Raw genomic sequence first — 56,515 nt, forward strand, 5'->3', positions numbered from 1 at the left:
ACCCAGAGCCAGGAAAAGAAGGACGCGCTGCGCCTGCTTGGGGCCGAACTGGTCGAAGTTCCGGCTGTGCCTTACAAGAATCCCAACAACTACGTGAAGATCTCCGGCCGGTTGGCGGCCCAACTCGCCGAAACAGAGCCCAACGGCGCCATCTGGGCAAACCAGTTCGACAATGTCGCCAACCGGCAAGCGCATGTCGACACGACCGCGCCTGAAATCTGGCGAGACACCGACGGCAAGGTCGACGGCTTCATCTGCGCCGTCGGCTCCGGCGGCACGCTTGCCGGTGTGGCGGAAGGTCTGCGCGCCCGCAATGCGGCGATCAAGATCGGCATCGCCGACCCGGAAGGGGCGGCACTCTACAATTTTTATGCCCATGGCGAGCTCAAGTCGAGCGGCAGCTCGATCACCGAAGGCATCGGTCAGGGCCGAATCACCGCCAACCTCGAAGGCTTCACGCCGGACTTCGCCTACCAGATTCCCGATGCTGAAGCGGTACCCTACGTGTTCGATCTCATCGAACAGGAAGGTATCTGCGTCGGCGGCTCGACCGGCATCAACATCGCCGGAGCCGTGCGACTTGCCCGTGACCTCGGGCCGGGACACACGGTCGTGACGATCCTCTGCGACTATGGTAACCGCTATCAGTCGAAGCTCTTCAATCCGGACTTCCTGACCTCCAAGGGTTTGCCGGTTCCGGACTGGCTGAAGACGACCTCGAACATAGCAGTGCCATACGAACCCGCTGGATAGGATTGCCATGACCGGAACCGTCACCGCCCTCTTCCGAGACGATTTTTACCTCTCGACCTGCGAAGCACGTGTGACGGCAATCCTGGAAGGCGGCGGCATCCAGCTGGATCAGACCTGCTTTTATGCGACATCCGGCGGGCAACCGGGAGACACGGGTTTCCTCGAGCGCGAGGACGGCAGCCGCATCGACATCGTCGAAACCCGGCATGGCGCGACCAAGGACGTCATCGCTCACATGCCTGCCGGCGGCGCGCCCACGCCGGCGGTCGGCGAGAAGCTCGTGCTGCACATCGACTGGCCGCGCCGCTACCGGCTGATGCGCATGCACACGGCCTGTCATCTGCTGTCGGTCGTCTGCCCCTTCCCGATCACCGGCGCAGCCGTGGGAGAGGAGGAAAGCCGCGTGGACTTCGACATGAGCGAAACGATCGACAAGGACGAGGTCACGGCAGCGCTGATGAAACTCGTCGAAGAGAACCATCCGGTCTACGTGCAGTGGATCACCGACGAGGAGCTGGCCGCCAATCCGGGCATTGTCAAGTCGAAGAACGTCCGCCCGCCGATGGGGCTTGGCCGGGTCAGTCTCGTCTGCATCGGCGAGAATTCATCGATCGACAGCCAGCCCTGCGGCGGAACGCATGTTTCCGAGACCCAGGAAGTGGGTGCGATCCACATCGCCAAGATCGAGAAGAAGGGCAAGGAAAACAGACGCTTCCGTATACGCTTCGCGACGCCCGAAGATGGGGTTGCGGTCTAGTGTGCGCAGGGAAATTGTTCTTTCACATGAGAAAGCCAGTGGAGTGACGACGATGGATGGTGATAACGAAAACAAGAGCCGCTTTGTCGTTTCTGCGGATTGGCTTGAACAGCGCCTCGATGATCCGTCGGTCAAGATAGTCGATGCCTCCTGGTATCTGCCGGCGCAGAACCGCGACGGGCAAGCCGAATACGCCGCCGCGCACATTCCCGGGGCGGTCTTCTTCGATCAGGACGCGATCGCCGATCGGTCGAGCGCGCTGCCGCACACCTTGCCCTCTCCCGTGGCATTCGCCGACGCCGTGGGCGCAATGGGAATCAGCGAGAACGACACGATCGTCGTCTACGACGGCCCGGGGATTTTCACCGCTCCGAGAGTCTGGTGGATGTTCCGAATCATGGGCGCCAAAAACGTCTTCGTTCTCGATGGCGGAATGGACGGCTGGAAAGCGGACGGCCGGCCGACGACGACCGAGGTCCCGAAATTCAGCCCGCGGGTTTTCAACGCAGTCTTCAACCCGAACGCGGTCACCTCGTTCGAGCGCATGAGAGATGTGGTCGAGCACCGGCTCTCGCAGATTGCCGATGCGCGCAGCGCCGGGCGCTTTGCCGGAGAGGAACCGGAACCGCGGGCCGGCATGCGGTCGGGCCATATGCCGGGTGCAAGGAGCCTGCCTTCGGGCGTATTCTCCGAGAAGGGCAGGTTCAAGGATCTCGATGCGCTGCGCCGGACTTTCGCGGATGCCGGCATCGATCTGACGAAGCCGGTCGTCACGAGCTGCGGCTCCGGCATTACCGCCGCCATCATCACGCTTGCGCTTCAATCCTTGGGACATGAGGACAATACGCTTTATGATGGCTCCTGGTCGGAATGGGGTAGCCGGCCGGATACTCCGGTTGCAATCGGTAAAGAGTGAGAGCCATGCCAAGGTCAAAGCCTGCCGCGATCACGGCGCACGTGACCGAACTCGAAATGACGTCGCCGCCGAAGCAAAGTCTGCCGATGCCGATCAACATCCATACGGCGATCCTGCGCGTTTCGGATATTCCCCTCGCCTATTACCGCTTTCTCTATCTGCGTGTCGGAAAGCGCTGGCACTGGGCGGAGCGCCTGCGCATGAGCGACGACGATCTGGCGGCTATCCTCCACGACAAGCGAACGACGGTCATGGTCCTCTATGTGGACGGTGCGCCGGCCGGTTTCTTCGAATTCCGGCAACTCGACGATGACCTCATCGACCTCACCCATTTCGGGCTCATGGAGCACGCGCTCGGCCTGGGACTCGGTAAGTGGTTTTTGCTGCAGACATTGTTTGCGGCCTGGGCCATGAACCCGCGCAAGGTCACGGTCACGACGAACAATCTCGATCACCCCCGGGCGCTGCAGCTTTACCAGCAGTTCGGCTTTTCTCCGGTCGCGACGCGGGAGACGGTGGTCGAGCCGCTGTGCGACGAGGAACTTCTCACCTTCGCGAAGAAGCTCTGAACGGCTTCAGGATCTTAGATCTAAGTTCGGCAAGTATCGGGTGTCGTTCCCTGACGCCGGTGCGCATCTTTCTCCTGAATTCAGCCAATCGGGAGAAGCGCCATGAAACTCAATTACGTTGCAATGCCCGTCGAAGAGGCGGAACGGCTAAGGCAAGGCGGGCGGGATGCCTATGGCCACCGGCCCGAGCGGCGCATTTCGGACGGCGACGGCGTGCCGTGCCGGCACTGTCTTCGTAATGTCGATGAAGGCCAGCCTTATCTCGTTCTGGCCTACCGGCCGTTTTCGTCGGTTCAGGCCTATGCCGAAACGGGACCGATCTTCATGCATGCCGAAAATTGCGCGGTTCACGGCGGAGCCTCCGTGCCGCCGATTCTCGCGTCCAGCAAGAGCTATCTTCTGCGTGGCTACGGGAGTGATGAGCGCATCGTCTACGGCACCGGCGGGGCCGTCGATGCCGAGTACCTCGAGCAGCGGGCCGAGGAATTGCTGGCACGGCCGGACGTCGCCTTCGTGCATGTTCGCTCGGGAAAATACAACTGCTACCAGTGCCGCATCGAAGCGGCCTGAGTGGGAGCCCGGCGCTTGACGGCGCCGGGCGGTTCAGCGTGTCAGGCGACGTGAAGGACGGCCTCGGGAGCGTGGGCGTCGTAGCCGAGCGCTTCGGCCACGGCCGCATTGGTTACGCGGCCTCGGTGGACATTGAGGCCGGCGCGCAGATGCCGGTCCTCGGCGATCGCCTTGAGGCCGCGGTCGGCGAGCTGAAGTCCGTATTGGAGCGTCGCATTGTTGAGTGCGTGCGCCGACGTGATCGGCACGGCCCCCGGCATGTTCGCGACGCAGTAATGCACGATGCCGTCGACCTCGTAGGTTGGTTCGGAGTGCGTCGTCGCATGCGACGTCTCGAAGCAGCCGCCCTGGTCGATCGCGACATCGACAATGACAGCGCCTTTTTTCATGGCGGACAGCATTTCGCGCGTGACGAGCTTCGGCGCAGCAGCGCCGGGAATGAGCACGGCTCCGATGACCATGTCGGCGGAGAAGACTTCCTCTTCCAAGGCATCGATCGTCGAATAGCGCGTATGGACACGGCCGTTGAAGATATCGTCGAGTTGGCGTAGACGCGGCAGGGACCGGTCCAGGATCGAAACGTCGGCCCCGAGACCCGCAGCCATCTTGGCCGCATGCAGGCCGACGACGCCGCCACCGATGATCGCGACCTTGGCCGGAAGAACGCCCGGTACGCCGCCGAGCAGGATTCCGCGGCCTCCATTTGCCTTCTGGAGCGAGGTCGCGCCCGCCTGGATCGCCAGCCGTCCCGCGACCTCGGACATCGGCGCAAGCAGCGGCAACCCGCCGCGCTCATCCGTCACGGTCTCGTAGGCGACCGCCGTGACGCCGGACTTGAGAAGTCCCTGGGTCTGTTCCGGGTCCGGTGCGAGATGAAGATAGGTATAGAGAATCTGGCCTTCGCGCAGTTGCGCCCATTCGGAGGGCTGCGGCTCCTTGACCTTGACGATCATATCCGCCTTTTCGAAGACTTCCCTGGCTGTCGGTACGATCCTCGCACCGGCTGCGCGATAGGAGTCGTCATCCGCCCCGATCCCTGCCCCGGCCTTTGTTTCCACGATGACCTCGTGGCCGTGGGCTACATATTCCCGTACTGATCCGGGCGTAAGGCCGACACGGTATTCATGGTTTTTGATTTCCTTCGGGCAACCGACACGCATCTTTGCGTTCCTCTCCTATCTGTGGGCTTTTTTGCCGCGCTGATGAGGGGTCCAGCAAAGCAGATGGCATTCCGAATGTCCTTGCAAAGACGTGCTCATCCATGCATTGCTTTAGGGAGTTATTGCGCAAAACAACGACTATTCGAAAGAAGATGCGAATGGCTGGCTTGGATGCTATCGATCGTTCGATTCTGCGCATTCTGCAGCAGGATGGCCGAATCTCGAACGCCGACCTCGCAGGGAGGGTCGGCCTCTCGCCGTCCGCCTGTTCGCGGCGGGTCGATATCCTCGAAAAGTCCGGGACGATCGCCGGTTACCATGCGCGTATCGCCCACAAGGCGCTCGACTACAAGATCATGGTCATCGTGCATATTTCGCTCTCCGGGCAGTTCGCCAAGACGCTTGCGGAGTTCGAAGCCGCGGTGAAGCTCTGCCCCAATGTGCTCGTTTGTTACCTGATGTCCGGGGAATACGACTATATCCTGCGCGTCGCAGCGAAGGATCTGGAGGACTATGAACGCATCCACCGCGACTGGCTTTCGGCGCTGCCGCATGTCGTAAAGATCAATTCGAGTTTTTCGCTGCGCGAGGTCATCGACCGCCCCAATGTCGGCATCTGAGACCGTGATCCGCCGAGACGCGGCGGTAACCCCGTCTGCAAAAATCAGCCGCTTTGCGTAGCCGGGCCATTCCGCCATAGTTGCGCTTATCTGAACGCGCTTTCGAGGGGAGATCACCGATGACCGTTTTGCATCCCATTTCGCGCCGGACCCTGCTCGGCGGTCTTGCCGCCACGTCGGCATGTGTCGTGCTGCATCCCTTCGCGACCCGCGCGGCTGCGAACCAGACGCATCTCAGGATCATGGAAACCACGGACCTGCACGTCCATGTCTTTCCCTACGATTACTATGCCGACAAGCCGAACGACACGCTCGGCCTGGCGCGCACCGCTTCGATCGTCGACGCCATCCGCGCCGAGGCGACGAACGCGATCCTTGTCGACAATGGCGATTTTCTTCAGGGAAATCCGATGGGCGATTACATCGCCTACAAGCGCGGCATGAAGGAAGGCGACATGCATCCGGTCATCGCCGCGATGAACGTGCTCGGCTACGACTGCGGCACGCTGGGCAATCACGAGTTCAATTACGGCCTGGACTTCATGTTCAATGTGATCAACGGCGCAAACTTTCCGATCGTCTGCGCCAATCTGATCAATGGCGCCATGGCCGCCGCCCCGCGCCAGGACAAGCTCTTCCTCAAGCCCTATGTGATCCTCGATCGGAAAGTGAAGGACGGGGCCGGTCAGGAACACCCGATCCGCATCGGCGTCATCGGGTTCGTGCCGCCGCAGATCATGACCTGGGACGCCAAGAACCTGGAAGGCAAGGCGAATGCGCGCGACATCGTCAAGACCGCGCAAGCCTGGGTGCCGCAAATGCGTGAGGAAGGTGCCGACATCGTCATCTCTCTGTCCCATTCCGGCATAGGGCAGCAGGCCTATGCCGAAAATCTCGAAAACGCGTCCGTACCCCTGGCGGCAATCGAGGGTATCGACGCCATCGTCACCGGCCACAGCCACCTCGATTTTCCGGGACCCAAGTTCGACGGAACGCCGGGCGTCGACAATGCCAAAGGGTTGATTTCCGGAAAGCCCGGCGTCATGGGCGGCTTCTGGGGATCGCATCTCGGCCTCATCGATCTCCTGCTCGAACGCGACGGGGGTGAGTGGCGTGTGATCGGTTCGACAAGCGAGGCGCGGCCCATCTTTCGCCGGGAAGAAAAGAAGGTGATCGCCGAGGTCGGTGACAAGCCGGAAGTGCTGGCAGCCGCGCAGAAGGACCACGAAGCGACGGTCGCCTATGTCCGCACCCCCGTCGGCAAAACCTCCGCACCGCTCTACTCCTATTTCGCGCTCGTCGCGGACGATCCGTCGGTGCAGATCGTGAGCCAGGCCCAGACCTGGTATATCCGCGACATGCTCAAGGACACCGAGCACCGCGACCTGCCGGTCCTCTCCGCCGCGGCGCCGTTCAAGGCCGGCGGGCGCGGCGGCGCCGAGTACTATACGGACGTTCCAGCGGGCGACATCGCCATCAAGAACGTTGCCGACCTCTACCTCTATCCGAATACGGTGCAGGCGGTCGTCATCACCGGCGACGAGGTGCGCAACTGGCTCGAAATGTCCGCCGGCATCTTCAACCGGATCGCGCCGGGATCAGCCGATGCAAGCCTGATCAATGGCGACTTCCCTTCCTATAATTTCGACGTGATCGACGGGGTCACCTACCAGATCGACCTCTCGCAGCCTGCGAAATACGACAAGGACGGCAACGTGGCGAACCCGGCGGCCAGCCGCATCCGCGACCTGAAATTCGATGGCAAGCCGATAGATCCCAAGCAGAGATTTGTCGTAGCGACCAACAACTACCGTGCCGGCGGCGGCGGCAATTTTCCGGGCATCGCCGGCGACAAGGTCGTCTTCGTCGCGCCCGACACCAACCGTGATGTCATCGTGCGCTACATCGTCGAACAGGGAACGATCAACCCCTCTGCGGACGCGAACTGGACATTTGCGCCGCAGAAGGACACGAGCGTGCTGTTCGATAGCGGCCCGAAGGCGCGTCGATTCCTGGCAGAGGTCAAGGCGGTGAAGATCGAGGATGCAGGCGACGGCAGCGACGGTTTCGCCCGGTTCAGGATCAAGCTTTGACTCCCGATGCGGGCGGAGAGCCGAACATGCTTTTCCTCGTCCGGCTCGGCTTGTTTGATTGCCTGGTCCCTGTGCTCGTCACAGGTACCGGACGTCAGACTGGCCGGGACTGAGCGTCGTCGGCAAAAAGGGCCGCGCGCTGCTCGTCGATGATCTGCCGTCCCTTGCGCAACGCCGAGTCGATGGCGTCCTGCTCGGAGGTGAAGAGATCTGCCCGGATGAAGCTGCGGACTTTCGTTGCACCGTCAGGCATCGACTTTTCGATACTGCCGGCAAGCCGGTACTGCGACCCCTCCCGCTGAGGCGTCGCGCGGATTACGCAATCCGCATAGTTCTCGGACTTGCCTGCCGCAGGCTGCGCCTGCGTTTCAGAGCCGCCGGAGCGACCGAATAATTTCGAGAAAAACGATGCCATGTCTCACAGTTAGCTGTGCTCGCCGGCCCTGTCAAAGCGAAAATTGGTGAACCGGCGCCGGTCACGTGCCGCCTTCTCAAATGACGAAGTTGGCCAGCATCTCGTTCTCGGTGATATCCTGGTAGCGCAGCCCCGCTGCATCGAAACGCTGTTTGAGGACCGGAAAATTCTCGGCGTGCTTCGTCTCGATACCGATAAGCACGGAGCCGAAGTTTCGGGCCGATTTTTTCAGATATTCGAACCGGGCGATGTCGTCCTCCTCGCCCAGGAGACCGAGGAAATCGCGAAGCGCGCCCGGGCGCTGCGCCATCCGCAGGATAAAGTATTTCTTGAGCCCCGCATGGCGCATGGCCCGCTCCTTCACGTCCGGCAGACGCTCGAAGTCGAAATTGCCTCCGGAAACGACCGCTACGACGATCTTGCCTTCGAGACTGTCGCGGCCAAGCGCTTCCAGTGCGGTGACTGAAAGCGCGCCGGCGGGTTCGAGAACCACGCCCTCGACATTCAGCATTTCGGTGATCGTCAGGCAGATCGCATTCTCCGGCAGCAGCAACACCTGCTCCGGCGAAAATCTCCGGAGCGCAGCAAAGTTCAGGTCGCCGATCCGTGCGACTGCCGCGCCGTCGACGAAATTGTCCACCTGGTCGAGCGTAACGACGCTGCCGAGTTCCAGGCTGCGCCTGAAGCTCGGCGCCCCCTCCGGTTCACAGAACAGAAAGCGATCGGCCGAGAGGCTGTCGCCCAAATAGCCGGTCACGCCCGCGGCCAGGCCGCCCCCGCCAACGGGCAGGACGACAAGATCGGCGACGAGGCCGGCAGGCAATTGTTCGGCTATCTCCGCTGCAACCGTGGCCTGGCCTTCGATGATATCCTCATGGTCGAAGGGCGGCACCATGACGCCGCCGATCGCTTCCACATGCTCGCGCGCCGCCTTGTAGCATTGATCGAATATATCGCCGACGAGGCGGATCGTGATGAATTCGGCCCCGAACATTCGCGTCTTGTCGATCTTCTGCTGGGGCGTCGTCACGGGCATGAAGACGACGCCGGGAACGCCGAAGTGACGGCAGACGAAGGCAAAGCCCTGAGCGTGATTGCCTGCGGACGCGCAAACGAAGGTCTTCCCGGCCGCTCCGGAGCCGAGCGACTTGCGGAAGAAATTGAAGGCGCCGCGGATCTTGTAGGAGCGCACCGGCGAAAGGTCCTCGCGCTTCAGGAAGACGGTCGCCCCATAGCGCGCGCTCAGGTGCTCGTTGAGCTGAAGCGGCGTCGGCGGAAAGATTTCGCGCATCGCCGCTGCCGCTTTTTCAACATCCTGCTTCATCACGTGACTTCACCCGTTGAGTTTGCCGATTGCAGTCGCTATTGCACATTGCCGCGCCGGAGACCATCGATTTGACACGAATCAGTCACGCACGGCACTATCGCGCCCGCTTCGGGCGATCGCCGGCCCACCGACAAACCGCTTGCAGGAAATCAAGAGCTTGAACGCGAATCTGATCCGGCATGCTGTCCATCTCGCGGCGATCCTGGGGCTCTATCTCTCCGGCGCGATGCTGATTCCGGCTCTGGTCGATCTCTATTACGGCCACGCGGACTGGCAGGTCTTCGCCGTGACGGCCTTCATGACGGGCGCAATCTCGTCGACGACGTTCATGGCGACACGCGCAGGTCCTCCGCCCTTCTCGAAGAAATTCGGCTTCCTGGTGGTGAACATCCTGTGGATCGTGTTTTCGATCGTCGGCGCCATTCCACTCTGGCTTTCCTCGGTGAATCTGGATTTCGCCCAGGCCCTGTTCGAGTCCGTGTCGGCGGTAACGACGACCGGCTCGACCGTAATCGTCGGGCTCGATGACGCGCCGCCCGGCCTCCTGCTCTGGCGGTCGCTCCTGAGCTGGTTCGGCGGCATAGGCATCGTCGTTCTCGGCCTGTTCATCATTCCCTATCTGCGTGTCGGCGGCATGTCCTTCTTCAAGATGGAATCCTCCGACACCAGCGACAAACCCTTTGCCCGGCTCGCAAGCTTCGGCCGCGCCTTCCTCGTCGTATACGTATCGATAACTCTGCTGTGCGCGATCAGCTACGCCATGCTCGGGATGAACAGGTTCGACGCGATCAACCACGCGATGACGACCGTCGCCACGGGCGGCTTTTCGACTCACGATGCGTCATTCGGCTACTTTTCCAGCATTCCCCTGCTCTGGGTCAGCACGTTCTTCATGACGCTCTGCAGCCTGCCCTTCTCCATCCTGATCGTGCTCGTCGTGCGCGGACGGCTGGACGCGCTCCGCGATCCTCAGATCATCGTATTTCTGGGCTATCTCACGGCATTCTCGGTTGCGGTTGCCGCCTATCACCGGCTCGCCAACGGTGTCGAGTTCCACCTGGCGCTTACCTATGCCTTCTTCAATATCACGTCGATACTGTCGACCACGGGCTATGCGAGCGAAGACTACAGCCTTTGGGGACCGTTCGCGGTGATGGTCGCGTTCATATGCACCTTCATCGGCGGTTGTTCGGGCTCGACGGCGGGCGGCATGAAGGCCTATAGGTTCGTCGTGCTCTTCAACGCCATTCGGTCTGCCCTGAACAAGCTCGTCTACCCGAATGCGATTTATGCGGTCCGGTACGGGAAGAATACGGTCGACGCGGACGTGCAGCGCGCCATCCTGCTGTTCTTCATCACCTATATCCTGCTCTGGGTCTTCGGCAGCCTGGTCATGGGCGCCCTTGGCTATGATCTCGTCACGGCCGTGTCGGCCGTGATCACGTGCCTCTCCAATGTCGGCCCCGGCCTCGGCAGCCTTATCGGCCCTGCGGGCAATTTCTCGACACTCCAGGATCCCGAGCTCTATCTGCTGTCGCTGATGATGCTGCTCGGGCGTCTGGAGGTCCTGACCGTCCTCGTCGTGCTCACTCCGATCTTCTGGAAGCAGTAACGGCCGCCGCCCGCTTCAGCCTTGCCTTGACTTGGGGTGCCAAATACCGAAAGCTCAGAGCGATCGGGCATTCTGGAAAAGCGCGATGCCGAAATACCTGCTCCTGCTGGCGGCCCTCACGAACGCCACCGTCATGCTTGCCGACACGCAGGCAGAGGCGGGTCCGCTTGCCGACGCTGCGGCGAAGGCCGAACAGCAGGCGAGCTCCGGCGATGCCGCCGGCGCGCAGGAAACCTTGCGCAAGGCCGTGGGCGACTTTTCGCAGACCCTTCCCTTCGCCATCGGCAAGGCGGTTTTCGTCACAGAAGCACCGGCGGGCTTTGCAATGTACGAGCCCCGGCCCGACCCGGTATTCGAAGCCGGCGAAACGCTCATATCCTATGTGGAGCCCGTGGGACTTACCTGGAAGGAAGCAAGCGACGAGGGCAAGCTCGAGACACGCTTCACGGTCGACTTCGACATCCTGAACCCCAAGGGAGAGGTGCTCGCCAGCCAGAAGGCGTTCGGCGACTTCACCTTCAAGGGCTATCAGCGCAACCAGGAAATCTATGCGACGCTGAGGATCGACGTCGCCGGGGCACCATCCGGGAATTATGTGCTGCGCTACCGCTTCAACGACACCAACAGCGGCAGGAGCGCAAGCGTCGATCAACCGTTCGAGATCTCCGGCTCTTGAGAGTTGCCTGTCTCAGGCAGTAGCACGCCGGAATCGGAAGGCGGAGCACTTGGCTGGTGGGGAATCTGGTGGTTCTGGTGCGGACGACGGGACGGACTGCCGGGGCCCGCGCTGGTGAGTCTCGCGTCGTTTCCGGGTTGGTGGGCAATAGCCCGATTTTAACCCCGTCTAACAGGCCGCCCCCGGCCCTGACCTCGGCGCGACCGCCCTCCATCCCGGAGCCGGAGTCGAAACACCGGTTTCGACCCCATTGCAGCCATCCGAACCTGCTCGCGCCATGGCGCAACTCGGCCCTAAGCGGACGTCTAGAACCAATATTGTTTCATCCGTGTCAGGAAATTGACCGTCGTCACGGGGAAGTCGGAGGCGTCACCGATGACGGAATCAATGCCGCAGCGTGGGCAAAGAGCGGTGCGGTCATCGTCCACCCAATCATCAATCTCGTTAGGTGGGAAGGTTGAGCAGCAGTAGAAGCAGCCACAGAGTGAACTCGTTTCGATTTCCGCTCGATGGTTAGCACTATGCTTGTGCGCTAGGGCGATATCGTCTTCCATAAACTACCATTATTTAAGCGTATTAGGCGTTGTCCAGTGGTGGCTTACTACGGCGCCTCAGCGACATGGCGGCAGTCGGCCCGAAGCGGACTGCCAGTTCGTTGCGCGGAGACAGCAGGTTTGCGCCCCCATTCCGGTCATTAAGCGGATCCGCGAAAAATTCCGGAGCGGACATCCCAGCAGACGGCAAAACTACTCCGAGACGGTGATCCCCATGTTCGCCGCAGGCGGCGACCTCCACGACCGTCCCGGTGGCGGCAACCGCGACGAGATTCAGTTCTGCGGCGTCCGATCGCCGGCCCTCGTACGGGAACCTTGTTGGTGATGACGTCGTCGGCCTCGCGTATCAACGGACATAAACATCTTGAGGCGGGGTGTTGCGGTCGAGCAACGATACGTAGAGCGGTGTTGCGGACATAGAAGGCGGGCGGTATTCGAGGAAAAGCGCTGGCCGAACTCATCCGGCCACCGGGTCTTGCTTGAGGATCAGACCTCTTCGTCTTGGAACGCCTCTTCGCGTGTCTTGCGGAACGATGGCAGGATCATCAGGAAAAGCAGGCCTGCTGTCGCAAGCAGCAGGACAAGGCTGATCGGTCGTTCGACAAACACGCTGGGATCTCCGTGGGAGATCGTCATGGCCCGGCGAATGTTCGTTTCGAGCAGCGGTCCCAGCACGAAACCCAGAAGAAGCGGGCCCGGCTCGCACTTGGCCTTGCGAAAAGCATATCCCAGGAGACCGAAGCCCGCGGCAAGCACCACGTCGAAGATGCGATTGTTGATGCTGTACACGCCGACGCAGCAGAACAGCAGGATAGCAGGATAGAGCAGCCGGTACGGCACCGTCAGCAACTTCACCCAGACGCCGATGAGCGGAAGGTTGATGACGACAAGCATGAGGTTGCCGATCCACATGCTCGCGACCAGTCCCCAGAAGATCTCCGGCTGGGTCTGGAGCACCGTCGGCCCCGGCGTGATGCCGTGGATGATGAAGGCGCTCAGCATCATGGCCATCATGTTGTTTGATGGGATGCCGAGTGTAAGCAGCGGGATGAACGCCGATTGCGCGCCGGCGTTGTTGGCAGCCTCAGGTCCGGCGACGCCTTCGACGGCACCTTCGCCAAATTCCTCCGGTCGTTTCGATACCTTCTTCTCAACCGAATAGGCACAGAGCGATGCGAGTGTCGCACCGCCGCCGGGGAGGACGCCTAGGAAGGTGCCGACCCCTGTTCCACGAAGGACTGCAGGCCAGGCACGAAGGAAGTCCTCGCGAGAGGGCCAAAGCCGGCTCAGCTTGCTGACCAGGACGCCGCGAGCCTCGACATTCTCCAGGTTCTCGATGATCTCGGCGAAGCCGAACAGGCCGATCGCGATCACCACGAAGTCGATGCCGTCGAACAATTCAACGGCATTGAACGTCAGACGCTCCTCGCCGGAACTTGCATCGATACCGACCATGCCAAGCAACAACCCGAAAAGAATCATCCCGATCGCCTTGAGCACCGGCCCACGGGCCAGAATAGTGGCGGCCAGCAGGCCGAACAGCATGAGCGAGACGTATTCTGCAGGTCCGAACGAAAGTGCGAACGACGAAAGCGTCGGCCCAGCGATCGCAATGCCGAGCGTAGCGACGGTTCCGGCGAAGAAGGACCCGAGCGCCGCCACGGCAAGCGCCGCGCCAGCTCTCCCCTTCTGCGCCATCTTATAGCCGTCCACCGCCGTGACTACCGATGAGGCCTCGCCGGGAAGATTGACGAGGATGGCCGTCGTCGAGCCTCCGTACTGCGCGCCGTAATAAATGCCGGCGAGCATGATGAGCCCTGCAAGAGGAGGCAGGTAGAAGGTGATCGGCAGAAGGACGGCGATGGTCGCGGTCGGTCCGATACCAGGCAAGACGCCGATGAGAGTTCCCAGCAATGCTCCCAACAGGCAGAAGCCCAGATTGGTGGGAGTGAACGCCTCGCTGAAACCGAGCGCAAGAAGGTCGATGAAGTTCATGGGTTAACCCCAGGAGGGCCAGATGGGCATCTGAACGCCCAAGCCGACGATGAACACGAGGGCGCCGAACGCCGTCAGTCCAGCAGTGAGAAGGATGACTTCGCGCAGCCGTGACTCGCGGTCGGCGATACTTCCAACGAGAAGCAGCCAGACTGCCGCCGCAACGAAGCCGAAGAATTCCGCAACGAATGCGAAGCCCACCACCGCCCCAAGGATGATCACAAGCGGCCAGAGCTTGGGCTTTGCTATATCCTCGCGTGCCCGAACTGCTCCGAAACCGCCAACGGTCACTCCGACGATAATCAACAGCCAGCAGATGACTCGCGGAAGGTAGCCCGGCCCCATCGCGGAGGCCGTGCCCATGGTCAGGTCACGCCCGGCCCAAAGGCCAAGCGCTCCGAACCCCACGAACAAAGCGGCTGTAAGGAGGTCCGGCCGATCGCCAGTCCCTCCAGCCTTGCGTGAATCCTCCATTACTTCTGTTCCTTGGCGAGTTTCCAGATCGCTCCGAAGCGTTCTCCTCGGACAGGAAGCTCCTTGTTCCACTGCTCCGCCGATAGGTAGGAAAGCGCGAGTGACTGCTGCTTTGCCTTCGCCTGGAACTCGGGGTTGTCGAGAGCTTTCTTGACCGCGTCTGAGAACTTCATTCGGATCTCCTCGGGAACTTCGCAGCCCATCGCGATGCCGCGTTCCGAGCTCATCAGGACTTCAAAGCCCTGTTCCTCGGCGGTCTGGAGATCGGGGGCGATGACAGAGCGTTCTTCAGCAAACTGGCCGAGGTTCTTGAAGGCTGAACTGTCGCTGCTGACGAATTCGCCGACATTGATGCCGATGGTCATGACATGGCCCCCCAGCAAGGCGGTCCGGGCTTCGTTCGCGCCATTGAAGGTGACGGCAGTGAGGTCGATTCCTGCCGACTTTTCCAATTGGAGCATGGCCAGATGCTCGTCCGTTCCGAGGCCCGTCGTGCCCACCGTGACTGCGCCGGGGTTCGCCTTGGCATAGGCGACCAGATCCTTGAGCGAGTTGAACTCCGAGTTCGCCTGGACGATGAAGGAGCCCGGATCCTCGACGATACGCGCGACCAAGCAAAGCTTCGCGGGGTCGAAACGGACCTTCCGGTCCATCTGCATAGTCAGGTAGCCCGGCGTGTTGAGAGAGGAGACTGTGTAGCCGTCTGGCCGTGCTTCCGTCAGTGCGGTATAGGCGATTTCCCCAGAGGCTCCGGGCCGGTTGAGAACTGTAATCTTCGCACCAAGCTCTTCCTCGAGGTAGGGAGCGAGGGTGCGGTTCATCACGTCGGTGCCGCCGCCGGGGGCGAACGCCACAATGAACTCTATCGGGCGGTCGGCCGGCCACTCGGCATGGGCCATGCTCGTGCCCAGCAACAGGGTGGCTGTAAGCGTGGTATTCCTGATCAACTGCTTCATTTTATCCTCCCACGGATAGCAATTGCGATGTCGTCGGCGCCCAGCGACTCCGCGCCCTTACGTCGAGATGGCTGTCCGGCAGTTCCTCCCAAGGAGATGCCGGACAGGATCCTAATTTCCGGTCGGCAGTTCGCACCCGCCCTTCGCAAGCGCGTCGTTGAACCAGGTCGGGTTGTGTGTTCCTGCCGCGATCGCCGCCATCTGCGTCTGCTCGGCGGCATGCTTCGCGACAGTCCGTTCGTAGACTTCCGCAACGTCGTCGATCGGAACGACGACAACTCCATCTGCATCCCCGACGATCAGATCACCCGGCGTGACAACCATGCCGCCGATCGCGATCGGCGTATTGATCTCTCCCGGACCGTTCTTGTAGGGACCGCGATGAGTCACGCCAACGGCATAGGAGGGAACGTTCATCTCCAGGAAGGCATCAGCGTCCCGGATGGCGCCATTGAGGACGAAGCCTACGACGCCCCGGCGACGCGCGTAGTCGAGCATCATCTCCCCCATCAGCGCATGGGTGACGTCGCCGCCCGCGTCCACGACGATGACGTCGCCGTCCACGGCCATGTCCATCGCCTTGTGGAGCATCAGGTTGTCTCCTGGCGGTGCCTTTACGGTGAGGGCGCGACCAACCAGCTTGCCCTGGCGGTGCATCGGCCGGAGCTGCGCGCCGGCGGCGTACATGCGGTGCATGCTGTCGCTGATGTTGGCGACGGGGAGTTCCCTGAACTTGTCGATCCAATGATGATCGATGGCCCTGTCCCTGTTCCGAACCCTGAATCCGATTGTCAACGTCTTCTCCCCATTTCCTGATGTTTTGGTAGTGATGACGATCAGGTCGGGGTGTTGGCCAGAGCCCGGAAGTTCACGATCCTCTCGCGACCGAGCGGCCGCCCTTCCACGACTGCAAGAACGCCTTCGACGGCTTCGACGCCGACCCGGGCGTTCGCCTCCTCAGTCACACCTCCGATGTGGGGCGTGACGACGATATTCTGGTGATTCCAAAAAGGATGATCCGCTGCGGGAGGTTCGGTCTGGAAGGTGTCCAGTCCCGCTCCGGCGATGTGGCCGCTTTCGATCGCCCGCAGGAGGGCATCCTCGTCGATCAAGCCGCCTCTTCCGGTGTTGATCACGTAGGAACCCGGTTTCATGAGGCCGAGACGCCTGTCGTCCAGCAGTTTGCGCGTGTCCGGCGTGAGCGGGCAGTGGAGGCTAATTATGTTGGAGCCCGCTATGAGGACGTCGACGTCCGTCTCCCTTGCAACTCCGGCGTATGCGAACGCGTTTTCGTCGGCAAATGGATCGTACGCACGCACCTTCATGCCCAGGGACTGGGCAAAGGCGGCGGTCTGCCGGGCGATCGCCCCGAAGCCCACCAATCCTACGGTCATCCCGGCAAGTTCCTTCCCCGCAAAGCCCGGCTTCTCCCAGCGACCAGCACGGAGACCGCTGTCCAAGGGAACGATCCGCTTCACGGACGCAATGATGAGGGCGATCGCATGTTCAGCAACGGAAAGGGCATTCGCGCCGGCGGCGACGACTACAGGAATGTCTCTGCGCGACGCCGCGTCCACATCGATATTGTCAACCCCGACCCCGTGCTTGGAGAGGACACGGAGCGATGGAGCGGAATCGATAGCAGCCGCTCCGAACCGGCCCATCCGAACAATGACGCCCACCGGGTCCACCTCGGTCACCGTACGAATGAGATCTTCTTCGCTGGTGTAAGGCGGAACATAGGCTACCGCATACCCTCTACTGACCGCTAGCTGAGCGGCTTGTTCATTGATGGCTGGTCCGGTGACCAGGATGTTGCGGCTTGCCATGCGTACCTCGACTGAAATGCGCGAGGACGCAGAGACGCTTCGGCCCCTCAAATACATCCTCCCTACGCCCAAGCTCCTCTCGGCGTTTTCTGAGCACGGACCCTAACATAAGAATGTCTTGATTAAAGCGAATAATACTGTCTATGTTGAACAGCAAACCTTAATTTGAGGCTTCCTGCGAGTGGATACGCGCCAACTCAAGACCTTCATTGCCATTGCAGAGCATGGAACCTTCGCGAAGGCGGCTGATGCCGTGGGCCTCACACCCTCGGCCATAAGTCAACAGATCCAAGCCTTGGAGGTCGAGGTCCGCGCGGAGCTTTTTGACAGGACGACGAGACCGATGACGCTAAACGGCCATGGATTGAGGCTCCTGGAAACAGCGCGAACTATTGTCCGTTCCGCCGACGACGTCATCGACGCCATATCCGGCAGAGCTATCGGAGGAACGTTTATCATCGGGTCAGTTCGATCAAGCGCCCTTTCCCTGCTTCCCAGAGCGATCGTGGCTCTCAAGAAGGACTACCCCGAGCTCAAGATCAAGCTGCACGTCGCCAACAGCGACGAACTGCTCGCCGACGTCGTTTCCGGACGACTGGATTGCGCGATGGTCGCGGAGTACTCCAACATCCCAGCTACGCTGCGCTGGAGTCCGTTCATCAACGAACCCTTGTTCGTGATCGCTCCCAAAGGCACGCCTAAAATGTCTGCAGAAGAGATACTGTCGAAGCTGCCGTATGTCAGGTTCAACAGCAAGTTCAGGCTCGCCCAGCTTATCGAAACGGAACTGGCGAAGAGCGGTTCGGTCACCAACCCGATCGCCGAGATAGACACCATAGCATCCGTGGTGCCCTGCGTGATCAACGGGCTAGGCGCTTCCGTCATCCCCTGGATCGCCTTACGGGACGTCCGGAATGAGGTCGTTTCCGTTCCGTTCGGCAATCCTCAGGTCCATCGTCACATCGGCCTGATAGAACGTCGCTCCGGAACACGATCTACCGTGATCGATCGTCTACATATGCACCTTGTTGATCTCAGCGCCCCTTATGGCATGAGGCGCGAAAGCATCCACGGCAACACAAAATCCTAAGGGCTTCCAGACCAGCGGTTGGCTTGCCTCAGGGGTGCTGAATGCTTCGCCACGCGGCCCGCGCGAACGGAGCATCACGGAGGGGCAGCCAGTCGGTCGGCTCAAATAGACTGTCGAAGTATCTGACCCCATGTTTGCTTTGGAGTGATCTCGGACTTCAAGCGATGGTGATTAGATCACGAATTCCTCCTCGTACGTCTGTGGCTCGGGAACGACCGTAACCTCCACCGGAACGATCCAATTGGCCGCGTAGCTCTCGCAGTCGGAACGCGGGAGCTCGGGCTGCACGCACCCCGCCCCATCGATCGCGCGACATCGCAGTATATATCGCCCGACTTCTTCAGGGGTCCACATGTACTCCCACAAGCGCCATGCAAAGGGACGTTCTGTTTCGAGGAGCCTTCCCTCACGCCAGCCCCTGCGATCTCCGGTGCAGACCTGCACCTGCCGGATAACAGCCTCTCCGCTCCAGGCGGCTCCGAAAATCCGATACGGTTGGCCGGCGATGAGATGCGCCCCCTGCACGGGACGCGCGATCTGCGCTTTGACCTCCATCTCCGCAAGCGGGACCAGCCTGGGTTCCCCGAGGCTGCGCTCCCAACGGAAATAGTCGCGCGCCTGCCAGTAGCCAAGGAACGGTTGCTCCACAACCGTGATATGCGTGATCCACTTGACCCAAGCCATGCCGAACCACCCACCCACGACCGCGCGTAGCGGGTAGCCGTGATCGCGCGTCAACGCCTCCTCGTTCATCGAATAGGCAAGGATCGTGCTGTCAGCGATGGCCTTCCCAAGCGGCAAACTGCGCGCAAAAGCGATGGGGCCGGGAGAAGCCGTTTTCTTGTTCGTGTCGACGACGCCGCTGTCTGCGCCCACGAGCAGAACCTCACATGCGGTTCGCTTAACGCCCGCCATTTCCAAAATCTCGCGCAGAAGAACACCTGTCCACGCGGCATTGCCGACGGCTCCGTTCTGCCACTGCAGCCCCTCCTTTGGCGGCACATAGTAGACGCGCCCGTTCCCTGCGCACTCGACGACGGCGGTGAAAGTCGTGCTCCGCATCGCCTTGATGCTGTCGAGGTCAAGTTCGATCGGCCGCTCCACCGCCCCGTCAACGCGCAATCTCCAGTCTCGCGCATCGAGGTCCGGCGACGCGAAATGGTTTCGCACGAAGAACAGCTCGGTTGGGATCAGCCAATCGGAGAGCGACGCAAACGGAAACTCGATGTTCTGTGGGGATTTCTGTCGAACTATTAGACTGGGTCGCTCTGGTGTCGGCATCGTCCTCGTCTCCCCTTCCAAGAGCACAACGCCGGCTCTCGGTCGCGCGAATTCCGGTTCGATCACACCGCCCCTCGCAGTGCGTCTGTCGCGTTCCGCCCTTCGGTTGCATTCTAGCACATACCGCACGTTTCTCGGATCGACCTCGAACGGCAGCAAAGTGCCCGAATGCTGCTAGGCCACGTCTCTTTTGCGCCCCCATGTCAGTCGTAGAGGCCGTCATCACGCCTGCCCGAAAGCAGACATCGTCTTGGCAGCCGCGTCATGTCGCCTGTGCGCCATTAGCAGACATGCCTTTGGCCGATATGCGGGCATCGCCTGGCTTAGTCAGGCGATGCCTTGTCACAGTCTACCTGTCGCTGGAGCGAGCTGTCTTCAGGCTGTTGGCCACCGTGAGATAGTAGTTTCGGGCGGTGGCATTCATCTGCCGTTCGCCCAACTCGCGGAAAGCTCTGATTTTCACATCGAGGGCGGCTGCGTTCTTCCCGTCGACCGCCAGAAGGTAGTCAGCCTGTTCAGCGGCCCATTGGAACTCGCCTGCTTCCAGAGCATCTTGGGCGCTTTTCAGCACCTTATCGCTTCCACCAACCAGTGCGATCAGCTTTTCTGCCCGTTCCTTGTCAGCCAACGGGAATATGTTGGTCGGATTTCCGTCAAACCAGCCCGCATTCTGCGAGTAGATGCCTCGTACCGACCATGCCACGGTTCCGTAGAACTCTTGCAGATAAGGGTGTTTCGCGAGTCTCTCCGGCAGCTTTACCTCTTGAACCAGCTCATCCGGCGTCTTGCCCTTTGCGATGCCTTCCATGGTCTTGCTGTAAACGAACTTGATGCCGTCACGGTACGCAGTGAGGGCATCCTTTGCTTCAGCAGCGTTTTGGATGGTGCCCATGTGGCCGGGGATGACGAAGTCCGGGCCGAGCGCGATCAACTTATCGAGGCTCGTAACCCACTTTTCTACCGGACGCGTAGGCAAGCCGCGCAGTGGCGCGATATTGGGAAATGTCTTTAGGAACACGTCACCTGCGATTAGCACCTTGGGGTCCGGCAGCCATACGGAGATATTTTCGTCAGCTTCCCCCGGTGTGAAGATCAACTTGAGCGGTACACCCGCAATCGTCAGCTCTTTTTCCGCGCCCTCGAACGTCTTCGTCGGCGGGATGAAGCCGTCGCGCGTGTGAGGGGTCGTCCTGCCATATTCGAGTTGCGTCCCTGCATTGATGAAGTCTTCGTCGGGCAACATGGTTCCGAAAGCGTCACCACCATCACGGCGTCCCCGTCCGGTATCCGGTTTCGCTGTTACCAGCAGTTTGTGGCTGTAGATCTCGGGCTTGTCTTTGCCCGCGAAGACCGTCGCGCCGCCCGTATGATCCGGGTGATTATGCGTATAGATGATTGCCTTGATTGGATGGCGCAACCGGTTTCCGAATGCCGCCATGATCGCCTTCGCATCGACCGGGTTGGCTGATGTGTCAACAATGATCGATCCGTCTTTGCCCTGGATCAGCATGACGTTGCTGGCAGAGTACCCAACAGCCGCATACACGCCATCGGTCACCTCAATGATCCGTTTCTGAAACTCATCCGAGTGAGCGATCAGTTTGTCCCGCCCTGAATACGCGATCTCCGCGAGAGCAGAGGACGTGGTGCCGAGAGTTGAAATCATGGCGGCAATCACTCCTGCCTTTAGTATCGATGAACCGAGCATCTCATCTCCAATCTTTGCGGACGAGAAGCCGTCCGGTCGCCTAAAAATAGGCCAACCAATATTGGTAATGTAGAGGCGAAATTGAAAATCAGCCTCTCTTATACGATAAGCCCCGACATGGATTACAACGCTGTCAGAATGTTTGTCGCGGTGGCTCAGACGGGCAGTCTCTCCTCTGCTGCCGCCCGTCTCGGTGTGCCACTGCCCACACTTAGCCGGAAGGTGGCTGAGCTGGAGGCGGACCTCAAGGTTCAACTGCTGGAGAGGACTGCGAAGGGATGCCGACCCACAGAAGCCGGGTCGCGGTTGTTCGAGCAAGCGAGTGGTGGAATTGATCTTCTTGAGGAAGCTGAACGAGCAATCTTGAGCGAGCAGGCACAACTGGTGGGCCGCTTGCGTCTATCGCTCCCGCAGTCTTTCGAGCCGTGGTGGGACTTGCTGGCTTTGTTCCAGCGCGCCCACCCCGGCATTCAGATCAACGTCTATTCCACGGAGAGGCGCGTCGATTTGCTCGCGGACGGAGTGGATGTCGCGCTTCGCGTGGGCGCAATCGCTGACGACACTGTTATCGCGCGTCACATGCTGACGTTTCGGCATATCCTTGTCGCCAGCCCCGAGCTTGTGGCAGCACATGATAGGCCAGAAGGTCCGCAAGACATCTTGCGGCTGCCTTGTGCGGCATGGGGTTCTACGCTCGATGCGCAGCCCACCTGGACACTCGGAGGCCAGACGCAAAAGATCAATGCGACCTTCACGGCGAATGATTATCTGCACCTTAGAGCAAGGGCGATGGCAGGAGATGTGGCAACGGAACTGCCATCGTTTCTTGCAGCCGAATACCTGAAGTCACGCGAACTGGTAGAGCTTCTGCCCGAGTACCCCTTCCCGGAAACGGCTTTACACCTGGTCTACAAGAGGCAGCGTCATCCCTCGACGATAGTCCGGGCCTATCTCGATTTCTGCTCCGCTCACATCGCGATTGTCGAAGCAAGATGTCGGGTGACATCATGAGTAGAACGAAGATGGCGCTCACGCCGGAACTCGTCCTGCGGACGCTGAGGCCTGTCCCAGAGGAAGGGCCGGAGCCAAGATGGACGCCTATCCCAGAGGATGAACTGGACGCCTTGGTGCAGCGGTCAACGAGGAGAGCAAAAACGAGCCCCAATGGATATTCGCTTACGGCTCCCTGATCTGGAATCCGGACTTCGACTTCGATGCGAGAGAGTTTGGAACGATCTACGGCTGGCACCGCTCCTTCTCACTGCATATCGAGCGATGGCGAGCTACGTCCGGCAAACCCGGTCTGATGCTCGCCCTCGAACGCAGCGGGGCCTGCAAAGGTATCGCTTTCCGAACGCGGCAGTCCAACCAACCTGACGATCTTAGGCGGTTGCTGGCGCGGGAAATCCGCTATCGGGAAGTCGCGCCGATGATCAGATGGGTGGACGTTCATACGGCAGATGGAAAACGCAAAGCCCTGACCTTCTGGGCAAGCACCCCGAGCCATCAGCTCACCGCGCCCCTCCCTTTGGAGGATGCTGCGGCACGGATCGCCGTAGCGTGCGGACCAGCGGGTTCATGTGCGCAGTACCTTTACAATACGGTAAGCCACCTCGAAGCCGCTGGCATCCGCGACCGGAATCTGTGGCGACTTCAACAGCTCGTCGCCGAAGAAATCACTCGTAGTCCTGCTCCTTCCAAAAGGTAGCGATGAGAACTTTACCTTCGGGGATGGCCGCTTCGGGCCGATCCCGGACCTCCCCGGGGACGCCTCTGATGTCTGCTTTTTGCAATGAACACCGTTGTAGCGGACAGTCCACTCCCGGCCCCATTTTGGTCATCGCCAACCATGTTCGAGATGGCCGCTTTTGGCGCAAACTAGCCATCTAGCGCGTGGCGTCAAACCTCAGCAGTCCCCACAGCGGGAGTCTATGTCCGGTGGCGGCTTGCGACAGCGGCCGAGCAGATGATCGTTTCGCCTCCGTAATTATCTTATTATGCTTCCCGCAGGACATACCGCGCGGGGCCACTACGGCAACGATAGGACCAAATGTAGGGCCAAGCGCGTTTTTGTATTTAGCGACGCGTGCAGTGATATTTTCGATTTTCCGAACAAAATCAACGTGGTGCGGACGACGGGAATCGAACCCGTACGGTTTCCCGAGGGATTTTAAGTCCCTTGCGTCTACCAGTTTCGCCACGTCCGCCCGCAGCCTAAATCAAATACTTAGTCGATTCAGTCAAGGCAATGTTTTGCGAACGGCGTTTTCCGGACAATCCCAGCGAGATCGCTGAGCAACGCCAGAATTTCACATTATGCGAAAGCGCCGTGCGTCTGAAATGACGCACGGCGCAAGAAACGACACCAATTTCATCGCGAAGCGTAAACGGACCGGCTTACCGACCTCGGCCGGTCTTCGAGCTTTCTTGTGATTGTCCCGCGCCGCGGCCGCCGCGAGCTACGCCCTTGCCATGGGAGCTGCCGGGGTTCCTTGGATCTGCGCCGTTACCCCAGCCGTTGTTGCCTTTAACCTTCCCGCCACCGCCGCCGCCGGACTTGGCGATTGCGTTTGACGTCAGGCTGGTGGAAAGCAACATTGTTACTGCAGGAGGTGTCACAACGGCGAAACGACCGCAATTTTTCAGAAACTCTCGCCGGTCTTCATCGCTCGTTGATAGTGGTTCGTGTGGTACTTCGGGCATGAACGCCTCTCCTTCGGGTTGCATCGATTACACCCGTAGAGATTGCCATCGCAGCCCGGCGTTGAACATATGGGGTACGATATAGAACCAAAGAGAGCGGTTGGGGACCTGGCTCAATCCTGAGTTCCGGCTTTCGAACGCATATACGCCGCACCGGCACGGCCCAGACGGCGCGTCGCGTGGGTTGCCGTTTCGGTCGAGGCACGAAGCGTGAGCAGAAAGGTCGACGAAAACCGCTCCCTACGATTACCGACCATGCCGCGCGAAATCAGGCCGGACTCTCGTCGGAGGCCGAGAGCGCGGCACCGGGCAGATAGAGCGAGATCGGCCGAATCTCGTAGACGGCGGTCGGGTTGACGCGGCGCAATTCGCGCGCCGTCTCGACGGCGGCTTCGAGGTTCGGGCAATCGACCACGTAGAGGCCGAGCAACTGCTCCTTGGTTTCGGCAAAGGGGCCGTCGATGATCATGCCGGCACCCTCGCCCCGCAACGTCACGGCGTCCCTGGTCGAGCCAAGCCGTGCGGCCGGCCCCAATCGCTTCTCCCGGACGAGGCGATCATTGACCTCCAGCAGATCGTCCATCAGCTTGGCATCTGCCTCCCTGGTCCAGGATTCGACCACTTCTTCCTCGTGATAGGCCAATATCGCGTAGAACATGGATCCCTCTACAATCTCCCATACGCCGCCCAGGCAGGCACAACGACATGCACACGGTTGCATAGTCACGCGGGATGCGAAGCGATCCCGATGAATCGCCCTCGTGAGTCGAGGCGATTAGATCGTTTCCGAAGCGCGCGGGCAAGCCCAGCTGCGTCAGCCGCTCGACGTGCTCAAAGCTCGCCTTTGGTCACCTTTGGAGGAACACGGCCTGTGTGATGGATCGGATTGTCCGATCCTGCGCCTTCGGTCGGTTTCTCTTTCTTTGTGGTCTGGCCACTTCTGGCCGGCGGCTCGGCTGCCTCCTCGGTGCCGGACTCTGCGCCCTGGTCCGGGAGGGGCTGTTGCTCCATGTCCATTTCTTTCGGTTCCGGTTTCCATGTGGGAGACGGCATCGGCTGGTCGGTCAGATCGTCATGTTTGGGATCGCTCATGGGCTCGCTCCTTTCGGTCTCGCCAGATCAACCCCGGACATTTCTGAAGGTTCCTCATGGCCTGGCCGGTCCGTTGGAGGATGGGGGATGGCGTCTGCCCAAGAAATTTCGCAACCCCTGATTCGCCAGGGGTTCAATCGCGGCATGTCAATGGCAAGATGATGCAGGGCTCAATGGCATCCCTGATGATGACTAGGAGGGTGGGGCGTGCGTTCACTGCAAGCGTTCGGCGGCATCGCCTTGCTTCCTGAAGACCTGGACACGCTGCAGCGTGTGTTCGACATGCTGTGTCGCGAACATCGATGGCCCCGCGAGAGCGCGCAGGCTCGACGGTTCGGGAGGATGCTGATCCGGGAATATCAGGCCGGCACGACAGATGAGGGACTTCTTCTGCGAGCCGGGCAAGCCTTCGTCAGCCAGGCCATCGCACAAAAGAGATTGGCCTGAACAGAAATCCCGGCCGTGCGGCGAGGAGCCGGTCAATGACCGGCTCAATGATAGTAGAAACAGTCGCAGTCGGCTCTCGTGGCGTCCTCTCCCTTCCACACCCTGACCGCCAGCTTTGACGACTCGCCAGTCTCCTCGAGCCGCAATCCCAACAGCGAAATCGCCGCCGCCTTGGGGTTCGGCGCGTCTATTTCGATGACCGATCCGACCTGGTGAACGCCCAGGCGTGCAGTCCAGGTAAAGATCTGAACATTGTAATGCATGGAAATTCTCCATTTCAGTCGCCGGCCGTGCCGGTCACATAGCCAAGGACAACTGCCCCGCGTCAATTGCCCTCCAACGCAACATCGTCAGCCATCCTCTACGGTCGCTTCCGGTCGATCGCCGCCGTCGGCATGCTCGAAATGCCAGTTTCCCTTCTCATCCTGGAAGCTGATCTCCTCGTCGTCGCCACCGACCTGCTGTTCGGCTGCTGCAGCTTTGGCGGCCGCTAGCGCCATCTCGCGACTGGGAAAGGGCTCTGAATATGCATCGGCTGCCTTGTAGGCCCAGCCTCCATCGTGTGGAACGATGAAATATGTGATCTGCACCATCCTTCACTCCCATGGATGTTCAAGGACAGTCCCTGCCCTCGACGGGCCGCGCCGCGCGGGCCCCTTATGCTCCTCCTTGTTGCCGCATGCTTCCCTGAATCGGAGCCGGTTTGAGAAGCGCCGCAGCCATTCAAGTGCTGTAGCGACCGTGGCTACCTAAAAAGCGCACGTCGCCGTCGGGCATTTCTGATGCCGAATGCTGCGATGTTAACACAAAATTGCCCCATTGGGCCACATTTGCGAATGCTTCTCGGCCGATGTTCGGCGACCCCGCCGATGGGCGAGTTGAGATGCGAATCGCCCGCTAAAAAAAGCGCGCGGCTCGATCGGGAGCCGCGCACGAACGTTGAAGATCGTCAGTCCGCAAGCTTTGCGGCAATCCGCGCGACATGCGCACCCTGGAAGCGAGCCGCTTCGAGTTCGACCGCGGACGGCTGCCGCGAACCGTCGCCGCCGGTAATCGTCGAGGCGCCATAGGGCGATCCGCCCTTGACTTCCTCAATGCCCATCTGACCCTGGAAGGCATAGGGAAGTCCGACGACCACCATGCCGTGATGCATCATCGTGGGGATGAGGCCGAGAATCGTCGATTCCTGGCCGCCGTGCTGGGTCGCCGACGAGGTGAACGCGGAGCCTACCTTCCCGACGAGCTTGCCTTTTGCCCAGAGGCCGCCGGTCTGGTCGATAAAGTTGCGCAATTGCGAAGCGACAGTCCCGTAGCGGGTGCCCGCGCCGAAGATGATCGCATCGTAATCCGCCAGTTCCTCGACGGTCGCGACCGGTGCCGGCTGGTCGAGCTTGAAATGCGAAGCCTTCGCCACGTCCTCCGGCACGAGTTCCGGAACACGCTTGACGACCACTTCGGCGCCGGCCGATCTTGCACCTTCCGCGACCGCATAGGCCATCGTCTCGATATGCCCATAGGCCGAATAGTAAAGAACCAGTACTCTAGCCAAAACGATACTCCTTGTTGTCCGGCAATTCCGCTTGATCGCCGCGGCCGGCAGGATTTATCAAAACACATGCCACTGCCAGTGCAGGGATGGTCGACAGACTGTTCAGCTTTTTTCAACACCGACGAGATCGCGTTCGCGATCCGAATACGCCCGGAGCACCAATGACCAGCCCCACGATCGTCACCGCCGCCATGCTCGCCATTGGCGACGAGCTTCTCTCCGGCCGGACCAAGGACAAGAACATCGGCCACCTTGCCGATATGCTGACGATGGTCGGAATCGATCTGCGCGAGGTGCGCATCGTCGCCGACGACCAGGACGCGATTGTGGAGGCGGTCAATGCGTTGCGCAGCCGCTACCGCCACGTGTTTACGTCCGGCGGCATCGGTCCGACCCATGACGGCATCACTGCCGATGCGATTTCGAAGGCCTTCGGGGTCGAGTGCATTCACGAGCCGAAGGCAATGGAGCTGCTTGGCGCGATGTACGAGCGCCGCGGCATGGAGTTCACCGAAGCGCGCAAGCGGATGGCCCGCATGCCCGATGGCGCGACCCACATTCCCAATCCGGTATCGACCGCGCCCGGCTTCGCCATCGAGAACGTCTATGTCATGGCCGGCGTGCCCCAGGTGTTCCAGGCGATGCTTGACGCGCTGTTGCCGAGCCTCGAGGCCGGCACGCCCGTCCTGTCCCGTACGGTTCGCTCCCCCTATGGCGAGGGCGACATCGGAGCGCCGCTGACCGAGGTGCAGAAGAACCATCCCGAAACGAGCATCGGCTCCTATCCGAAATTCGACGGCAAGAGCTTCTCGACGGATATCGTGATCCGGGCCCGCGATGCCGCGGTCCTTGGCGCCGCCGAAGCCGGGGTGATCGCGATGATCGAGGCGATCGGCAGCTCGCGCGAGAAAAACCAGCCCTGAACTCCGCGGCCGCGAAATCATTGCAGATCGCGGTGCTTCGCGGCCGCACTGGCTCTTGCACTTTCGGCTTCATTGCCGCTATTGCATCAGGCATGAACAAGTGTCGGCGGCGTGGCCGTCGAACTGCAGCAACGCTTATCGCCGACAGCGCAAAAGAGCCGGAGTCCGCCATGTCTCTTCCCGAGAAAGCCTTTCCTGTATCCTGGGATCAGTTCCACCGTGACGCCCGCGCCCTGGCCTGGCGGTTGGCCGACAACGGACAGGAATGGCGCGCGATGGTCTGCATCACGCGCGGCGGCCTTGTTCCGGCGGCTATCGTCAGCCGGGAACTCAACATCCGGATGATCGAAACGGTCTGTATCGCCTCCTATCACGACTACGACACGCAGGGTCAGATGAAGGTGCTCAAGAGCATCTCACCTGAGATCGCGAAGGATGGGGGCGAAGGCGTTCTCATCGTCGACGATCTGACCGATACCGGCAAGACTGCCGCCGAGGTTCGTGCGATGCTGCCGAAGGCGCATTTCGCCGCGGTCTACGCAAAGCCGAAAGGTCGCCCCCTCGTCGATACTTTCGTGACCGAGGTCAGCCAGGATACCTGGATCTACTTCCCCTGGGACCTCGGTTTCACCTACCAGGAACCGATCGCCAAGGGCACGCGCGGCTAGCGCAGATCGTTCCACTGTTCATCGGCGTAGTGAAGCACTTTAGCCCTTTGAAAGTGCGCACTTCCGGACGGAAAAACCGTTACACGCTTTCCCTGGAAGTGTGCAGAACGCTCGGCGTTCTAAGCATTCTCTCCAAGCGGCGCTATGCACTCGACAAGGCTTTCGGCCGTTGCCGCGCGGCCGGCCCCGACGCCCGCCTCGCCATGGCGCCAGACTGCGGCCGCTGCCGCCTCGAAGGCAGGCATTCCCTGTGCCAGATGGGCGCCGATGATTCCCGCAAGCACGTCGCCCGAACCTGCGGTCGCGAGCCAGGGCGGCGCGTTGACATTGACTGCGGCCCGGCCGGACGGCGCGGCAACGACCGTATCCGCACCCTTATAGACGATCACGGCATGGCTGAGCCTTGCTGCGGCCTGCGCCTTCTCGATCTTGGACAGCGCCGCATCCTCGGCTATATCCGGGAAGAGCCGGGCGAACTCCCCTTCGTGCGGCGTCATCACCACCTCGCCACCCTCTGCCGCGATCCTGTCGAAAAGCTGCTCCCTGCCCTCTCGAAACGAACTTATCCCGTCGGCATCGAGCACCAGCGCGCGACCGCAGAGCATGAGCACGAAATCCCGGGCCTTTTTACCGATCCCAAAGCCGGGTCCGAGAACGAAGGCATTCAGGCGTCTGTCCTTGAGCCAGTCGGCAAGGCCGGCAGTGTTGCTGATTTCCTTGAGCATGATGGCGGTGAGGTGCGACGCGTTGACGGCAAGCGCTTCCGTGGGAGAGGCAAGCGTCACCAGCCCCGCACCGGCGCGCAGGCCCGCGGCGGCCGTTAGCCGCGCGGCCCCGGTCGAAACCGGTCCGCCGCAAAGCACGGCGAGATGGCCGCGCTTGTATTTGTGGGTCGCGGGATCCAGCGCGCCGAGGTGTCGCTCCCATAGCGCGGGCGTGTTGACGGTGAGATCGCCGGCTCTGTCCGCAACGAGCCTTGCAGGAATGCCGATATCGAAGATTTCAAGTGTGCCGCAGCGGGCGCGGCCCGGCATCAGCAGATGGCCGGGCTTGGCCGCCATGAACGTCACCGTGTGAGCCGCAACGAAGCTCAAGCCCCGGATTTCGCCCGTACGCCCGTCGATGCCGGATGGCAGGTCCACGGCGAGGACCGGTACTCCGCTCGCATTCACTTGCTCGATGATCGTTCCCGCCTCCTCCGGCACGTCGCGCGCAAGCCCCGCCCCGAAAAGTGCGTCGATGACGACGTCACCCGATTGTGGTTCGTAGGCGTCGAGGGGGCCGGGCACCAGCGCACAGGCATCGCGCGCCTGCGCGGCGTCGCCCTTCAGAATTGCCGCGTCCCCGAGCGCGAAGACGGCGACGCTTGCGCCGGTTTCGGCGAGCGCCGCTGCGGCGACATAGCCATCGCCGCCGTTATTTCCGGGGCCGCAAAGCACGACAAAGCGCAGTGCTTCCGGGTAAAGCCGCAAGGCGGCGGCCGATACGGCCGTTCCCGCCGAACGCATGAGCGAGAAGCTGTCGATCCCCGAGCGCGCGGCATCCTTGTCGACCTCTGTCATTTCCGCCGGGGTCACGAGGATATGCGAAAGCGCGTGAAGCATGGAAACGATCTAAGCCCGACCGAAAGCGCAAGACAAGAGCAGCGTTGACGGAAAGTGACGTGACTAAAAAATATGCAATTGCACACTATAAGTGCTCAAATAACATGCTTCGACCACGAAACGCAGCGATCATCCGTCGCGCACCGGTGTCGAACACTCAAAACCTCATAAAAAATAGGCAGAATGCCGTTGCAGAAGCCACTGCCCCATCGGCACCCATCGCGTTACCACTGGAAATTTCGCAATCTGCGCGTCATTCCGCTACAAAAGTGGCACGCTACGTGCATAGTGTGAGGCCAAGCGGGCAGAACCTGCTTTAAAGGGAGAAGCGGAGAGACATTTTCTCATGAAAAAGATCGAAGCGATCATTAAGCCTTTCAAGCTCGACGAAGTGAAGGAAGCCCTTCAGGAGGTCGGCCTGCAGGGGATCACCGTCACGGAAGCCAAGGGTTTCGGGCGGCAGAAGGGACATACGGAGCTCTACCGCGGCGCAGAATACGTCGTCGACTTCCTGCCGAAGGTGAAGGTCGAAGTGGTGCTGGCGGATGAAAATGCGGAGGCCGTGATCGAAGCCATTCGCAATGCCGCGCAAACCGGCCGCATCGGCGACGGCAAGATTTTCGTATCCAATGTGGAAGAAGTGATCCGCATCCGCACCGGCGAAACCGGTCTCGACGCCATCTGATCGCGTCCGGCGATCTCACCGATCCGGGGGCCGTCCGGCCCCGTTTTTCCAATCCTCGTCATCACACAGGGAATTGCAACAAATGACGACTGCGAATGAAGTTCTGAAGCAGATCAAGGAAAACGACGTCAAATTCGTAGACCTGCGCTTTACCGACCCCAAAGGCAAGCTGCAGCACGTGACGATGGATGTCGTCTGCGTCGACGAAGACATGTTCGCCGACGGCGTCATGTTCGACGGTTCCTCGATCGGCGGCTGGAAAGCTATCAACGAATCCGACATGGTGCTCATGCCCGATCCGGAAACGGCGCATATGGACCCGTTCTTCGCCCAGTCTACCATGGTCATCTTCTGCGACATTCTCGATCCGGTTTCGGGCGAAGCCTATAACCGCGATCCGCGCGGCACGGCCAAGAAGGCAGAAGCCTACCTCAAGGCCTCCGGCATCGGCGACACCGTCTTCGTAGGTCCGGAAGCGGAATTCTTCGTCTTCGACGACGTCAAGTACAAGGCCGATCCGTACAACACCGGGTTCAAGCTCGACAGCTCCGAACTTCCCTCCAACGACGACACGGACTACGAGACCGGCAACCTCGGTCACCGCCCCCGCGTCAAGGGCGGCTATTTCCCGGTTCCGCCGGTCGACAGCAGCCAGGACATGCGCTCCGAAATGCTGACCGTGCTGTCCGAAATGGGCGTGACGGTGGAAAAGCATCACCACGAAGTGGCAGCGGCGCAGCACGAGCTCGGCGTCAAGTTCGATGCCCTCGTGCGCAACGCCGACAAGATGCAGATCTACAAATATGTCGTGCACCAGGTCGCCAATGCCTATGGCAAGACCGCGACCTTCATGCCGAAGCCGATCTTCGGCGACAACGGCTCGGGCATGCACGTGCATCTGTCGATCTGGAAGGACGGCAAGCCTACCTTTGCCGGCGACGAATATGCCGGGCTTTCCGAATCCTGCCTCTACTTCATCGGTGGCATCATCAAGCATGCCAAGGCCCTGAACGCCTTCACCAACCCGTCGACGAACTCCTACAAGCGCCTCGTCCCGGGTTATGAAGCACCGGTTCTGCTTGCCTATTCGGCCCGCAACCGCTCGGCCTCCTGCCGCATCCCCTTCGGCACCAACCCGAAGGCGAAGCGCGTCGAAGTCCGCTTCCCCGATCCGACGGCGAACCCCTACCTCGCCTTTGCCGCCATGCTGATGGCCGGTCTCGACGGCATCAAGAACAAGCTTCACCCCGGCAAGGCCATGGACAAGGACCTCTACGACCTGCCGCCGAAGGAACTGAAGAAGATCCCGACCGTCTGCGGCAGCTTGCGCGAAGCGCTCGAGAGCCTCGACAAGGACCGCAAGTTCCTGACCGCCGGCGGCGTTTTCGACGACGACCAGATCGACTCCTTCATCGAACTGAAGATGCAGGAGGTCATGCGCTTCGAAATGACGCCGCATCCGGTCGAGTTCGACATGTACTATTCCGTCTGATGGCGGAGCGGACGGCCCTCACAGGTTCTGTCCATGCAAGATGAAACGAGGAAGGCGGGTTTCATCCGAAGCCCGCCTTTTCAGTTCGACGCCGATGGAAGCCTCGCGCCCGGGGCGCGGGCCTCTTGATGTTCCATATGCGACAACCCAGATAACTGTCTGAAAGGATGTGTTGCGTCATGAAACAAAGAAACGCCAAGTTTGAGATCGGACAGGTGGTTCGCCATCGGATGTTCCCGTTCCGCGGCGTCGTCTTCGACGTCGACCCGGAATATGCGAACACCGAAGAATGGTGGAATGCGATTCCGCAGGAGATCCGGCCCGAAAAGGACCAGCCCTTCTATCACCTGTTTGCGGAGAACGACGAAAGCGAATACGTCGCCTATGTTTCGGAACAGAACCTCGTTTCCGATGACAGCGACAGGCCGATCCGGCACCCCCAGGTGGACGCTCTGTTCGAAAAGGCCGACGCCGGACACTACAAGCCGAAGGCCACCTATCAGCATTAGAGCGGAATGAGGAAGAGGTGCGTGCGGGTTGCTGCCGCATCCGCTCAGCGCCGGGCTGAAACCACTCAGAGTCGCCGCAACTTCGCCGGCGGAAGCAGGTACGAAAAAACGCCCGGCTCGGTGTGAACCGACCCGGGCGTTTTACCTGTTCAGCGAAGCTGTCGATTACTGCTGCTTGGCAGCCTTCTGCGCCTCTTCGAGCTTCTTGCGGGCGTCTTCTGCCTTCTTCTGCATCTCTTCCTGCAGCAGGCGCTGACGCTCTTCAAGCTGGGACTGCTCGATCGGTTCGCCGTCGAAAACGCCGGTGAAGCCTTCGAGCGTCATCTTGATGGGGTTCGGAGCGCGCTGGAAGTTGACGGAGGTGAAGACAACCTCGTTGCCCTTCTTCAGCTGCGCGATAAGCGCGTCGGAGAGCGGCGCTTCGGCAACGCACTTGTCAGGCATGCAGATCGCGTAGTCGAGCTTGACGCCCTTGCCACCGTCGATCTGCATTTGAACGCCGGGCGGGATCATGCGCGCGGACGGTACGGAAACCTGCATGACCTTGCGATTGACCTTGCCGGAGACGGTAATGAGGCCGACGGCCGTCACCAGCTGGCCGTTATTGGCGGTGAGCAGGTTCTGCACGATGCAGACATCGTTGTCTTCCTGCTTGGTGCAGACCTTGAACCAACCCTGCGGCGGCTTGCCTCCCGCCTGCTGCGCGGATGCGACGTTCGGCGCACCGGCTGCTGCGAAAGAAAGCGCCAGCGCTGCCAATCCCGCGCGTGTGGTGAAGTTCGACTTGAAGATCATTGTGATTCCGTCTCCTGAAATCCGGTCACGGAACAGAGTTCCGCAGAGTGAGTATCGTCAGCCGCCGTTGTCCTGTTGGCCAAATGAGGCATTTGAATGGCCCCGATTCCGGAAACACCTGTTACATTGGCTCGTGCGGTTTATCCAGTGTTTGTTGCGATTTTGTGCAATCATTTGCTTTGAGCGGCCCTTTCGAACCGGCGAGGGATGTGGCAGGAGCCTGCTTTGTTCTTTTCCCGACCCGGCGCCGGTTGGAAATGCGCTCCCGCATTGATACCTTGCGCGGAATCGGCCTGTTGAATCCCCACGGGAGGTGAAGTTGCGCGCAGTTGTTTCCGGCCTGGTGATGCTCCTGGCAGCCAGCATGTTTGCCAATGGCGCTCTGGCCGCGCCCGTGCATGCGATCGCCATGCATGGCGAACCCGCCTTGCCTGCCGATTTCAAGCACTTCCCTTACGTCAACCCGCAGGTGAAGAAGGGCGGGAAGGTCGCCTACGGGGTCGTCGGCACGTTCGACAGCCTCAATCCCTTCATTTTGAAGAGCATGCGCACGACCGCGCGCGGCATGTGGGACCCGGGTTTTGGCAACCTGGTCTACGAATCCCTCATGCAGCGCTCGCAGGACGAGCCTTTCACGATGTACGGCCTGCTCGCCGAAACCGTCGAATGGGACGATGACCGCACCTTCATCCAGTTCAACCTCAATCCCAAGGCGCGCTGGGCCGACGGCCGGCCGGTGACCGCCGAAGACGTGATCTTCACCTTCGAATTGTTGCGCGACAAAGGGCGCGCACCCTTCAGCAACCGCCTCTCCAAGGTTGCGAAGATGGAGAAGGTCGGGGAACGTAGCGTGCGCTTCACCTTCACCGAGGAGGCCGATCGCGAGATTCCGCTGTTGCTGGGACTTTCGCCCGTGCTGCCGAAGCATGCGATCGACGTCGAGACGTTCGATCGGACGAGCCTGGAGCCACCGCTCGGCTCCGGTCCCTACCGGGTCGCGGAAGTCAGGCCCGGCGAACGGATCGTCTATCGCCGCAACCCCGACTATTGGGCCAAGGATCTGCCCTCGAAGGTGGGCCTCGACAATTACGATGAGATCTCAGTCGAATATTTCCTGCAGGAGAACACCCTGTTCGAAGCCTTCAAAAAGGGTGTGGTGGACATCTACGCCGAAGGCAGCGCAACGAAATGGGCCCGCGCCTACGATTTTCCCGCCGTTCGCAGCGGCGGCGTGATCAAGGAAACGTTCAAGCCGAAGACACCGTCCGGCATGCTCGGCTTCGTCTTCAATACGCGCAGGCCGATGTTCGACAACATCAAGCTCAGGCAGGGGCTCGCTCTCGTTTTCGACTTCGAATGGGTCAACAAGAATCTCTTCGACGGCGCCTATACGCGTACGCAGAGTTATTGGCAGAATTCGTCGCTTTCCTTCCTCGGGGTGGCGGCTGACAATCGTGAACTGGACCTCATGGGAGACGTAAGGGAGCGCATCAATCCGGCGATCCTCGACGGCACCTACCGGCTCCCCGTGACGGACGGCTCGGGTCGCGATCGCAATGTGCTCCGGGAAGCGGTGACGCTTCTTCGCGAAGCGGGCTACTCCATCAAGGACGGCAAGATGGTCGACGCCAAGGGTACGCCGCTCGCTTTCGAGATCATGAGCCAGAATGCCGGCCAGGAGAAGGTTGCGCTTGCTTATCAGCGGTTTCTCGCGCCGCTCGGCATCGCAGCGAGGGTTCGCACCGTCGACGATTCACAATATCAGCTGCGCAGCCAATCCTTCGATTACGACGTCATCATCAAGTCCTTCCCCTCGTCGCTCTCCCCCGGTCTCGAACAGATCAATCGCTGGAGTTCGCAAACTCGGGACCGGCAAGGCAGCGACAACTTCGCCGGCGTCGCCGACAAGGACGTCGATAAACTGATCAACAACATCCTGCAGGCGCGCAACCCCGAGGACTTCACCGCCGCCGTTCGTGCGCACGACCGGCTCCTCGTCAACAATTCCTATCTTGTTCCGCTTTACCATCTCGATGCGCAATGGATTGCCCGATGGAAGCATATCGGCCGGCCGACGACGGTACCGCTTTACGGTTATCAGTTGCCGAGTTGGTGGGACGAGCGTGTTCAGTAGGCAGGCACCCGTTCGCTGATGCATTGAAAGATGTTTCCAGCCGGCCTATGTCGCAGTTTTGGTAAAGCGAAAGGCCGGCACCATGGAAACCGTCAATATCGATATCGTCTCGGACGTCGTATGCCCCTGGTGCTATCTCGGCAAGAATCGCCTCGACCAGGCGATCGCCAATGTCGCCGGCGAGATCAACGTCGCTATCCAGTGGCGTCCCTACCAGCTCAATCCCGATCTGCCGCCGGAAGGCGTCGACCATAAAGAGCACCTGGCGGCCAAGCTCGGCGGTCAGGCCGCCGTCGACGAGGCGCACCGGATGCTCGAACGCTTCGGTGTGGAAGACGGCATCGCCTTCGATTTCGATGCCGTCAGGGTCAGCCCGAATACGCTCGATGCGCACCGGCTGATCCGCTGGGCCGCGACCGGCGGCGAAGCGGCGCAGGACCAGGTGGTGAGCCTGCTGTTCAAGGCGAATTTCGAAGAGGGTCGCAACCTCGGCGACCACGCCGTCCTCCTCCACATCGCCGAACAGGCCGGCCTCGAAAGGCCGGTTATCGCGGCTCTCCTCGCCTCAGACGCCGATAAGGACGCCGTAAGGCAGGAAATCGGCATGGCCCGGGAAATCGGCGTGACCGGCGTTCCCTGCTTCATCATCGAGCAGCAGTATGCGGTGATGGGGGCGCAGTCGGTCGAGGTGCTGACCAGCGCTTTGCGCGAGATTGCGCAGATGAAGGCCGAGCATCCGGCTCACTGAGCTTGCGTAGAGAGCAAATTCCGCGTGGAACGGCGGCGTTTCACTGCATCGGGAGAACCTTCTTTTCCGCGGGGATAGCTACAGCCGGTCATTTCCGATCATTTCCGGAAGCGGGATGGCGCTACTCCCGTCCAGCGTTTGAACGCGCGGGTGAAATGCGCGGAATCACTGTAGCCCACCCTTAAGGCGATGTCGGTCATGCTATGAACACCTTCGCAGATCAGCCGGATTGCCTCACTGCGGCGCGTGTCATCAAGCAACTCCTCGAAATCGACGCCGCAAAACTTGAGGCGCCGTTGCAGGGACCGAGGCGACATGCCAAGGGTTCTCGCGACGGTCTCCAGTCCAAGCGCATGACCATCGGACAGCCTTTCGCTGAGCATCTTCGCCGCCTCTACCGCGGAAGCTAGGGCCTCTGTCGCCTTCGAAGGCCGAATTCCGGCGGTTTTGAGAGGAAGGTCGAGCAGTTCCCGATCGAACTCGATCATATCGTGATCGCATCCCGTTTCGATGTTGGACCCCAGGCACTCCTCCAGCGCCCCGTTTCCGAGCATCCTCGAAGCTGTCAGCCGAACCCTTATTGCGGAGGGTTCGCCGGCCATAAGCGGCACTTTGCGAAGTACCGCCAGGCTGCCGAAGATGAACTGCCGGGGATCGAACTCGTAACGGTCCGCGAAGCGGAAGACGATTCGAGCGGTTTTGCCTTCCGTCATGAAGCGTACCTCCGATCCGCGGTGGATCGTAGGCACATTGACGGTCGCGAGCGCGCATGCGGCGGCCACGTCTCTCGCCGCGAGAACCGATTGTCCCCACACGCCGAGATCGCGGAGTTCAGTCATGAAGCCGACATGCGCGCCCGCGAACGGGTCCGCCGCAACCTTCGCCAGCTCGTTGGCCATGTGAAAGCACTGGGCACGGGGAAGCCAGCCGTCTGCGTTCTGGAACACGTTCGGCGAGATGCCGAGGCGTTCGCAGAATTCGATTGCCGAGACACCGCGCCGGGCCAGATAGGGCGCAATTGGCAGGAAAGCCCTGATCCTGATCGAGGGTGCAGAATTCAACATTCGGGGACCAAACTTGGCATGAAAAGGCAAGACGAAATACACGCACTATAGCAGTATGCAACTTCGTTGGAAGTCTTTCGCGATTAAGTTGTCCATAGCAGAGTTCCTCCGGCGTTTTCGGGGTCTATTACCAACCTTATGGCGGCGTTACGCCGGGGTCTGCATCGACTGAGCTTGAAGCATTTCGTCACAAATCTATTTTTTCGGAGGGTACAATGAATATTACGCGCCGTGAGTTGACGGTGGCCGGTCTCGGCCTGATGGCAGCGGGCTCCATAGGTTCGCCGGCGACCGCCCGCGATGGGCTGGTCGCGAATTTGCCGGAGGGTCTCGACGAGTTTGCTTCGGCCGTGGAGGCTTACATCTATGCCTATCCTCTTGTGACCATGGAGATCACCAGGCGTGTGATCACCAACGTCGCCGAGACCGAAGGAACCCGAGGCCCGATGGGGCATATCATCAAGCTGCGCCGATACCCGGACGCCAAGTTCCGGGACGTGACGGCGCCCAACGCCGATACGCTCTATACGACCGCATTCTTCGACGTCGGTGATGAACCGTGGGTGGTCAGCCTGCCCGACCTGAACGATCGCTATGCGCTGTTTCCGATGTTGGACGGCTGGACGACCGTGTTCGACGTTCCCGGAAAGCGGACCACGGGAACGGGGGCACAGACCTTCGTGGTTACCGGTCCCGGATGGGAAGGCGCGCTCCCGGAAGGGGTCAAGCAATACAAGTCTCCGACGAGCATCGTCTGGTTGCTCGGGCGCATCTACTGCACCGGAACCCCAGAAGACTACGCCGAAGTCCACAAGCTGCAGGATGAAGTGAAGCTCTACCCCTTGAGCGCCTGGGGGAAAGACTGGACCGCGCCCAAGGGCAAGGTCGATCCGGCGATCGACATGAAGACCGCCGTTCGCGAGCAAGTCAACAAGATGGACGCCGTCGAATACTTCACGCTGTTCGCCGAACTCTTGAAACGGAATCCGCCCACCGACGCAGATGCGCCCATGGTGGCCAAGCTTGCTGAGTTGGGCATCGTTCCCGGCCGGGATTTCGACAAGACCAAGTTCGATCCAGCCTTCGCAAAGCGCGTCCCCGAGGTCGGTTTTGCGCGCATCATGATGCACTTCAAATTCAGCGATGGCGACGTTCAGGACATCGACGGCTGGGGCTTCACCACGAAAACAGGCATCTACGGCACAAATTATCTCCAGCGTGCCTTGATCACCGCGATCGGGCTTGGGGCAAACCGGCCACAGGATGCGATCTACCCCACCTCGCTGAAGTCCGACAGCGGCGTGATCAAGCGGGCATACGATGGATCCGAAAAATACCTCCTGACTTTCAAGAAAGGGCTTACGCCGCCGGTTTCGGGTTTCTGGTCATTGACCATGTATGATGCGGAGTACTTCTTCGTCGACAATCCGCTCAATCGCTATTCGATCAGCGCTCGGCAACCGCTCAAGGCCAATCCGGATGGCTCGATCGACCTGCTGATTCAGCATGAATCCCCCGGATCGGACATGGAATCAAACTGGCTGCCGGCCCCCCAGGGAAAATTTATCCTCATGATGCGCCTGTATTGGCCTGACGAGGGCAATCCCTCCATTATCGACGGTTCCTGGACGATACCGCCCGTGAAGAAGGTGAGTTGACGTCTGTATCGGGCGCTTGAGAACCTGGGAGCGGCGAATTGTTCGATCGCCGCTCCTCTTCCTGCCGGCGTGGATACGGTATTTTACAGGAGTAATCGATTTGGCGCGGCACCTTAACCGGAACGCCAGGGGCGGCGTACCATCATGGCCGTCGTTGCCGTGCGTCTTGTGCCTGATGCTGCTCTCCGCATGTGCGGGCCGCCCGACAGGGGTGCTCGAGCCGGTAGCGGCCAGTCCGTCGGCCGCTCAAGTCGAGATGCTGGTCACCACCACCCGAGGCAGGGCGGAAAAACCGGGCGAGATGTTCAGCGGCGAGCGCGCGCTTAGCCCGACATTCGCAGACATCACCGTGTCTATTCCGTCCGACACAGTCCGCAAGGCCGGCGAAGTCGCCTGGCCGCGCAAGCTTCCACCGAATCCCGAGACGGATTTCGCAACACTGAAGGCCGAGGAAATCGACCGCGGTGCGGCCGAAAAATGGTTGAACAGCCAGGTGCGCAAGAGCCCGGACGGCAGTGTCCTTGTCTTTATCCACGGGTTCAACAACCATTTCGAGGATGCGGTTTTCCGTTTCGCGCAGATCGTCCATGACTCGGGCGCGCGCAGTGTCCCGGTGCTCGCGACATGGCCGTCACGCGGGAGTCTGCTGGCCTATGGCTATGATCGCGAAAGCACCAACTATACTCGCAACGCAGTAGAACGGTTATTCCAATATCTCGCGCGTGATCCCGAGGTGAAGGAAGTCTCGATCCTGGCCCACTCGATGGGAAATTGGCTGGCGCTGGAGTCCTTGCGCCAGATGGCCATCCGCAACGACGGGCTGCCGGCAAAGTTCAGGAATGTCATGCTGGCGGCGCCGGACGTCGATGTCGACGTCTTCGGTTCGCAGATCGCCGACATGGGCAAGCAACGGCCGCGCTTCACCCTCTTCGTCTCGCGTGATGACCGTGCGCTCGCCGTTTCGCGTCGCGTATGGGGAAATGTCTCCCGGCTGGGAGCGATCGATCCGGAGCAGTCGCCCTACAAGGAGGAGCTGGCGGCGAATGGGATTACCGTCGTCGACCTCACCAAAATCAAGGCAGGCGACAATCTGCACCACACCAAGTTCGCGGAGTCGCCCGAAATCGTACGACTGATCGGCAGCCGCCTGTCCAGCGGCCAGACCTTGACCGACAGTCGCCTGGGGCTCGGGGACCATATCGTCGCGGCGACCGCCGGGGCCGCCCATTCCGTCGGAACGGCCGCGGGACTGGTCGTTGCCGCTCCCGCTGCCCTCGTCGATCAGAACACGCGGCGGAATTACGTCCATCACGTCGAGTCACTCGCCGGACCATCCGGCGGAGTGAGATGAAACGCGGCCGACATTGCGTGCTGGGGCTGCAACCCCCATGAGGTGCGCCGCCAAACCAGCCGGATTACAGGAAAGCTTAGGTAGCGCGGCGGCCGGTGGTTTGTAACTTTTCGGCTTTCCGTGCGTTCTGTCGGGCAAGCTGAGGAACGGAGGCAGTGATGTCGAAGCGCGAACTCATCGATACCGGGACCGACAAGCGCTACGTGCGGCGCGACGAAAGCGGGAAGTTCAAACAATCGGTGGATGTCGGCCGTTCCCTGTCGTCGGACAGGAAACAGAAGGCGAAACACGATGCCAAGCCCGGCCAGGGCGACAAGGGCGATCGCAAGAACTAGCTCCGTGAAGATCGCCACCTATAACGTCAACGGGGTGAATGGCCGTCTGGAAGTCCTGCTTCGGTGGCTGGAGGAGGCGTCCCCCGACGTCGTCTGCCTTCAGGAACTGAAGGCACCAGACCCGAAGTTCCCCGTCAAGGCCATCGAGGCTGCCGGATACGGGGCGATCTGGCACGGCCAGAAGAGTTGGAACGGCGTGGCGATCCTCGCCAGAGACAGGGAGCCAATGCTGACGCGCAAGGGCCTGCCTGGTGATCCGGACGATACGCACAGCCGTTATATCGAGGCAGCCATCGATGGCATCGTGATCGGCTGCCTTTATCTGCCCAACGGGAATCCCTATCCGGGACCGAAGTTCGAATACAAGCTGGCATGGTTCCACAGGCTGACGGCTTACGCGGCAGAACTGCTGGAACTCGACGTGCCGGTGATCCTCGCTGGCGACTACAACGTCATGCCGACGGAACTCGATGTCTACAAACCGGAGCGTTGGGTGAACGACGCGCTGTTCCGCGTCGAGGTCAGAGACGCTTATCATCGCCTGCTTGGACAGGGCTGGACGGATGCCCTCCGGCAGCTTCATCCCGGCGAGCGCGTCTACACCTTTTGGGACTACTTCCGAAATGCCTTCGTGAGGGATGCCGGCCTTCGCATCGACCACTTCCTGCTCAGCCCGGATGTCGCCAAAAGGCTTTCGGCTGCGGGGGTCGACAAGCATGTCCGGGGATGGGAGCACACAAGCGATCACGCGCCGACCTGGATCGAACTTTCAGATGGAGCTGAGGAGGAAGGTCGATGACGATGAAAGATTGGCGTGCCGAGCTGCGCCTCGAACTGGAAAAACTGGTCGACGCCGCCGTCGTTGTCGGCGCGCGCCAACAGGATGTCTACGCCGCCATTCTTGACGAGATCGGACAGCTTCGGCTCGCCTACGAGCGAGACCCCGATCCCGCCGACTCCGTCAGCGAACAGGTCATCGAAGAACCGTCCAACAATTGGCCCGCCGCGGACGATTGATCGCAGCACGGTGTCGCCGTCCGGAACGGGTTTACGAAATTGGTGGTCGCGATCAACCGCGCACACCTTTCCTCATCCGGCTCTAGCGAGCGCTGCAAGCTGCGTCATCACCATCGCGGCGCCGGAAAGCCGTTTCTCCGGTGTTGCGAGGTCGCGCTGAAAGAAGATGCTTTGGTCCGGGCGGATCTTGGCGATTGTTCCCTGTTTCGCGATGTAGCCCACGAGTGCCGCGGGATTGGGAAATTCCTTGTTGCGGAACTGGACCACGACGCCCTTCGGTCCGGCATCGAGCTTTTCGACATTCGCCGTGCGGCAGAGCGACTTGACGTAGACGATCTTCAGGAGGTGCTGTACCTCCGTCGGCAGCGGCCCGAAACGGTCGATCAGCTCCGCACCGAAGCCGTCGATCTCCTTGAGGTCGGTCAGCTCGCCCAGGCGCCGATAAAGGCCGAGCCGCAGATTGAGGTCCGGCACATACTCCTCCGGGATCATCACCGGGGTTCCGACCGATATCTGCGGCGACCAGCCGGTATCGTGGATCTCCTCCTCGCCCTTGAGTTCGGCAACCGCCTCCTCGAGCATCTGCTGGTAGAGCTCGAAGCCGACCTCCTTGATGTGACCCGACTGTTCCTCGCCGAGCAGGTTGCCCGCGCCGCGGATGTCGAGGTCGTGGCTGGCGAGCTGGAACCCGGCTCCGAGCGTGTCAAGCGATTGAAGGACCTTCAGGCGTCGTTCCGCCGGCCCGGTCAACGTCTTGTTGACGGGAAGCGTGAAGAGCGCGAAGGCGCGGACCTTGGAGCGCCCTACCCGACCGCGCAGCTGATAGAGCTGGGCAAGGCCGAACATATCGGCACGATGCACGATCAGGGTGTTGGCGGTCGGCACGTCGAGACCAGACTCAACGATCGTCGTCGAGAGGAGCACATCGTAGCGCCCTTCGTAAAAGGCGTTCATGATGTCTTCGAGCTCGGTCGCCGGCATTTGCCCGTGTGCCACGGCAACTTTCAGTTCCGGCACGTCGGATTTCAGGAAATCATGGATTTCCGGAAGATCGCTCACCCGCGGACAGACATAGAAGCTCTGGCCGCCGCGGTAGTGCTCGCGCATCAAAGTTTCACGGATCACCAAAGCATCGAAGGGCGAAATGAAGGTGCGCACCGCCATGCGGTCGACCGGCGGCGTCGTGATCAGCGACAGTTCGCGCACTCCGGTGAGGGCAAGCTGCAGCGTCCGCGGAATGGGCGTCGCCGAGAGCGTGAGAACGTGCACATCGCTCTTCAGCTCTTTCAGGCGTTCCTTGTGCTTGACACCGAAATGCTGCTCCTCATCGATGATGAGCAGGCCGAGATTGGCGAATTTGATCGACGAGCCGAGCAGCGCGTGCGTGCCGACCACGATGTCCGTCTTGCCATCGGCGACCTCTTTCTTCGTGAGCGCCAGATCCTTCGCGCTGACCAGCCGTGAGGCCTGCTGAATTCGGATCGGCAAGCCGCGGAAACGATCGGAGAAGGTCTTGAAGTGCTGCCGCGCAAGCAGGGTCGTCGGCACGACCACGGCGACCTGCACGCCGTTCATCGCCGCGATGAAAGCGGCCCGCAGCGCCACCTCCGTCTTGCCGAAGCCGACATCGCCGCACACGAGACGGTCCATGGGGCGGCCGCGGCCGAGATCGTCGCGGACGGCATCGATCGAGTTCAATTGGTCCTCGGTCTCGTCATAGGGGAAGCGGGCGGCGAATTCGTCGTAGACCCCGTCCTGTGCCGCAAGGACCGGCGCATGGCGCGTATGTCTTTCGGCAGCAATGCGGATGAGGCCGCCGGCCATATCGAGCAGCCGCCTTTTGAGCTTGGCCTTGCGCGCCTGCCAGGCGACACCGCCGAGCTTGTCGAGGACCGCATCGGTTCCTTCCGAGCCATAGCGCGACAGAAGCTCGATGTTTTCCACCGGGAGGAAAAGCTTGGCATCGTCCGCATAAACGAGCTCGAGGCAGTCATGCGGCGCGCCGGCGGCCTCGATCGTCCTGAGGCCGACGAAGCGCCCGATGCCGTGTTCGGCGTGCACGACATAACTGCCCTCGTCGAGACCGGTCACTTCCGCGATGAAATCCGCGCCTCGCTTGCGGCGCTTGGAGCGGCGAACCAGACGGTCGCCGAGGATGTCCTGCTCGCCGATGACGACGAGCTCACCCGTCTCAAATCCCGCTTCGAGGCTTAGCACCGCGGATGCGGCCTCGCCCGGCTTCAGCGAACCGATATCCGCGAGCGCCTTGACCGGACGGATATTGGTGAGACCATGCTCGGCCAGAACCTGAAGCAGCCGGTCGAGCGAGCCTTCGGTCCAGCCGGACACGATGACCTTGGCGCCTTTTGCCCGCTTCTCGGCGATATGCTTCACGGCCTGATCGAAAACGTTGGTGCGGGTGCCATCGGTATCGGCCTCGCCCGCCGGCTTGGCCCAACGCAGGCCCTGACGCGCTTCGATGTTCACGACCTGGCGCGCTTCGCCCTCGTGTTCGGTAAAGGGCGAAAGGCGGATCGCATTGCGATCATTCAGGGCTTCGCCGAAGCCTTTCGCAGTGAGATAGAGCATGTCCGGCGGCACGGGCTTGTAGGGCGTGCTCTGGGTGACCTGAGACTTGCCCGGCGAAGCCGAAGCGAGGCGGGCGTCGTAATAGTCGAGAACGAGCTTCGAGCGCTCTGCCGCGGCCTCGCGCGCCAGGTGGTCGGTGACGATGCGAAAGCCGTCGAGATAGTCGAAGACCGTTTCGAGCCGATCGTAGAAAAGCGGCAGCCAATGTTCCATGCCGGCATAGCGCCGTCCCTCCGACACGGCCTGATAAAGCGCGTCGTCGCGCGTCGCCGCCCCGAAGAGAGAAAGGTACTGCTTTCGGAAGTGGCTGACCGTCTCGGGCGTCAGGGATACCTCGCTCATCGGATTGAGGTCGAGGGACCGGACCTGCCCGATCGTGCGCTGGCTTGCGGGGTCGAAGGACCGGATCGCCTCGAGCGTGTCGCCGAAGAAGTCGAGGCGCAAAGGCTCGCCGCTGCCGGGTACATAGACATCCAGGATGCCTCCCCGTACGGCGAATTCGCCCATCTCGCGCACGGTCGGGACCCGCTCGAAGCCGTTTCGCTCGAGCCGGGCGGCAAGGTCGTCCATGCGGATCTGGTTGCCGGGCCGTGCCGTGAAGGCCAGGCTTTCGATCACATCCTGCGGTGAGATCCTCTGCAGCGCTGCATTGATGGTGACGAGCACGATCGCCGGATGCGGTTTCCTGCGGTGGGCGATCAACGCGCTCAGCGCGGCGAGCCGGCGCGCCGAGGTGTCGGCGCTCGGCGAGACGCGGTCGTAAGGCAGACAGTCCCAACCGGGCAGCGTCAGGACCGGTATGTCTGGAGCAACGAAACCGAGCACCTGTTCGAGGTCGGCGACCTTCTGGCCATCGGAGAGGATATAGGCGACGGGTGCCCCGGCCCGGGCAAGTTCGGCGAGCACGAGCGCCTCGGCGCCCGTGGGAACCGGGCCGATCGTAATTTCCCGCGTCGCCGCAAGTATCTTCCTAGGGTCGAGGCCAGGTATCATCGTTATGTCTACTTCGTTTCGTGGCGAACCGGGTCGAAATCCGGGCCATAGGCAGCGATCCGGAAGAAGAGTTCCGTCGCATAACGCTCGGGCAGCGGTTTTTCTCCGGTGATCCAGCGGACGAGGTCGTTGTCCTCCTCCCCCATGATTGCTTCGAGTTCGTCGAGCTCCGCTTCGGACAAGGTGGCGAGCTCCGCCTCGGCGAACTGGCCGAGGATCAGGTCCATCTCGCGAATGCCGCGGTGCCACGCACGGAAAAGAATCCTGCGCCGACGCGGGTCGAGATCGGCGCTCGTGCGCGAAATGCCGGTCATGGGATGTCCTTCCTGCCCTCCGCCGCTCCGGCGGATCGAGATCATGGGCTCTATAAACGCTGGAAAGCGGGTTGTCAGCCTTGCCAAAGGCGGAATTATCGTCGCAATTTCATTGCTATGCGCCCTGCCCTGCTCGATCCGCTGTTTTCGCCCCTCGACACCTTGCCCGGCATCGGCCCGAAGACCGGCGAACTTTACGCGCGCCTGCTCGGGCGCGAGACGGTCGAAGACTGCCGCGTGGTCGATCTTGTGTTCCATATCCCTCATTCGCTGATCGATCGTCGCCGCCAGCCCGGAATCGCTTATGCCCCCGATGGGTCGATCGTCACCATCACCGGACGTGTCGACCGGCACCAACCGGCTCCCGGCGGCAGATCGAACGCGCCCTATCGCGTCTTTCTCCACGACGAGACCGGCGAACTGGCGCTCACCTTCTTTCGCGTCAGGGGGAACTGGCTCGAGAAGGCCCTGCCCATCGATGAGACGGTGATCGTCAGCGGCAAGGTGGACTGGTTCAACGGGCGGGCTTCCATGGTCCACCCGGACTACATGGTCCGTGCGGCCGAATCGGAGAACATGCCGCTCGTCGAGCCTGTCTACGGGCTGACGGCGGGCCTGACCTCGCGGCCCCTTCGTAAGTCGATCGAGGCGGCAGTGGCACGCGTCCCGGACCTGCCGGAATGGCTGGATGAGGCACTTCTGCGCCAACAGGGCTTCAAGAGCGCCAAAGAAAGCTTCCAGCGCCTGCATGAACCGCGGGACGAAACCGATGTCGACGCACAGGCGCCCGCGCGCCGCCGAATCGCCTATGATGAGTTCCTGGCGGGGCAGCTTTCGCTCTCGCTGGTTCGCCAGCGATTGCGCAAAGTCGCCGGTACACCGATTCGTCCGACCGGCCGGTTGAGCGGTCCGGTAATCGCCGCCCTGCCCTTCTCCTTGACGAACAGCCAGTCGGCGGCCGTCGACGAGATCCTTGCCGACATGTCCGGAGCCGACCGCATGCTGCGGCTGCTGCAGGGAGACGTCGGCTCCGGCAAGACGGCCGTGGCCTTGATGGCGATGCTGGCGGCGGTGGAATCCGGCGGCCAGGCCGTGCTGATGGCGCCGACGGAAATTCTCGCGCGGCAGCACCACGCCACGCTTTCGCGGATGGCCGCGCCGGCGGGCATCACGATCGATATCCTCACCGGCAGGACTAAGGGCAAGGAACGGGACGCGATACTGGAACGCATTGCCTCCGGCGAGACGCAGATGGTCATCGGCACGCACGCACTCTTCCAGGACGCCGTGATCTATCGCCAGCTCGTCCTCGCCGTGGTCGACGAGCAGCATCGTTTCGGCGTGCATCAGAGGCTGCGGCTGACGGCCAAGGGGATCTCTCCGCACATGCTCGTCATGACCGCGACGCCAATCCCGAGAACACTCGTGCTCGCCGCCTTCGGCGACATGGATGTATCCAAGCTCACGGAGAAGCCGGCAGGGCGCAAGCCGATCCAGACCGTCACGATACCGAACGAACGTACGGAGGAGATTGTGGAAAGGCTCGACGCAGCGCTCCGGCAGGGCAAGAAGGCCTATTGGATCTGCCCGCTCGTCGAGGAGTCCGAGGAGACCGACGCCATGTCCGCCGATGAGCGCTACCAGCGCCTTGCTCGACGGTTCGGCAAGGATGTCGGCCTGGTGCACGGGCGCATGGCAGGGCCGGACAAGGACGCCGTCATGCTCGCCTTCAAGAACGGTGAAATCCGTTTGCTCGTGGCCACGACGGTCGTCGAGGTGGGCGTGGACGTGCCGGATGCAACTATCATGGTCATCGAGCACGCCGAACGCTTCGGCCTTGCGCAGCTGCACCAGTTACGCGGCCGCGTAGGGCGCGGCGACGAAGCTTCGACCTGCATCCTTTTGTACAAGAGCCCGCTCAGCGAAGCAGGGCGCGCGCGTCTTTCGGTCCTGCGTGAAAGCGAAGACGGCTTCCTGATCGCCGAGGAGGACCTGAAGCTGCGCGGCGAAGGCGAGCTTCTCGGCACGCGGCAGTCCGGCACGCCGGGTTTCCTCATCGCAAGCCTCGAGTCGCATGCCGACCTCCTGGAGATGGCGCGCAAGGATGCCGCCTATGTCATAGACAGGGATCCGGAACTGACGTCGGAACGCGGTCAGGCGCTCAGGACGCTGCTCTATCTCTTCCGGCGCGACGAGGCGATCCGGTTCCTGCGGGCCGGTTGATCATCAACTCCCGGAACCTCATACGCTCTCCTGCTGTTTGATCGCACGCGGGGGCGCATTGGCCAGCGGGTTGTAATCCGGCGCGACGAGGCCTCCGGAGATCAGCAGCTTCGCAGCATCCTCGGCGCTCATCTGCAGAGGAATGATCTTGTCGCGCGGCACGAAGAGCAGGAAGCCGGCGGTGGGGATCGGCGTCGGAGGCAGGAAGACCGTCACCATGTCCATGCCGCGCTCGTCGAACCTGGCGGCGATCTCGCCCTTCACATCGGTGGCGATGAAGACCAGCGACCACAGCCCGGGGCTTGGATATTCGATCAGCCCCGCCCTCTTGAACGAGGACGACTGGTCCTGCAGCACGGTCTGGAAGATCTGCTTCAGCGACTTGTAGATGGAGCGGACGAGCGGCGTCCGGTTGAGGAGCGACTCGCCGAAGTTGATGATCGAACGTCCGACGAGGTTTGCGGTCAGGAAACCGACCAGGGTGATGACTACTACGGCGACGAGCAGCCCGAAACCCGGGATCGCGATCGGCAGATAATTATCGGGGTTATAAAAACTCGGCAGATACGGTTTCACCCATCCGTCGGCCCACTCGATAAAGGAGCGGACCAGCCACACCGTGATCGCCAGCGGCGCGCAGATGATAAGCCCGGTGAGAAAGTAGTTGCGCAGCCGGGCCGCGATGATGCCGCTTTTGGAACTTTCCGTCATGCCGTTGCCATCGATCCGTCAGTCCGCTCCGAAGGCGGGATGATAAGTGACGGTGCCGGAAACCAGTCCTCCCGACAAGGGTAAAGCCATGAAATATTGCGGCGCACAACCCGGAAAAACAAGAGCAGGCTCGTTGCGGAACCCGAATCTCTCGTAGAAGGCCGGATTGCCCGCGAGGACGCAGCCTGAAGCCCCCGCTTTGCGCAGCATGTCGAGCCCGCGCCGCACAAGTGCGCTCCCCGTGCCGCGTCCTTGCCGATCCGGTCGCACCGACACTGGGCCGAGCCCGTACCAGCCGACCGCGAACGGGGTGATCGTGACAGGCGAAAATGCGATGTGACCGATCACCTCGCCCTCTTCCTCGGCAACGAGGGAAAGCGTCATGGCGTCCTCGGAGCGCAGTCGGTCGATGATCCGGGCCTCCGTCTGGTCGCTATAGGGCTGCCCGGCGAAAGCCGCCTCGGTAATCTGCCGGATCGTCTCGGCATCGCCCGCGGTTTCCGGTCGGATGATCATTCGACCGTCACCGATTTGGCGAGGTTGCGCGGCTGGTCCACGTCGGTCCCCATGAAAACGGCCGTATGGTAGGCGAGAAGCTGGACCGGCAATGAGAAGATCATCGGCGCGATGATCTCGTCGACTTCCGGCAGCACGATCGTGTGCATCGTATCGAGCTTCGACGCGGCCGCACCTTTCTCGTCGGTTATCAGGATGATGCGGCCACCGCGCGCGGCCACCTCCTGCATGTTCGATACCGTCTTGTCGTAAAAGCGGTCATGCGGCGCGATGACGATGACGGGCATGTTTTCGTCGATCAAGGCGATCGGTCCGTGCTTCAGCTCGCCCGCGGCGTAACCTTCGGCGTGGATATACGAAATCTCCTTGAGCTTCAGCGCCCCTTCCATTGCCAGCGGGAAGCTGGTGCCGCGGCCGAGATAGAGCACGTCGTGGCATTTGGACAGTTCGCGCGACAGACTCTCGATCTTCGGCTGGATGCTGTTCAGCACCTGACCCATGATGCGCGGCATTTCGGCAAGGCTCTTTACGAGCGCTTGCTCCTCTTCGTCGCTGATCGTCCCGCGGGCCTTGCCCGCGCCGACGGCGAGTGCGGCCAGAACCGCAAGCTGGCAGGTGAAGGCCTTGGTCGAGGCGACGCCGATCTCAGGGCCCGCAAGGATCGGAAAGACGGCGTCGGATTCCCGCGCGATGCTCGACTCGCGGGCGTTGACGACCGCGCCGATCTTGAGGCCGTGCTCCTTGCAATATCTCAGGGACGCCAGAGTGTCGGCGGTCTCGCCTGACTGTGAGATGAAAAGAGCCGCCGACTGCGGCGACAGCGGTATCTCGCGGTAGCGGAATTCGGATGCGACGTCGATTTCGACTGGCAGGCGGGCATAGCGCTCGAACCAGTATTTGCCGATCAGGCCGGCGAGATAAGCGGTGCCGCAGGCAGAGATCGCCAGGCTCGGGATCTTGCCGAAATCGATGGCGTCGGAAATCGGAACGACACGATTCTCTATGAAATTGACATAGTGCCCGAGAGCATGGGCGATGACCTCCGGCTGCTCGTAGATCTCCTTCTCCATGAAATGGCGATGGTTGCCCTTGTCCACCAGAAAGGCAGCAGCCGTCGAAATCTGGCGCGGACGCTCGACGACATTGCCGTCGAAATCGAAGATATGGACCCCGGTCTTGCCGATGACGGCCCAGTCACCATCGATGAGATAGGTGATTTCATTGGTGAAGGGCGCAAGCGCGATCGCGTCCGAACCCAGGAACATCTCGCCGTTGCCGTGGCCGATCGCCAGCGGCGGTCCGTTGCGCGCCGCCATGATGGTCGACCGATCGTCTTCGAAAAGGACGGCCAGTGCGTAGGCGCCCTTGACGCGCTTCAGCATGGCATGCATCGCCTCGCGCCGCCCAAGGCCGTCCCGGCGAAACTTTGCCAGAAGATGCGCGACGACCTCGGTGTCCGTCTCCGTCTGGAATTCGGCGCCTGCTGCTGCAAGCTTGTCCTTGAGCTCGGCGAAATTCTCGATGATGCCGTTGTGAACCACGGCGACGCCTTCGGTGAAATGCGGGTGGGCGTTGCGTTCCGTGGGTGCTCCATGGGTTGCCCAGCGCGTGTGGGCTATGCCGATGGTGCCGGCCAGAGGCTCCTCTCTCAATCTGCTCTCGAGGTTGACCAGCTTGCCCTCGGCCCGCCGGCGCTGCAGCTTTCCCCCGTCGATCGTCGCGACGCCGGCCGAATCATAGCCGCGATACTCCAGGCGCTTCAATGCTTCGACCAGCCGCTCCGATACCGGCTGATTCCCGACGATGCCAACAATCCCGCACATATCCCTCTCCGCGTCTCTTCACGCCCTGCGGCGTATCAGCTCAAAAGTAACGACCACTGCATGTTTCCTCGAGTCGTACCGGCTCAAGGACAGGAATATGCAGCAGCTCTAAAATGCCGCAGCGACCATTGCGCGTCTGACCAACGCGCGGCGCCGCAGGTGCCCCTTGAAAGCCTTGGTAGCGAAATTGCGTCGCGACGCAATCCGTTTTGATTTCACTTTCAGTTTCAATATTTAATGCGTCTACTCCGCGGCCTTTGCCCGCTTCCTGGCTGCCTTTTCCGCCTCGTAGCGCTCGCGCAATACGGGCGCCCTGCCGGGCTTGATGTCCTGGCGCGCACGGCCGAAAGCGACCGCATCCTCCGGCACGTCTTCCGTGATCACGCTTCCGGACGCCACGAGCGCCCCGTCGCCGATCGAAACCGGAGCGACGAGCGACGAATTGGAGCCTATGAAGGCGTTCGCGCCGATGCGGGTGACATGCTTGTTCACGCCATCGTAGTTGCAGGTAATGGTACCGGCGCCGATATTGGATCCGGCGCCGACGAAGGCGTCGCCGATATAGGTGAGGTGATTGACCTTGGCTCCGGCACCGATCTCCGCGTTCTTCACCTCGCAGAAATTGCCGACCTTCGACTTCGCTCCGAGGTCGGCACCCGGGCGCAGGCGCGCGAAAGGTCCGACCGTAGCGCCGGCACGGACGTGAGCGCCTTCCAGATGGGAGAAGGCGTGGATGACCGCACCGCTTTCCACGCGCACGCCGGGCCCGAAGACGACGTTCGGCTCGAGGAGAACGTCCTGGGCAAGTGTGGTGTCCCATGAGAGGAAGACGGTCTCGGGTGCGATCATCGACACGCCCGCCAGCATCAGTTCGTGACGACGGCGCTGTTGCCAGAGGCGCTCGATATAGGCAAGCTCGGCGCGGGTGTTGCAGCCGGTGAGTTCTTCTTCGGGCGCTTCGACAGCGATTGCACGGCCACCGAGGGACCGCACGATCTCGACGAGATCGGTCAGGTAGTATTCGCCTTTGGCATTGGCGTTGCCGATCCGGTCCAGGAGATCGAGGGCCTTGCGGCCGTCGATCGCCATCAGCCCGCCATTGCAATAGGTGATGCGGCGCTCCTCGTCGGAGGCGTCCCGGTGTTCTCGGATGGCGACCAGCGCTCCATCCTTCACGATGAGACGCCCGTATCCGGTCGGGTCCGCCGCCTGGAAGCCAATCACCACGACGTCATCTCCGGCCGCAAGCCCGTCGCGGGCAGCCTTCAAGGGTGCGGCGGTGATAAGCGGCGTGTCTCCGAATACAACGAGAACGTCGTCATAGCCTCTCGCGATCGCATCACGGGCAGCAAGCACGGCATGGGCGGTCCCAAGTCGCTCTTTCTGAAGAAAGGACGTGACGGCCACTTCGCCGGTAGCCGCCGCTGCAGATACGGCATCCGCATCGCGCCCGACGACCAGCGCCACATCGGAGATCGATGCACTCGCCAGGGCGTCGACGACGTGGGCGATCATCGGTCGCCCGGCAACCGGATGCAGCACCTTCGACATGGCCGATTTCATCCGCGTGCTCTCGCCAGCCGCCAGGATGATCGCCAGGCAAGTCCGTTCCATACTCTGATCTCCTTGATACCCTCTCGGGACATTTTTCCGACGCGGCGTCTCGCGCCTGCCCGCGCGCTTTTTGCGCGTTCCTATCAGCAACATATTGCGAGAACCATAATTCGCACAATCACGTCGCGTTAATCCGGTTCAAACCGTATGATATCAGCCCGGCGGCCGCAGGCGGCTTTCGGTGAGCAGGCCGCTCTCCTCCAGAATGGGATAGGCGACGGAGGCGATGTGCGCGTTGATGCGCTTCAGGTCCCGCAGCATGTCGAGGTGCAGCGAACTGGTTTGCAGGCTTTCCAGAAGGCCATCACGCAACCGCTCCAGGTGGCGCTCTGCGGAGCGTTTCTCCATATGCCGCACGTCGACCTTGACCTCGATGAGATGACGCGCCAGGTCGGCATTGCGGGTGACGAAGATGGTCTGCGCGATGCGCAGATTGTCGATGGTGAGGTTAAAAAGGCCCTTCAGCTCCTGATAGCCATCCTCCGAGAACCGCAAGCCGCCCCTCACCTTCTTGGCGATCTGTTCACAGAGACCCTTTTCGATGATGTCGCCCATGTGCTCGAGATTGATGGCATAGTCGATGATCACGATCGAACGGCGCCCGTCCTCCTCGTTCAAGCCATCGCGGCCAAGCCGGGACAGAAAGATCTTCACTTCCTGCTGCAGGAGGTCGACCTGCCGCTCGATATTCTCGATATCGCCCAATTCGTTAACATCATTCTTGCTGAACGCCTCGGAGGCCCGCATCAGCATGACCTCGATCAGGTCGCCCACCCTCAGGACCTCTCGCGTAGCGCCGGAAAGAGCCATCACCGGCGTATCGAGCGCCGCCTCATCGAGGTAGCGCGGCCCGGTTTCGGCCGCTTCGTCGTCGGGGAAGAACCGGTTCATGGTGCGGGCGAGCAACCCCGCGAAGGGCCAGGCAACCATCGCCAGCACCAGATTGAACAGCAGGTGAACGTCGACGGGCAGGTTCTGCCGCGGCAACGGCAGGCTCTGCAGGAAGTCGGCGCTGGCGCCAACCGCCGGAAGGGCGATGAGACAGCCGATGCCGCGCACCACGAGGTTGCCCAGCGTGACCCGGCGGGCGGCCGGCGGCGAGCCGAGCGTGGTGATGACCGGCGGGATCGCGCCACCGAGATTGGCACCGAGCACCAGAGCGACCGTCAATACGGGAGAAAGTACGCCGGCGGATGAAAGCGACAGCACCAGCATGACGACGGCGAGGCTGGACGATGACGCAAAGGCAAGACCGGCCGCAATGATCATCGCCACGGGCAAGGCGTTGTCGAGCATGCCGAGAAACGCTCCCAAAGCCTGGGATTGGCGCATCGGCTCGGTCGCCGTGCCGAGCAGTTCGAGCGACAGAAGCATCAGACCGATGCCCACGAGCGCGTAGCCGGCGCCCTGGCGCGCGCTCGACCGGCTCATGCGGTGGGTGGCCACGCCTGCGAGGATGAGCAGCGGCGAAAGCCATCCGATGCCGAGTGCGACGATCCAGGCCGTCATCGCGGTGCCGACATTGGCGCCCAGCAGCACGATCTGCGCCATCTGCGAACGGATGAGCCCCTTCTCGACGAAAGAGGCCGTCATGAGTGCCGTGGCCGTCGAACTCTGGAGCCCGAGCGTTGCGACGAGCCCCGTCGCAAAAGCCCGGAAGGGACCGTTCGTTCCGCGCGCAAGACCTGCGCGCAGGCGCGCCCCGAAGGCACGCGTCACCCCGTCCTTGACCAGCGACAGGCCGAAGAGCAGCAGCGCAACTGCACCAAAGAGATTGACCATCACGATCGTGGACTGCATGGAGGTGATTTCCCGTAATGGCCGACGGATCGAAAGTCCCGGTCGAGTATCGAAAAACGATTCCCAGCAGTTTGCCACAGCGGGGCGCGCTTCCAACGCCTAATTTGCAGCTCGCTTTAAGTTGCCGGCTAACAAATTCCGACATTGCCTTCGTCGTTAGCGCCTTTTGCAGCCTTTGCTCTTGAATGCCCCGGCAGCCCTGATGCGCGCTGTCATGGCGATAGGGTGGCAGGTTCAACTCCGCCGGCGGCAATTTGCGACGAACCGGCCTTCAATTCCTCTCTGGTTTGTTCTAAGGAACGAATTCATTCGGCGTAATGCCGACGCATCCCAACGAGGTTTTCTGCCCCCATGCTCGACTCCCTGAGAAACGCTGCCCAGACCCGGGTCGTCAAAGGCCTGCTGGCCCTTCTCATCCTCTCATTCATGGTGTGGGGTGGTCAGACGTTGATGGTGCCAAGCACTCCCAATGCGGTCGTTACCGTCGGCGACATCAAGGTGTCGGCGAGCGACTTTCGCCTGGCTTACGAACGGCAGATCGCCCTGCTCTCGCGCCAGCTCGGTACGCCTTTGTCGCGCCAGCAGGCACAAGCTTTCGGCGTCGAGAACCAGGTCTACGCCCAGCTCGTCGCCGGTGCCGCCCTCGACCAGCTCGCTACCGACATGAATCTCGGTCTTTCGGAAGACAGGCTTGCGCGGCTGATCGGCGAAGACCCCGCCTTCCATGGCGTCAACGGGCAGTTCGACCGGCTGACATTTTCGAGCGTGCTGCGCAATGCCGGGCTGACCGAGCAGGATTACATCAACAACCGCAGCCAGGTCGCGGTTCGATCGCAGATCGTCGATGCGCTCACGGATGGTTACACGGCGCCCAAGGTACTCGTCGACGCCATTGGCAAATACCGTCACGAGACGCGCACGATCGACTATCTGCTGCTTTCCAACGCAAATATCGATGCGGTCAAAACGCCGGGCGACGACGTGCTCGCGCCCTGGTTCGAAAGCCGCAAGGCGAACTATCGCGCTCCGGAATACCGCAAGATCAGCTACATCAAGCTGGAGCCCGAGGACCTGGCCGCACCCGACGCGGTAACGGAGGAAGAGCTTCGCGCCGATTATGAGAAGCGCAAGGAGAGCTACCGCACGCCGGCAACGAGGACGGTCGAGCAGCTCACCTTCCCGTCGCGCGAGGCCGCCGACGCCGCGGCCGCCAAGCTTGCCGCCGGCACGTCCTTCGACGATCTGGTCAAGGCCGAGGGCAAGACGTCGGCAGATGTACTCCTCGGCGACTTCACCAAGGATCGCATGCCCGACGCAAAGATTGCCGACGCAGCCTTTGCCGTTGCCCAGGATGGCGGCACCACGCCCGTCGTCGAAGGTGCATTCGGCCCGGTCATCCTGCGCGTAACCAACATCCGGCCCGATGCGGTTCGCAGCTTTGACGAAGTCAAGGAAGAACTGCGCAAGGAAATCGCCCTCGACGCCGCCCGCGAGCAGCTCGTCGGCCTTCATGACAAGATCGAAGATGAACGCGCCGGCGGCGTGACCGTCAAGGAGATCGCCGAACAGCTGAAGCTCAAGCTCGTCACCGTCGACGCGGTCGACGCTTCCGGCAAGGATCAAAACGGCGACGAAGTTAAGGACCTTCCGGAACCGCGCGCCCTTCTCCAGGAAGTCTTCAAGGCTGACGTCGGAACGGATACCCTTGCCGTCAATATCGGGCGCGACGGCTCCGCATGGTTCGATGTCGAGGAAATCATTCCGGCGCGGGACCGGACGCTTGACGAAGTTCGCGACGAAGTG

Annotated in this window: 53 protein-coding genes and 1 tRNA gene (2 of these 54 cut by a window edge); 27 read left to right on the forward strand and 27 right to left on the reverse strand. The window is 61.3% G+C overall.

All coding sequences use genetic code 11. The annotated features are described in order from the left end of the window. The 5 genes from ACFHWW_RS23295 to ACFHWW_RS23315 all read left to right on the forward strand — a co-directional run. On the forward strand, nucleotides 1–753 hold the 3' portion of the coding sequence (locus ACFHWW_RS23295; RefSeq protein ID WP_026168589.1) for a cysteine synthase A. 288 nt of this gene lie to the left of the window's left edge; only the last 753 of its 1,041 coding nucleotides appear in the window; its start codon lies off the left edge, out of view; the stop codon is at nucleotides 751–753. A gap of 7 nt (nucleotides 754–760) precedes the next feature. Then, entirely contained in the window at nucleotides 761–1,510 is a 750-nt protein-coding gene (locus ACFHWW_RS23300; RefSeq protein WP_275597947.1) for an alanyl-tRNA editing protein, read from the forward strand. A 52-nt stretch (nucleotides 1,511–1,562) separates the two neighbouring features. Then, a complete protein-coding gene (gene sseA / locus ACFHWW_RS23305) occupies nucleotides 1,563–2,426 on the forward strand; it encodes a 3-mercaptopyruvate sulfurtransferase (RefSeq protein WP_379941077.1) in 864 nt (287 codons plus the stop codon). A gap of 5 nt (nucleotides 2,427–2,431) precedes the next feature. After that, nucleotides 2,432–2,995: a GNAT family N-acetyltransferase gene (locus ACFHWW_RS23310; RefSeq protein ID WP_379941079.1), complete on the forward strand. Its 564-nt coding sequence runs from the start codon at nucleotides 2,432–2,434 to the stop codon at nucleotides 2,993–2,995. Nucleotides 2,996–3,097: 102 nt separating this feature from the next. Then, on the forward strand, nucleotides 3,098–3,565 hold the full coding sequence (locus tag ACFHWW_RS23315; protein ID WP_379941081.1) for a DUF1203 domain-containing protein: 468 nt from the start codon (nucleotides 3,098–3,100) through the stop codon (nucleotides 3,563–3,565). A gap of 41 nt (nucleotides 3,566–3,606) precedes the next feature. Here ACFHWW_RS23315 and ald read toward each other — a convergent pair whose 3' ends face one another. After that, nucleotides 3,607–4,725, reverse strand: coding sequence for an alanine dehydrogenase (gene ald / locus ACFHWW_RS23320; protein WP_100674253.1), 1,119 nt, complete (start codon nucleotides 4,723–4,725; stop codon nucleotides 3,607–3,609). A 158-nt stretch (nucleotides 4,726–4,883) separates the two neighbouring features. Between ald and ACFHWW_RS23325 the strand changes: the two genes are divergently transcribed. Further along, a complete protein-coding gene (locus ACFHWW_RS23325; protein ID WP_018094938.1) occupies nucleotides 4,884–5,345 on the forward strand; it encodes an Lrp/AsnC family transcriptional regulator in 462 nt (153 codons plus the stop codon). Nucleotides 5,346–5,464: 119 nt separating this feature from the next. After that, nucleotides 5,465–7,438, forward strand: coding sequence for a bifunctional 2',3'-cyclic-nucleotide 2'-phosphodiesterase/3'-nucleotidase (locus ACFHWW_RS23330; protein ID WP_379941084.1), 1,974 nt, complete (start codon nucleotides 5,465–5,467; stop codon nucleotides 7,436–7,438). A 94-nt stretch (nucleotides 7,439–7,532) separates the two neighbouring features. On the opposite strand, the gene ACFHWW_RS23335 is transcribed toward ACFHWW_RS23330, so the two are convergent. Together ACFHWW_RS23335 and ilvA are read right to left on the reverse strand one after the other, a co-directional pair. Continuing rightward, nucleotides 7,533–7,853 (reverse strand): HlyU family transcriptional regulator, encoded by a 321-nt coding sequence (locus ACFHWW_RS23335; protein WP_100674251.1) that lies wholly within the window; start codon nucleotides 7,851–7,853, stop codon nucleotides 7,533–7,535. Between the two features lie 76 nt (nucleotides 7,854–7,929). After that, on the reverse strand, nucleotides 7,930–9,177 hold the full coding sequence (ilvA, locus tag ACFHWW_RS23340) for a threonine ammonia-lyase (RefSeq protein WP_100674250.1): 1,248 nt from the start codon (nucleotides 9,175–9,177) through the stop codon (nucleotides 7,930–7,932). 160 nt (nucleotides 9,178–9,337) lie between these two features. On the opposite strand from ilvA, the gene ACFHWW_RS23345 reads away from it, so the two are divergent. Next, nucleotides 9,338–10,792, forward strand: a complete 1,455-nt coding sequence (locus ACFHWW_RS23345; protein WP_100674319.1) for a TrkH family potassium uptake protein — start codon at nucleotides 9,338–9,340, stop codon at nucleotides 10,790–10,792. An 85-nt stretch (nucleotides 10,793–10,877) separates the two neighbouring features. After that, a complete protein-coding gene (locus tag ACFHWW_RS23350) occupies nucleotides 10,878–11,468 on the forward strand; it encodes a hypothetical protein (protein WP_100674249.1) in 591 nt (196 codons plus the stop codon). A gap of 1,040 nt (nucleotides 11,469–12,508) precedes the next feature. Here the strand turns inward: ACFHWW_RS23350 and ACFHWW_RS23355 are convergent. The 5 genes from ACFHWW_RS23355 to ACFHWW_RS23375 form a co-directional block, all read right to left on the reverse strand. After that, nucleotides 12,509–14,017, reverse strand: coding sequence for a tripartite tricarboxylate transporter permease (locus ACFHWW_RS23355; RefSeq protein WP_379941087.1), 1,509 nt, complete (start codon nucleotides 14,015–14,017; stop codon nucleotides 12,509–12,511). 3 nt (nucleotides 14,018–14,020) lie between these two features. Continuing rightward, nucleotides 14,021–14,491 (reverse strand): tripartite tricarboxylate transporter TctB family protein, encoded by a 471-nt coding sequence (locus ACFHWW_RS23360; RefSeq protein WP_379941089.1) that lies wholly within the window; start codon nucleotides 14,489–14,491, stop codon nucleotides 14,021–14,023. After that, entirely contained in the window at nucleotides 14,491–15,447 is a 957-nt protein-coding gene (locus ACFHWW_RS23365; protein ID WP_379941091.1) for a tripartite tricarboxylate transporter substrate binding protein, read from the reverse strand. Before ACFHWW_RS23365 ends, ACFHWW_RS23360 begins: the two co-directional genes overlap by 1 nt. 111 nt (nucleotides 15,448–15,558) lie before the next feature. Beyond that, complete coding sequence (locus ACFHWW_RS23370) at nucleotides 15,559–16,242, reverse strand: RraA family protein (protein WP_379941093.1); 684 nt, start codon at nucleotides 16,240–16,242, stop codon at nucleotides 15,559–15,561. 41 nt (nucleotides 16,243–16,283) lie between these two features. Continuing rightward, nucleotides 16,284–17,276, reverse strand: a complete 993-nt coding sequence (locus ACFHWW_RS23375; RefSeq protein ID WP_379941095.1) for a hydroxyacid dehydrogenase — start codon at nucleotides 17,274–17,276, stop codon at nucleotides 16,284–16,286. 181 nt (nucleotides 17,277–17,457) lie between these two features. On the opposite strand from ACFHWW_RS23375, the gene ACFHWW_RS23380 reads away from it, so the two are divergent. After that, nucleotides 17,458–18,366 (forward strand): LysR family transcriptional regulator, encoded by a 909-nt coding sequence (locus ACFHWW_RS23380; RefSeq protein ID WP_379941097.1) that lies wholly within the window; start codon nucleotides 17,458–17,460, stop codon nucleotides 18,364–18,366. A 171-nt stretch (nucleotides 18,367–18,537) separates the two neighbouring features. Here the strand turns inward: ACFHWW_RS23380 and ACFHWW_RS23385 are convergent, their stop codons facing one another. Both ACFHWW_RS23385 and ACFHWW_RS23390 read right to left on the reverse strand, forming a co-directional pair. Beyond that, nucleotides 18,538–19,647, reverse strand: a complete 1,110-nt coding sequence (locus ACFHWW_RS23385) for a sulfite oxidase (protein ID WP_379941099.1) — start codon at nucleotides 19,645–19,647, stop codon at nucleotides 18,538–18,540. 349 nt (nucleotides 19,648–19,996) lie between these two features. Beyond that, nucleotides 19,997–21,355, reverse strand: coding sequence for an alkyl sulfatase dimerization domain-containing protein (locus ACFHWW_RS23390; RefSeq protein WP_379941101.1), 1,359 nt, complete (start codon nucleotides 21,353–21,355; stop codon nucleotides 19,997–19,999). A gap of 81 nt (nucleotides 21,356–21,436) precedes the next feature. Here ACFHWW_RS23390 and ACFHWW_RS23395 point away from each other — a divergent pair, with 81 nt between their 5' ends. Both ACFHWW_RS23395 and ACFHWW_RS23400 read left to right on the forward strand, forming a co-directional pair. Continuing rightward, entirely contained in the window at nucleotides 21,437–22,366 is a 930-nt protein-coding gene (locus ACFHWW_RS23395) for a LysR family transcriptional regulator (RefSeq protein ID WP_379941103.1), read from the forward strand. Between the two features lie 178 nt (nucleotides 22,367–22,544). Further along, nucleotides 22,545–23,063 (forward strand): gamma-glutamylcyclotransferase, encoded by a 519-nt coding sequence (locus tag ACFHWW_RS23400; protein WP_379941229.1) that lies wholly within the window; start codon nucleotides 22,545–22,547, stop codon nucleotides 23,061–23,063. A gap of 416 nt (nucleotides 23,064–23,479) precedes the next feature. On the opposite strand, the gene ACFHWW_RS23405 is transcribed toward ACFHWW_RS23400, so the two are convergent. The 4 genes from ACFHWW_RS23405 to ACFHWW_RS23420 all read right to left on the reverse strand — a co-directional run bounded on the left by ACFHWW_RS23405 (nucleotide 23,480) and on the right by ACFHWW_RS23420 (nucleotide 25,150). Beyond that, nucleotides 23,480–23,562, reverse strand: a tRNA-Leu gene (locus tag ACFHWW_RS23405). A gap of 190 nt (nucleotides 23,563–23,752) precedes the next feature. Then, nucleotides 23,753–24,058: a hypothetical protein gene (locus ACFHWW_RS23410; RefSeq protein ID WP_018094956.1), complete on the reverse strand. Its 306-nt coding sequence runs from the start codon at nucleotides 24,056–24,058 to the stop codon at nucleotides 23,753–23,755. 268 nt (nucleotides 24,059–24,326) lie between these two features. After that, nucleotides 24,327–24,716, reverse strand: a complete 390-nt coding sequence (locus ACFHWW_RS23415; protein WP_379941105.1) for a YciI family protein — start codon at nucleotides 24,714–24,716, stop codon at nucleotides 24,327–24,329. Between the two features lie 173 nt (nucleotides 24,717–24,889). After that, entirely contained in the window at nucleotides 24,890–25,150 is a 261-nt protein-coding gene (locus tag ACFHWW_RS23420) for a hypothetical protein (RefSeq protein WP_379941107.1), read from the reverse strand. A 207-nt stretch (nucleotides 25,151–25,357) separates the two neighbouring features. Between ACFHWW_RS23420 and ACFHWW_RS23425 the strand changes: the two genes are divergently transcribed. Beyond that, nucleotides 25,358–25,597 carry a hypothetical protein gene (locus tag ACFHWW_RS23425; RefSeq protein ID WP_018094959.1) on the forward strand — a complete coding sequence of 80 codons (240 nt, stop codon included), beginning with the start codon at nucleotides 25,358–25,360 and terminating at the stop codon, nucleotides 25,595–25,597. 44 nt (nucleotides 25,598–25,641) lie between these two features. Here ACFHWW_RS23425 and ACFHWW_RS23430 read toward each other — a convergent pair whose 3' ends face one another. The 3 genes from ACFHWW_RS23430 to wrbA all read right to left on the reverse strand — a co-directional run bounded on the left by ACFHWW_RS23430 (nucleotide 25,642) and on the right by wrbA (nucleotide 27,146). Beyond that, nucleotides 25,642–25,860, reverse strand: coding sequence for a hypothetical protein (locus tag ACFHWW_RS23430; RefSeq protein WP_018094960.1), 219 nt, complete (start codon nucleotides 25,858–25,860; stop codon nucleotides 25,642–25,644). An 87-nt stretch (nucleotides 25,861–25,947) separates the two neighbouring features. Beyond that, nucleotides 25,948–26,190 (reverse strand): DUF2188 domain-containing protein, encoded by a 243-nt coding sequence (locus tag ACFHWW_RS23435; protein ID WP_003528075.1) that lies wholly within the window; start codon nucleotides 26,188–26,190, stop codon nucleotides 25,948–25,950. A gap of 356 nt (nucleotides 26,191–26,546) precedes the next feature. Beyond that, nucleotides 26,547–27,146 carry an NAD(P)H:quinone oxidoreductase type IV gene (gene wrbA / locus ACFHWW_RS23440; protein ID WP_100674230.1) on the reverse strand — a complete coding sequence of 200 codons (600 nt, stop codon included), beginning with the start codon at nucleotides 27,144–27,146 and terminating at the stop codon, nucleotides 26,547–26,549. A gap of 161 nt (nucleotides 27,147–27,307) precedes the next feature. Here wrbA and ACFHWW_RS23445 point away from each other — a divergent pair, with 161 nt between their 5' ends. Together ACFHWW_RS23445 and gpt are read left to right on the forward strand one after the other, a co-directional pair. Further along, nucleotides 27,308–28,069 carry a competence/damage-inducible protein A gene (locus ACFHWW_RS23445; RefSeq protein ID WP_379941110.1) on the forward strand — a complete coding sequence of 254 codons (762 nt, stop codon included), beginning with the start codon at nucleotides 27,308–27,310 and terminating at the stop codon, nucleotides 28,067–28,069. 170 nt (nucleotides 28,070–28,239) lie between these two features. Next, nucleotides 28,240–28,737 carry a xanthine phosphoribosyltransferase gene (gene gpt, locus ACFHWW_RS23450; protein ID WP_015007526.1) on the forward strand — a complete coding sequence of 166 codons (498 nt, stop codon included), beginning with the start codon at nucleotides 28,240–28,242 and terminating at the stop codon, nucleotides 28,735–28,737. Nucleotides 28,738–28,856: 119 nt separating this feature from the next. On the opposite strand, the gene ACFHWW_RS23455 is transcribed toward gpt, so the two are convergent. Then, on the reverse strand, nucleotides 28,857–30,341 hold the full coding sequence (locus ACFHWW_RS23455) for an NAD(P)H-hydrate dehydratase (protein WP_379941113.1): 1,485 nt from the start codon (nucleotides 30,339–30,341) through the stop codon (nucleotides 28,857–28,859). A gap of 346 nt (nucleotides 30,342–30,687) precedes the next feature. Here ACFHWW_RS23455 and ACFHWW_RS23460 point away from each other — a divergent pair, with 346 nt between their 5' ends. The 3 genes from ACFHWW_RS23460 (at nucleotide 30,688) to hspQ (ending at nucleotide 33,027) form a co-directional block, all read left to right on the forward strand. Next, on the forward strand, nucleotides 30,688–31,026 hold the full coding sequence (locus ACFHWW_RS23460) for a P-II family nitrogen regulator (RefSeq protein ID WP_003528058.1): 339 nt from the start codon (nucleotides 30,688–30,690) through the stop codon (nucleotides 31,024–31,026). A gap of 82 nt (nucleotides 31,027–31,108) precedes the next feature. Beyond that, nucleotides 31,109–32,518, forward strand: coding sequence for a type I glutamate--ammonia ligase (gene glnA / locus ACFHWW_RS23465; RefSeq protein ID WP_003528053.1), 1,410 nt, complete (start codon nucleotides 31,109–31,111; stop codon nucleotides 32,516–32,518). 179 nt (nucleotides 32,519–32,697) lie between these two features. Next, nucleotides 32,698–33,027 carry a heat shock protein HspQ gene (hspQ, locus tag ACFHWW_RS23470; protein ID WP_003528052.1) on the forward strand — a complete coding sequence of 110 codons (330 nt, stop codon included), beginning with the start codon at nucleotides 32,698–32,700 and terminating at the stop codon, nucleotides 33,025–33,027. Between the two features lie 165 nt (nucleotides 33,028–33,192). Here the strand turns inward: hspQ and ACFHWW_RS23475 are convergent, their stop codons facing one another. Further along, nucleotides 33,193–33,822, reverse strand: coding sequence for an invasion associated locus B family protein (locus ACFHWW_RS23475; protein WP_100674227.1), 630 nt, complete (start codon nucleotides 33,820–33,822; stop codon nucleotides 33,193–33,195). 319 nt (nucleotides 33,823–34,141) lie between these two features. On the opposite strand from ACFHWW_RS23475, the gene ACFHWW_RS23480 reads away from it, so the two are divergent. Both ACFHWW_RS23480 and ACFHWW_RS23485 read left to right on the forward strand, forming a co-directional pair. Then, nucleotides 34,142–35,956: an extracellular solute-binding protein gene (locus ACFHWW_RS23480; RefSeq protein WP_338283044.1), complete on the forward strand. Its 1,815-nt coding sequence runs from the start codon at nucleotides 34,142–34,144 to the stop codon at nucleotides 35,954–35,956. Nucleotides 35,957–36,038: 82 nt separating this feature from the next. Beyond that, entirely contained in the window at nucleotides 36,039–36,704 is a 666-nt protein-coding gene (locus ACFHWW_RS23485; RefSeq protein ID WP_379941117.1) for a DsbA family oxidoreductase, read from the forward strand. Between the two features lie 98 nt (nucleotides 36,705–36,802). On the opposite strand, the gene ACFHWW_RS23490 is transcribed toward ACFHWW_RS23485, so the two are convergent. Further along, nucleotides 36,803–37,723: an AraC family transcriptional regulator gene (locus ACFHWW_RS23490; protein ID WP_100674316.1), complete on the reverse strand. Its 921-nt coding sequence runs from the start codon at nucleotides 37,721–37,723 to the stop codon at nucleotides 36,803–36,805. A 260-nt stretch (nucleotides 37,724–37,983) separates the two neighbouring features. Here ACFHWW_RS23490 and ACFHWW_RS23495 point away from each other — a divergent pair, with 260 nt between their 5' ends. The 5 genes from ACFHWW_RS23495 (at nucleotide 37,984) to ACFHWW_RS23515 (ending at nucleotide 42,129) form a co-directional block, all read left to right on the forward strand. Beyond that, entirely contained in the window at nucleotides 37,984–39,426 is a 1,443-nt protein-coding gene (locus tag ACFHWW_RS23495) for a DUF1254 domain-containing protein (RefSeq protein WP_379941119.1), read from the forward strand. 100 nt (nucleotides 39,427–39,526) lie between these two features. Next, nucleotides 39,527–40,777 (forward strand): alpha/beta hydrolase, encoded by a 1,251-nt coding sequence (locus ACFHWW_RS23500; protein WP_379941121.1) that lies wholly within the window; start codon nucleotides 39,527–39,529, stop codon nucleotides 40,775–40,777. A 158-nt stretch (nucleotides 40,778–40,935) separates the two neighbouring features. Continuing rightward, nucleotides 40,936–41,112, forward strand: a complete 177-nt coding sequence (locus tag ACFHWW_RS23505) for a hypothetical protein (protein WP_018094971.1) — start codon at nucleotides 40,936–40,938, stop codon at nucleotides 41,110–41,112. A gap of 4 nt (nucleotides 41,113–41,116) precedes the next feature. After that, nucleotides 41,117–41,911: an exodeoxyribonuclease III gene (gene xth, locus ACFHWW_RS23510; protein WP_324763411.1), complete on the forward strand. Its 795-nt coding sequence runs from the start codon at nucleotides 41,117–41,119 to the stop codon at nucleotides 41,909–41,911. Then, complete coding sequence (locus ACFHWW_RS23515; RefSeq protein ID WP_018094973.1) at nucleotides 41,908–42,129, forward strand: hypothetical protein; 222 nt, start codon at nucleotides 41,908–41,910, stop codon at nucleotides 42,127–42,129. The genes xth and ACFHWW_RS23515 overlap by 4 nt, the downstream gene beginning before the upstream one ends. A gap of 72 nt (nucleotides 42,130–42,201) precedes the next feature. Here ACFHWW_RS23515 and mfd read toward each other — a convergent pair whose 3' ends face one another. Further along, nucleotides 42,202–45,711, reverse strand: a complete 3,510-nt coding sequence (mfd, locus tag ACFHWW_RS23520) for a transcription-repair coupling factor (RefSeq protein ID WP_379941124.1) — start codon at nucleotides 45,709–45,711, stop codon at nucleotides 42,202–42,204. Nucleotides 45,712–45,719: 8 nt separating this feature from the next. After that, nucleotides 45,720–46,025 (reverse strand): succinate dehydrogenase assembly factor 2, encoded by a 306-nt coding sequence (locus ACFHWW_RS23525; protein WP_379941126.1) that lies wholly within the window; start codon nucleotides 46,023–46,025, stop codon nucleotides 45,720–45,722. Between the two features lie 117 nt (nucleotides 46,026–46,142). Here ACFHWW_RS23525 and recG point away from each other — a divergent pair, with 117 nt between their 5' ends. Then, nucleotides 46,143–48,248: an ATP-dependent DNA helicase RecG gene (recG, locus tag ACFHWW_RS23530; RefSeq protein ID WP_379941128.1), complete on the forward strand. Its 2,106-nt coding sequence runs from the start codon at nucleotides 46,143–46,145 to the stop codon at nucleotides 48,246–48,248. A gap of 18 nt (nucleotides 48,249–48,266) precedes the next feature. Here recG and ACFHWW_RS23535 read toward each other — a convergent pair whose 3' ends face one another. From ACFHWW_RS23535 to ACFHWW_RS23555, 5 genes are all read right to left on the reverse strand, one after another. Further along, on the reverse strand, nucleotides 48,267–48,959 hold the full coding sequence (locus ACFHWW_RS23535) for a DUF502 domain-containing protein (RefSeq protein ID WP_003537698.1): 693 nt from the start codon (nucleotides 48,957–48,959) through the stop codon (nucleotides 48,267–48,269). Between the two features lie 18 nt (nucleotides 48,960–48,977). Beyond that, nucleotides 48,978–49,475: a GNAT family N-acetyltransferase gene (locus tag ACFHWW_RS23540; RefSeq protein WP_100673227.1), complete on the reverse strand. Its 498-nt coding sequence runs from the start codon at nucleotides 49,473–49,475 to the stop codon at nucleotides 48,978–48,980. Continuing rightward, complete coding sequence (gene glmS, locus ACFHWW_RS23545) at nucleotides 49,472–51,298, reverse strand: glutamine--fructose-6-phosphate transaminase (isomerizing) (RefSeq protein WP_379941131.1); 1,827 nt, start codon at nucleotides 51,296–51,298, stop codon at nucleotides 49,472–49,474. The genes ACFHWW_RS23540 and glmS overlap by 4 nt, the downstream gene beginning before the upstream one ends. Before the next feature lie 243 nt (nucleotides 51,299–51,541). After that, nucleotides 51,542–52,912 carry a bifunctional UDP-N-acetylglucosamine diphosphorylase/glucosamine-1-phosphate N-acetyltransferase GlmU gene (glmU, locus tag ACFHWW_RS23550; protein WP_018094979.1) on the reverse strand — a complete coding sequence of 457 codons (1,371 nt, stop codon included), beginning with the start codon at nucleotides 52,910–52,912 and terminating at the stop codon, nucleotides 51,542–51,544. A 153-nt stretch (nucleotides 52,913–53,065) separates the two neighbouring features. Next, nucleotides 53,066–54,712 carry a Na/Pi cotransporter family protein gene (locus tag ACFHWW_RS23555; RefSeq protein WP_100673224.1) on the reverse strand — a complete coding sequence of 549 codons (1,647 nt, stop codon included), beginning with the start codon at nucleotides 54,710–54,712 and terminating at the stop codon, nucleotides 53,066–53,068. Nucleotides 54,713–55,063: 351 nt separating this feature from the next. Here ACFHWW_RS23555 and ACFHWW_RS23560 point away from each other — a divergent pair, with 351 nt between their 5' ends. Further along, a protein-coding gene (locus ACFHWW_RS23560; protein WP_379941134.1) for a SurA N-terminal domain-containing protein crosses the window boundary here: on the forward strand, nucleotides 55,064–56,515 show its 5' portion. 441 nt of this gene lie beyond the right edge of the window; 1,452 of the gene's 1,893 nt are visible here — the first part of the coding sequence; the start codon lies at nucleotides 55,064–55,066; the stop codon falls past the right edge of the window.

This window comes from Sinorhizobium sp. P24N7, assembly GCF_042436655.1.
Taxonomy (GTDB): Bacteria; Pseudomonadota; Alphaproteobacteria; order Rhizobiales; family Rhizobiaceae; genus Sinorhizobium; species Sinorhizobium meliloti_A.

Bases quoted from the DNA above. Each gene is read 5' to 3' on its own strand.
- ACFHWW_RS23375 (WP_379941095.1), bottom strand. From the start codon at position 17,276: ATGGCAAGCCGCAACATCCTGGTCACCGGACCAGCCATCAATGAACAA.
- ACFHWW_RS23315 (WP_379941081.1), top strand. From the start codon at position 3,098: ATGAAACTCAATTACGTTGCAATGCCCGTCGAAGAGGCGGAACGGCTA.
- ACFHWW_RS23445 (WP_379941110.1), top strand. From the start codon at position 27,308: ATGACCAGCCCCACGATCGTCACCGCCGCCATGCTCGCCATTGGCGAC.
- ACFHWW_RS23390 (WP_379941101.1), bottom strand. From the start codon at position 21,355: ATGCTCGGTTCATCGATACTAAAGGCAGGAGTGATTGCCGCCATGATT.
- ACFHWW_RS23495 (WP_379941119.1), top strand. From the start codon at position 37,984: ATGAATATTACGCGCCGTGAGTTGACGGTGGCCGGTCTCGGCCTGATG.
- ACFHWW_RS23325 (WP_018094938.1), top strand. From the start codon at position 4,884: ATGGCTGGCTTGGATGCTATCGATCGTTCGATTCTGCGCATTCTGCAG.
- ACFHWW_RS23415 (WP_379941105.1), bottom strand. From the start codon at position 24,716: ATGTTCTACGCGATATTGGCCTATCACGAGGAAGAAGTGGTCGAATCC.
- ald (WP_100674253.1), bottom strand. From the start codon at position 4,725: ATGCGTGTCGGTTGCCCGAAGGAAATCAAAAACCATGAATACCGTGTC.
- ACFHWW_RS23350 (WP_100674249.1), top strand. From the start codon at position 10,878: ATGCCGAAATACCTGCTCCTGCTGGCGGCCCTCACGAACGCCACCGTC.
- ACFHWW_RS23485 (WP_379941117.1), top strand. From the start codon at position 36,039: ATGGAAACCGTCAATATCGATATCGTCTCGGACGTCGTATGCCCCTGG.
- ACFHWW_RS23420 (WP_379941107.1), bottom strand. From the start codon at position 25,150: ATGAGCGATCCCAAACATGACGATCTGACCGACCAGCCGATGCCGTCT.
- ACFHWW_RS23330 (WP_379941084.1), top strand. From the start codon at position 5,465: ATGACCGTTTTGCATCCCATTTCGCGCCGGACCCTGCTCGGCGGTCTT.
- ACFHWW_RS23505 (WP_018094971.1), top strand. From the start codon at position 40,936: ATGTCGAAGCGCGAACTCATCGATACCGGGACCGACAAGCGCTACGTG.
- ACFHWW_RS23455 (WP_379941113.1), bottom strand. From the start codon at position 30,341: ATGCTTCACGCGCTTTCGCATATCCTCGTGACCCCGGCGGAAATGACA.
- ilvA (WP_100674250.1), bottom strand. From the start codon at position 9,177: ATGAAGCAGGATGTTGAAAAAGCGGCAGCGGCGATGCGCGAAATCTTT.
- ACFHWW_RS23555 (WP_100673224.1), bottom strand. From the start codon at position 54,712: ATGCAGTCCACGATCGTGATGGTCAATCTCTTTGGTGCAGTTGCGCTG.
- ACFHWW_RS23335 (WP_100674251.1), bottom strand. From the start codon at position 7,853: ATGGCATCGTTTTTCTCGAAATTATTCGGTCGCTCCGGCGGCTCTGAA.
- glnA (WP_003528053.1), top strand. From the start codon at position 31,109: ATGACGACTGCGAATGAAGTTCTGAAGCAGATCAAGGAAAACGACGTC.
- ACFHWW_RS23385 (WP_379941099.1), bottom strand. From the start codon at position 19,647: ATGCCGACACCAGAGCGACCCAGTCTAATAGTTCGACAGAAATCCCCA.
- ACFHWW_RS23355 (WP_379941087.1), bottom strand. From the start codon at position 14,017: ATGAACTTCATCGACCTTCTTGCGCTCGGTTTCAGCGAGGCGTTCACT.
- glmS (WP_379941131.1), bottom strand. From the start codon at position 51,298: ATGTGCGGGATTGTTGGCATCGTCGGGAATCAGCCGGTATCGGAGCGG.
- ACFHWW_RS23435 (WP_003528075.1), bottom strand. From the start codon at position 26,190: ATGGTGCAGATCACATATTTCATCGTTCCACACGATGGAGGCTGGGCC.
- sseA (WP_379941077.1), top strand. From the start codon at position 1,563: ATGGATGGTGATAACGAAAACAAGAGCCGCTTTGTCGTTTCTGCGGAT.
- gpt (WP_015007526.1), top strand. From the start codon at position 28,240: ATGTCTCTTCCCGAGAAAGCCTTTCCTGTATCCTGGGATCAGTTCCAC.
- ACFHWW_RS23410 (WP_018094956.1), bottom strand. From the start codon at position 24,058: ATGCCCGAAGTACCACACGAACCACTATCAACGAGCGATGAAGACCGG.
- ACFHWW_RS23430 (WP_018094960.1), bottom strand. From the start codon at position 25,860: ATGCATTACAATGTTCAGATCTTTACCTGGACTGCACGCCTGGGCGTT.
- mfd (WP_379941124.1), bottom strand. From the start codon at position 45,711: ATGATACCTGGCCTCGACCCTAGGAAGATACTTGCGGCGACGCGGGAA.
- ACFHWW_RS23535 (WP_003537698.1), bottom strand. From the start codon at position 48,959: ATGACGGAAAGTTCCAAAAGCGGCATCATCGCGGCCCGGCTGCGCAAC.
- ACFHWW_RS23310 (WP_379941079.1), top strand. From the start codon at position 2,432: ATGCCAAGGTCAAAGCCTGCCGCGATCACGGCGCACGTGACCGAACTC.
- ACFHWW_RS23540 (WP_100673227.1), bottom strand. From the start codon at position 49,475: ATGATCATCCGACCGGAAACCGCGGGCGATGCCGAGACGATCCGGCAG.
- ACFHWW_RS23300 (WP_275597947.1), top strand. From the start codon at position 761: ATGACCGGAACCGTCACCGCCCTCTTCCGAGACGATTTTTACCTCTCG.
- ACFHWW_RS23525 (WP_379941126.1), bottom strand. From the start codon at position 46,025: ATGACCGGCATTTCGCGCACGAGCGCCGATCTCGACCCGCGTCGGCGC.
- ACFHWW_RS23515 (WP_018094973.1), top strand. From the start codon at position 41,908: ATGACGATGAAAGATTGGCGTGCCGAGCTGCGCCTCGAACTGGAAAAA.
- ACFHWW_RS23460 (WP_003528058.1), top strand. From the start codon at position 30,688: ATGAAAAAGATCGAAGCGATCATTAAGCCTTTCAAGCTCGACGAAGTG.
- recG (WP_379941128.1), top strand. From the start codon at position 46,143: ATGCGCCCTGCCCTGCTCGATCCGCTGTTTTCGCCCCTCGACACCTTG.
- ACFHWW_RS23360 (WP_379941089.1), bottom strand. From the start codon at position 14,491: ATGGAGGATTCACGCAAGGCTGGAGGGACTGGCGATCGGCCGGACCTC.
- ACFHWW_RS23365 (WP_379941091.1), bottom strand. From the start codon at position 15,447: ATGAAGCAGTTGATCAGGAATACCACGCTTACAGCCACCCTGTTGCTG.
- ACFHWW_RS23475 (WP_100674227.1), bottom strand. From the start codon at position 33,822: ATGATCTTCAAGTCGAACTTCACCACACGCGCGGGATTGGCAGCGCTG.
- glmU (WP_018094979.1), bottom strand. From the start codon at position 52,912: ATGGAACGGACTTGCCTGGCGATCATCCTGGCGGCTGGCGAGAGCACG.
- hspQ (WP_003528052.1), top strand. From the start codon at position 32,698: ATGAAACAAAGAAACGCCAAGTTTGAGATCGGACAGGTGGTTCGCCAT.